53 protein-coding genes and 2 pseudogenes (1 of these 55 only partly in view) are annotated in these 55,536 nt (G+C 67.2%); 20 read left to right on the top strand and 35 right to left on the bottom strand.

Annotated features, from left to right (window positions below):
• The 4 genes and pseudogenes from ispG (KBY95_RS02035) to KBY95_RS02020 form a co-directional block, all read left to right on the top strand.
• Positions 1–536, top strand: partial view of a (E)-4-hydroxy-3-methylbut-2-enyl-diphosphate synthase gene (gene ispG, locus KBY95_RS02035; RefSeq protein WP_254963020.1) — the 3' portion only. The gene continues 718 nt to the left of window position 1, outside the view; 536 of the gene's 1,254 nt are visible here — the last part of the coding sequence; its start codon lies off the left edge, out of view; its stop codon occupies positions 534–536.
• Positions 537–594: 58 nt separating this feature from the next.
• A pseudogene (locus tag KBY95_RS02030) lies at positions 595–1,281 on the top strand (PDZ domain-containing protein); the annotation flags it as partial.
• 288 nt (positions 1,282–1,569) lie between these two features.
• Positions 1,570–2,718 (top strand): hypothetical protein, encoded by a 1,149-nt coding sequence (locus KBY95_RS02025; RefSeq protein WP_254963019.1) that lies wholly within the window; start codon positions 1,570–1,572, stop codon positions 2,716–2,718.
• Positions 2,719–2,762: 44 nt separating this feature from the next.
• Positions 2,763–4,067 (top strand): hypothetical protein, encoded by a 1,305-nt coding sequence (locus KBY95_RS02020; protein ID WP_254963018.1) that lies wholly within the window; start codon positions 2,763–2,765, stop codon positions 4,065–4,067.
• A gap of 87 nt (positions 4,068–4,154) precedes the next feature.
• Here the strand turns inward: KBY95_RS02020 and KBY95_RS02015 are convergent, their stop codons facing one another.
• The gene (locus KBY95_RS02015) at positions 4,155–5,345 is read right to left on the bottom strand and encodes a pyridoxal phosphate-dependent aminotransferase (protein ID WP_254963017.1); all 1,191 of its coding nucleotides are present in this window, start codon (positions 5,343–5,345) and stop codon (positions 4,155–4,157) included.
• A 122-nt stretch (positions 5,346–5,467) separates the two neighbouring features.
• Between KBY95_RS02015 and KBY95_RS02010 the strand changes: the two genes are divergently transcribed.
• The 4 genes from KBY95_RS02010 to KBY95_RS01995 all read left to right on the top strand — a co-directional run bounded on the left by KBY95_RS02010 (position 5,468) and on the right by KBY95_RS01995 (position 9,077).
• Positions 5,468–6,076: a uracil-DNA glycosylase family protein gene (locus KBY95_RS02010; protein ID WP_254963016.1), complete on the top strand. Its 609-nt coding sequence runs from the start codon at positions 5,468–5,470 to the stop codon at positions 6,074–6,076.
• A gap of 135 nt (positions 6,077–6,211) precedes the next feature.
• Entirely contained in the window at positions 6,212–7,441 is a 1,230-nt protein-coding gene (gene ispG / locus KBY95_RS02005; protein WP_254963015.1) for a (E)-4-hydroxy-3-methylbut-2-enyl-diphosphate synthase, read from the top strand.
• A 69-nt stretch (positions 7,442–7,510) separates the two neighbouring features.
• Positions 7,511–8,842: a S41 family peptidase gene (locus tag KBY95_RS02000; protein ID WP_254963264.1), complete on the top strand. Its 1,332-nt coding sequence runs from the start codon at positions 7,511–7,513 to the stop codon at positions 8,840–8,842.
• Positions 8,829–9,077: a DUF6737 family protein gene (locus KBY95_RS01995; RefSeq protein ID WP_254963014.1), complete on the top strand. Its 249-nt coding sequence runs from the start codon at positions 8,829–8,831 to the stop codon at positions 9,075–9,077. The genes KBY95_RS02000 and KBY95_RS01995 overlap by 14 nt, the downstream gene beginning before the upstream one ends.
• Positions 9,078–9,087: 10 nt before the next feature.
• Here KBY95_RS01995 and KBY95_RS01990 read toward each other — a convergent pair whose 3' ends face one another.
• The 3 genes from KBY95_RS01990 to mfd form a co-directional block, all read right to left on the bottom strand.
• Complete coding sequence (locus KBY95_RS01990) at positions 9,088–9,255, bottom strand: hypothetical protein (protein ID WP_254963013.1); 168 nt, start codon at positions 9,253–9,255, stop codon at positions 9,088–9,090.
• Positions 9,256–9,314: 59 nt separating this feature from the next.
• Positions 9,315–10,556 carry a hypothetical protein gene (locus KBY95_RS01985; protein ID WP_254963012.1) on the bottom strand — a complete coding sequence of 414 codons (1,242 nt, stop codon included), beginning with the start codon at positions 10,554–10,556 and terminating at the stop codon, positions 9,315–9,317.
• A gap of 70 nt (positions 10,557–10,626) precedes the next feature.
• A complete protein-coding gene (mfd, locus tag KBY95_RS01980; protein WP_254963011.1) occupies positions 10,627–14,214 on the bottom strand; it encodes a transcription-repair coupling factor in 3,588 nt (1,195 codons plus the stop codon).
• Between the two features lie 74 nt (positions 14,215–14,288).
• Here mfd and KBY95_RS01975 point away from each other — a divergent pair, with 74 nt between their 5' ends.
• Positions 14,289–15,170 (top strand): hypothetical protein, encoded by an 882-nt coding sequence (locus KBY95_RS01975; protein WP_254963010.1) that lies wholly within the window; start codon positions 14,289–14,291, stop codon positions 15,168–15,170.
• A 22-nt stretch (positions 15,171–15,192) separates the two neighbouring features.
• On the opposite strand, the gene gap is transcribed toward KBY95_RS01975, so the two are convergent.
• Together gap and KBY95_RS01965 are read right to left on the bottom strand one after the other, a co-directional pair.
• The gene (gene gap, locus KBY95_RS01970; RefSeq protein ID WP_254963009.1) at positions 15,193–16,188 is read right to left on the bottom strand and encodes a type I glyceraldehyde-3-phosphate dehydrogenase; all 996 of its coding nucleotides are present in this window, start codon (positions 16,186–16,188) and stop codon (positions 15,193–15,195) included.
• Positions 16,189–16,286: 98 nt separating this feature from the next.
• A complete protein-coding gene (locus tag KBY95_RS01965) occupies positions 16,287–17,303 on the bottom strand; it encodes a hypothetical protein (protein ID WP_254963008.1) in 1,017 nt (338 codons plus the stop codon).
• Between the two features lie 422 nt (positions 17,304–17,725).
• On the opposite strand from KBY95_RS01965, the gene KBY95_RS01960 reads away from it, so the two are divergent.
• Complete coding sequence (locus KBY95_RS01960; protein WP_254963007.1) at positions 17,726–18,709, top strand: hypothetical protein; 984 nt, start codon at positions 17,726–17,728, stop codon at positions 18,707–18,709.
• Positions 18,710–18,724: 15 nt separating this feature from the next.
• Here the strand turns inward: KBY95_RS01960 and KBY95_RS01955 are convergent, their stop codons facing one another.
• Positions 18,725–19,504, bottom strand: coding sequence for a hypothetical protein (locus KBY95_RS01955; RefSeq protein ID WP_254963006.1), 780 nt, complete (start codon positions 19,502–19,504; stop codon positions 18,725–18,727).
• A 75-nt stretch (positions 19,505–19,579) separates the two neighbouring features.
• Here KBY95_RS01955 and KBY95_RS01950 point away from each other — a divergent pair, with 75 nt between their 5' ends.
• The 4 genes from KBY95_RS01950 (at position 19,580) to KBY95_RS01935 (ending at position 22,458) form a co-directional block, all read left to right on the top strand.
• Positions 19,580–20,362, top strand: a complete 783-nt coding sequence (locus KBY95_RS01950; RefSeq protein WP_254963005.1) for a TerC family protein — start codon at positions 19,580–19,582, stop codon at positions 20,360–20,362.
• Between the two features lie 13 nt (positions 20,363–20,375).
• Positions 20,376–20,723, top strand: coding sequence for a DUF6464 family protein (locus KBY95_RS01945; protein ID WP_254963004.1), 348 nt, complete (start codon positions 20,376–20,378; stop codon positions 20,721–20,723).
• 179 nt (positions 20,724–20,902) lie between these two features.
• Positions 20,903–22,159: a DEAD/DEAH box helicase gene (locus KBY95_RS01940; protein WP_254963263.1), complete on the top strand. Its 1,257-nt coding sequence runs from the start codon at positions 20,903–20,905 to the stop codon at positions 22,157–22,159.
• An 89-nt stretch (positions 22,160–22,248) separates the two neighbouring features.
• Positions 22,249–22,458: a hypothetical protein gene (locus tag KBY95_RS01935; RefSeq protein WP_254963003.1), complete on the top strand. Its 210-nt coding sequence runs from the start codon at positions 22,249–22,251 to the stop codon at positions 22,456–22,458.
• A 37-nt stretch (positions 22,459–22,495) separates the two neighbouring features.
• Here KBY95_RS01935 and KBY95_RS01930 read toward each other — a convergent pair whose 3' ends face one another.
• The 12 genes from KBY95_RS01930 to KBY95_RS01875 all read right to left on the bottom strand — a co-directional run bounded on the left by KBY95_RS01930 (position 22,496) and on the right by KBY95_RS01875 (position 33,134).
• Entirely contained in the window at positions 22,496–22,693 is a 198-nt protein-coding gene (locus tag KBY95_RS01930) for a hypothetical protein (protein WP_254963002.1), read from the bottom strand.
• A gap of 108 nt (positions 22,694–22,801) precedes the next feature.
• Positions 22,802–23,833: a methionyl-tRNA formyltransferase gene (fmt, locus tag KBY95_RS01925; protein WP_254963001.1), complete on the bottom strand. Its 1,032-nt coding sequence runs from the start codon at positions 23,831–23,833 to the stop codon at positions 22,802–22,804.
• A complete protein-coding gene (locus KBY95_RS01920) occupies positions 23,830–25,227 on the bottom strand; it encodes a TldD/PmbA family protein (RefSeq protein WP_254963000.1) in 1,398 nt (465 codons plus the stop codon). Before KBY95_RS01920 ends, fmt begins: the two co-directional genes overlap by 4 nt.
• 2 nt (positions 25,228–25,229) lie before the next feature.
• Positions 25,230–26,690: a TldD/PmbA family protein gene (locus KBY95_RS01915; RefSeq protein ID WP_396094866.1), complete on the bottom strand. Its 1,461-nt coding sequence runs from the start codon at positions 26,688–26,690 to the stop codon at positions 25,230–25,232.
• A gap of 40 nt (positions 26,691–26,730) precedes the next feature.
• Positions 26,731–27,822: a magnesium-protoporphyrin IX monomethyl ester (oxidative) cyclase gene (gene acsF, locus KBY95_RS01910; RefSeq protein WP_254962998.1), complete on the bottom strand. Its 1,092-nt coding sequence runs from the start codon at positions 27,820–27,822 to the stop codon at positions 26,731–26,733.
• Between the two features lie 104 nt (positions 27,823–27,926).
• Positions 27,927–28,391 carry a DUF2996 domain-containing protein gene (locus tag KBY95_RS01905; protein ID WP_254962997.1) on the bottom strand — a complete coding sequence of 155 codons (465 nt, stop codon included), beginning with the start codon at positions 28,389–28,391 and terminating at the stop codon, positions 27,927–27,929.
• 77 nt (positions 28,392–28,468) lie between these two features.
• Positions 28,469–28,987, bottom strand: coding sequence for a hypothetical protein (locus KBY95_RS01900; protein ID WP_254962996.1), 519 nt, complete (start codon positions 28,985–28,987; stop codon positions 28,469–28,471).
• An 11-nt stretch (positions 28,988–28,998) separates the two neighbouring features.
• Positions 28,999–29,649 carry a flavin prenyltransferase UbiX gene (locus KBY95_RS01895; protein WP_254962995.1) on the bottom strand — a complete coding sequence of 217 codons (651 nt, stop codon included), beginning with the start codon at positions 29,647–29,649 and terminating at the stop codon, positions 28,999–29,001.
• Positions 29,650–29,656: 7 nt separating this feature from the next.
• Positions 29,657–31,963, bottom strand: a complete 2,307-nt coding sequence (locus KBY95_RS01890; protein WP_254962994.1) for an RNB domain-containing ribonuclease — start codon at positions 31,961–31,963, stop codon at positions 29,657–29,659.
• A 145-nt stretch (positions 31,964–32,108) separates the two neighbouring features.
• Complete coding sequence (locus tag KBY95_RS01885) at positions 32,109–32,417, bottom strand: TMEM165/GDT1 family protein (RefSeq protein ID WP_254962993.1); 309 nt, start codon at positions 32,415–32,417, stop codon at positions 32,109–32,111.
• A gap of 22 nt (positions 32,418–32,439) precedes the next feature.
• Positions 32,440–32,778 carry a TMEM165/GDT1 family protein gene (locus KBY95_RS01880; RefSeq protein ID WP_254962992.1) on the bottom strand — a complete coding sequence of 113 codons (339 nt, stop codon included), beginning with the start codon at positions 32,776–32,778 and terminating at the stop codon, positions 32,440–32,442.
• Positions 32,775–33,134, bottom strand: a complete 360-nt coding sequence (locus KBY95_RS01875; protein ID WP_254962991.1) for a YkgJ family cysteine cluster protein — start codon at positions 33,132–33,134, stop codon at positions 32,775–32,777. The genes KBY95_RS01880 and KBY95_RS01875 overlap by 4 nt, the downstream gene beginning before the upstream one ends.
• Here KBY95_RS01875 and KBY95_RS16465 point away from each other — a divergent pair.
• A pseudogene (locus KBY95_RS16465) lies at positions 33,106–33,342 on the top strand (hypothetical protein); the annotation flags it as partial. The gene KBY95_RS01875 and the pseudogene KBY95_RS16465 sit on opposite strands and share 29 nt — an antisense overlap.
• On the opposite strand, the gene KBY95_RS01870 reads toward KBY95_RS16465, so the two are convergent.
• Both KBY95_RS01870 and recJ read right to left on the bottom strand, forming a co-directional pair.
• Positions 33,241–34,686, bottom strand: a complete 1,446-nt coding sequence (locus tag KBY95_RS01870; protein WP_254962990.1) for a chloride channel protein — start codon at positions 34,684–34,686, stop codon at positions 33,241–33,243. The pseudogene KBY95_RS16465 and the gene KBY95_RS01870 overlap by 102 nt on opposite strands.
• Positions 34,683–36,599: a single-stranded-DNA-specific exonuclease RecJ gene (gene recJ, locus KBY95_RS01865; RefSeq protein WP_254962989.1), complete on the bottom strand. Its 1,917-nt coding sequence runs from the start codon at positions 36,597–36,599 to the stop codon at positions 34,683–34,685. Before recJ ends, KBY95_RS01870 begins: the two co-directional genes overlap by 4 nt.
• Positions 36,600–36,687: 88 nt before the next feature.
• Between recJ and KBY95_RS01860 the strand changes: the two genes are divergently transcribed.
• From KBY95_RS01860 to KBY95_RS01850, 3 genes are read left to right on the top strand one after another with little or no spacing between them, the layout of a single operon-like run.
• The gene (locus KBY95_RS01860; RefSeq protein WP_254962988.1) at positions 36,688–37,452 is read left to right on the top strand and encodes an HAD-IA family hydrolase; all 765 of its coding nucleotides are present in this window, start codon (positions 36,688–36,690) and stop codon (positions 37,450–37,452) included.
• Positions 37,449–37,796, top strand: coding sequence for a DUF565 domain-containing protein (locus tag KBY95_RS01855; protein WP_254962987.1), 348 nt, complete (start codon positions 37,449–37,451; stop codon positions 37,794–37,796). The genes KBY95_RS01860 and KBY95_RS01855 overlap by 4 nt, the downstream gene beginning before the upstream one ends.
• A complete protein-coding gene (locus KBY95_RS01850; protein WP_254962986.1) occupies positions 37,786–38,724 on the top strand; it encodes a hypothetical protein in 939 nt (312 codons plus the stop codon). The genes KBY95_RS01855 and KBY95_RS01850 overlap by 11 nt, the downstream gene beginning before the upstream one ends.
• On the opposite strand, the gene rpmF is transcribed toward KBY95_RS01850, so the two are convergent.
• Positions 38,682–38,864: a 50S ribosomal protein L32 gene (rpmF, locus tag KBY95_RS01845; RefSeq protein WP_254962985.1), complete on the bottom strand. Its 183-nt coding sequence runs from the start codon at positions 38,862–38,864 to the stop codon at positions 38,682–38,684. The two genes, KBY95_RS01850 and rpmF, sit on opposite strands and share 43 nt — an antisense overlap.
• A 92-nt stretch (positions 38,865–38,956) precedes the next feature.
• Between rpmF and ftsH the strand changes: the two genes are divergently transcribed.
• Positions 38,957–40,831: an ATP-dependent zinc metalloprotease FtsH gene (gene ftsH, locus KBY95_RS01840; protein WP_396094867.1), complete on the top strand. Its 1,875-nt coding sequence runs from the start codon at positions 38,957–38,959 to the stop codon at positions 40,829–40,831.
• Here ftsH and KBY95_RS01835 read toward each other — a convergent pair.
• From KBY95_RS01835 to thrC, 3 genes are all read right to left on the bottom strand, one after another.
• The gene (locus KBY95_RS01835) at positions 40,766–41,767 is read right to left on the bottom strand and encodes a cupin (protein ID WP_254962984.1); all 1,002 of its coding nucleotides are present in this window, start codon (positions 41,765–41,767) and stop codon (positions 40,766–40,768) included. The two genes, ftsH and KBY95_RS01835, sit on opposite strands and share 66 nt — an antisense overlap.
• 89 nt (positions 41,768–41,856) lie before the next feature.
• On the bottom strand, positions 41,857–42,132 hold the full coding sequence (locus KBY95_RS01830) for a MoaD/ThiS family protein (RefSeq protein ID WP_254943450.1): 276 nt from the start codon (positions 42,130–42,132) through the stop codon (positions 41,857–41,859).
• A 42-nt stretch (positions 42,133–42,174) separates the two neighbouring features.
• The gene (gene thrC / locus KBY95_RS01825; protein ID WP_254962983.1) at positions 42,175–43,455 is read right to left on the bottom strand and encodes a threonine synthase; all 1,281 of its coding nucleotides are present in this window, start codon (positions 43,453–43,455) and stop codon (positions 42,175–42,177) included.
• Between the two features lie 148 nt (positions 43,456–43,603).
• Here thrC and KBY95_RS01820 point away from each other — a divergent pair, with 148 nt between their 5' ends.
• Entirely contained in the window at positions 43,604–46,498 is a 2,895-nt protein-coding gene (locus KBY95_RS01820) for a UPF0182 family protein (protein ID WP_254962982.1), read from the top strand.
• A gap of 57 nt (positions 46,499–46,555) precedes the next feature.
• Here the strand turns inward: KBY95_RS01820 and fba are convergent, their stop codons facing one another.
• From fba to KBY95_RS01770, 10 genes are all read right to left on the bottom strand, one after another.
• Positions 46,556–47,629: a class II fructose-bisphosphate aldolase gene (gene fba, locus KBY95_RS01815; RefSeq protein ID WP_254962981.1), complete on the bottom strand. Its 1,074-nt coding sequence runs from the start codon at positions 47,627–47,629 to the stop codon at positions 46,556–46,558.
• A 105-nt stretch (positions 47,630–47,734) separates the two neighbouring features.
• Positions 47,735–48,817: a Gfo/Idh/MocA family protein gene (locus KBY95_RS01810; protein ID WP_254962980.1), complete on the bottom strand. Its 1,083-nt coding sequence runs from the start codon at positions 48,815–48,817 to the stop codon at positions 47,735–47,737.
• A complete protein-coding gene (locus KBY95_RS01805; protein ID WP_254962979.1) occupies positions 48,804–49,250 on the bottom strand; it encodes a hypothetical protein in 447 nt (148 codons plus the stop codon). The genes KBY95_RS01810 and KBY95_RS01805 overlap by 14 nt, the downstream gene beginning before the upstream one ends.
• Positions 49,247–50,137, bottom strand: a complete 891-nt coding sequence (accD, locus tag KBY95_RS01800) for an acetyl-CoA carboxylase, carboxyltransferase subunit beta (RefSeq protein ID WP_254962978.1) — start codon at positions 50,135–50,137, stop codon at positions 49,247–49,249. Before accD ends, KBY95_RS01805 begins: the two co-directional genes overlap by 4 nt.
• 36 nt (positions 50,138–50,173) lie before the next feature.
• Positions 50,174–51,025, bottom strand: coding sequence for an A24 family peptidase (locus KBY95_RS01795; RefSeq protein WP_254962977.1), 852 nt, complete (start codon positions 51,023–51,025; stop codon positions 50,174–50,176).
• Complete coding sequence (locus tag KBY95_RS01790; RefSeq protein WP_254962976.1) at positions 51,022–51,384, bottom strand: hypothetical protein; 363 nt, start codon at positions 51,382–51,384, stop codon at positions 51,022–51,024. The genes KBY95_RS01795 and KBY95_RS01790 overlap by 4 nt, the downstream gene beginning before the upstream one ends.
• 52 nt (positions 51,385–51,436) lie before the next feature.
• The gene (locus tag KBY95_RS01785; protein WP_254962975.1) at positions 51,437–52,339 is read right to left on the bottom strand and encodes a phosphoribulokinase; all 903 of its coding nucleotides are present in this window, start codon (positions 52,337–52,339) and stop codon (positions 51,437–51,439) included.
• Positions 52,340–52,419: 80 nt separating this feature from the next.
• A complete protein-coding gene (leuB, locus tag KBY95_RS01780; protein ID WP_254962974.1) occupies positions 52,420–53,502 on the bottom strand; it encodes a 3-isopropylmalate dehydrogenase in 1,083 nt (360 codons plus the stop codon).
• Positions 53,503–53,531: 29 nt separating this feature from the next.
• Positions 53,532–54,560: a UDP-3-O-(3-hydroxymyristoyl)glucosamine N-acyltransferase gene (gene lpxD / locus KBY95_RS01775; RefSeq protein ID WP_254962973.1), complete on the bottom strand. Its 1,029-nt coding sequence runs from the start codon at positions 54,558–54,560 to the stop codon at positions 53,532–53,534.
• A 57-nt stretch (positions 54,561–54,617) separates the two neighbouring features.
• The gene (locus KBY95_RS01770; protein ID WP_254962972.1) at positions 54,618–55,343 is read right to left on the bottom strand and encodes a polysaccharide deacetylase family protein; all 726 of its coding nucleotides are present in this window, start codon (positions 55,341–55,343) and stop codon (positions 54,618–54,620) included.
• Positions 55,344–55,536 lie beyond the last annotated feature (193 nt).

Here is a 55,536-nt window from a genome sequence, read left to right as displayed (position 1 = left end):
TGGCCGCCTACCGGATGATGGCGGACCGCATGGACGCCGAGGGCTTCCCCTACCCCCTGCACCTGGGCGTCACCGAGGCGGGCGATGGCGATTACGGCCGAATTAAAAGTACCGCCGGCATTGCCCCCTTGCTGGCCGAGGGGCTCGGGGACACCATCCGGGTTTCGCTCACCGAGGCCCCCGAGCGGGAGATTCCTGTCTGCTATTCGATTTTGCAGGCCCTGGGCCTGCGCAAGACGATGGTGGAATACGTGGCCTGCCCCAGCTGCGGTCGCACCCTGTTCAACCTCGAGGAGGTGCTGCATAAGGTGCGCAACGCCACTTCCCACCTCACCGGTCTGGACATCGCCGTGATGGGCTGCATTGTCAATGGGCCGGGCGAAATGGCCGATGCCGACTACGGCTATGTGGGCAAGATTCCTGGCACCATTTCCCTCTACCGGGGCCGCGAGGAGATTCGTCGGGTGCCGGAAGCGGAGGGGGTCGGGGCCCTGATTGCTTTGATTCGGGAGGATGGTCGCTGGGTGGAGCCCTGAGGTCGGTTACCGGCGCTAGTTTGAAAGCGTCTTTACCCGGCCTGTTCCGCTCTTACAGATGGCCAGCCCCCGCACCAGCCTGCTTGTGCTGGTAGGCATTGGTGCCTGTGCTGCCACCGCGGTCGTGGCCAGGGAAGTGGTGACGTCACCGGGTGCTTCGTCGCGGATCAGCGACAGCCCCAAGGAGGTGATCGACCAGACCTGGCAGATCGTCTTCCGCGACTACCTGGATATCAACGGCAAATACAAGCCGGAGCAATGGCGCCAGCTGCGCCGCGATGTGCTGGCCAAGAGCTACGGCAGCTCCAAGGAAGCCTATGAATCGATTCGGGGCATGCTCGCCAGCCTCGACGATCCCTACACCCGCTTTTTGGATCCGCGGGAATTCAAGGAGATGCAGATCGACACCTCCGGGGAACTATCCGGGGTGGGCATCCAGCTGAGCCTCGACAAGGAAACCAAGAACCTTGTGGTGGTTTCCCCCATTGATGGTTCACCTGCTTCTCGGGCCGGCGTGCAGCCCAAGGATGTGATCACGGCGATTGATGGCAAGAGCACCAAGGGCATGAGTACCGAAGATGCGGTCAAGTTGATCCGCGGCCAGGCTGGTACCTCCGTAACCCTCACCCTGCAGCGCAAGGGTCAGAGCCTGCAGGTGCCCCTCACCCGCGAACGCATTGAGCTCCACGCCGTAGATCATCAGATCAATACCAGCCCAGATGGCGTCAAGGTGGGCTACAATCGCCAAGCTGCGGCGAGCCTGGATGTTTTGAGCTATGTGCGGGGTGGTCCTGCTGATGCGTAGGTCAGCCATGAAATCCCCAAGGTCTTGTGCCTTGTGGGCAACCAGCATTTTCTGGTGGGAATGAGGGCTGACCACCCTCCGGGTAAAACCAGCAGAGGTGGGGGTTGAGCCGATTCAGGACTTGTGCTTTCTGCTGGCAGCGCATAAAGTCAGTTGGCTTTTGCCATTCACTCATAGGCGGCTGACTCTTTCAGCAGCTTACAGAAATTGGCACAACTCAGCCTTGCTATGGCAATCACCAGTCGACAGAGAACCAAGAAACTGTTATGGGCAGTAATCTGCCTGCTGCCGGTCTCGCTGCAGGGATGTACAAAGCCATCAAACAATAATATCAACCCATTTGTCACCAGATACGCTGCGGGTGATTCCGCTTCGAGCAAGCAGGAAATTCAGACAGCATATGATCAAAGCCTTGCCAATGTGTATCTCGCAATTCTCGGATCTGAATTGCCTCGTCCGTTGATTCTAAACAGCTATTGGAAATTTTTAACAACCGTTAATTCCAGGTCATCACCTGAAATTTTTCGAGGCAAACTCACCTCTCTTGGCTATTTCACGGCTCCCACGCTAACGACCATAGAAAAATACTGCATCGCCAATAATCCATACCTTGGAGCAGTTATAATCCGTCAACAAGAAATAGAAGAAGCGGCTGCTCCATGCGCCGGAAAATTTAATTCTTTTCGGATACCTATTGGTTACACTATAAGAGGTTTTGTTGTGCCCAAAAGCAATAACTTTGCTACAGCCATCCCGCTCGATGTCCTCGCTGAGCTCTCACTCAAGCGGAGGCAGATCACCTGGAGTGAGATCAACCCTGCCTGGCCAAGACGTCCAATTCGATGGGTGTTCAGTTCCCAGACAGATTTCAAGAATGATCTCCGGATCCTTGGGATCACGCCACCAAGCCAATATTTACTCGCAGCGGATTACGACCGAGGCTTCATGAATGTTTCAGATCACCCAGATAATCTACTATTTTCACCAACGTCGCCAAGCCTGTCTTCTTTGCTGCGAGGGGCTCAATTTAGACTGCTGCCCATACAGATCAGACGTAACGGAAATCTCATCAAACCAGAGCCCGAGGATCTTGAGAAATACCCAAAAAGATTGATTCGGACTGTTTACCTATATATCAATTCGGAAAATCCTAATTCCTGCTTTATGTTTAATTTCGCTGATTACATCATGAACAATAATCAACAATTAATGTACGAGAATAATTTCATACCACTCCGTCAAAACGAGATCAGCCAAGCACTTGAGCAACTGCGTGAGAACCGCAGCCGTTCATACAAAGGATCCCAGCCGCTATGCAGTGGCTACCAAGTGCTGCTCAATCCGACCAATCAACCCGCACAGTCAACCAAGCCATGACAATTATGAACAGGAGTAGCAGGCATCGGGTAGTTGAATCATTCTTGGTTGCCCTGGCAACCATCAGTCTGATTGTCTTTTCGACGTGGTCAACAGTGGCATCGGCGAGGACGAACGAGACAGCACCACCACCTCCAAGGATCGAACAGTTTCTGGCCAACGTTGATCCGAACTGTCAGCGTTTTAATCGTTGTGCAGCCGATGCGAAAATGATATTCGCGGCGCTACAAATCAACAGCCTGGATTCCAATCTTGATGCCCCAAACAAGTACCTTATCCGCGGCTGGCTCAACCTGAATTGGCTTCCAGCCGCCTACCCTGACTGGGATCCGAGTAAACTTTCGATCGGCTGTCGCGAGCGCAGCAGTAGCTGTAAATTCAGTGGCTGGCAGAGCACCTTCAACGCGGTCAGTGGCGATCGCAGAATCTGGGGTTCTAGCTTTGAATTAGAAGCTGAAGAGCGCGACACTTTCTTTAATTACCCATTCGACCAACATTGGGTCAAGATCATCTTGCAACCCAATGGAATCGATTATAGTCAATTCACCAGTAACATCGATATTGAGACCTTCAAGGTTCAGTTCTCGCCTTCATTTTTATTGGACAGTAGCAGCTCGGACTTCAGTATTAATTTTGCTACCGTGGGCAGAAAGGATAATTCTAATCTGATATATGCAATCCTTCCTGAACATCCCAGCCTTCAGCTCAGCGAGAAAAATCTCTCTCCCGATCAGGTTCAGGCAGGCTTAGAGCATGATTACTTTACGACATCTGTTTCTTTCCATCTTGTGAGGCGTACGCCAGTTGCGCTGTGGATGATTATCACCCCGCTGCTGCTGATCTTTGCCACGACTGTCATTGGCTTTCATTGGAGAGAAAGCAGTCCAGCCAGCCGCTTTGGAGCCTCAGGTCTACTTTCAGCGGTCAGCCTTTATTTCGCCTCCCGAGTTTTTCGGCCTTCTGTCGATTATCTCGTTTTCAGTGATATCTGGTTTTTGATCGATTATATTGCAATCACCATCAACAGCGCCCTGCTTGTGTGGCTGTTCCGCTTTTACAAACACCGCTCCGAACTCAAGCGTGAAGGCAAGGCTATCGCACCTGCATGGAAAGCCGAGAACATGCTGACGTTCTGGAATATTTCGGGCCTATCCGCCATACTTATTGTTCTTTTTCTGATCAGCCAGAGAATGCTGCAGCCACCTGCAATTCCCTTTGAATTCCTGGCCGGGAATTCCACCAATGAGAATTACGGAACGGGTGTTGTCAAGGTGATCGAAAAAAACGAACTCTTGCCATCCTTTTATTTGCTACCAATGTCAGCAAAGACTGATCTTGCAGATTCCTGAGGGCCAGGTTCGTTCCTGCTGGCCGCGCATTCGTCAAGTGCCGTGGGCCCAATGCTCCCTAAGGCGCCTCACATTTTAAGCAGCCTCCTAGAGGGAGACCAAAAAGCGCTGGAGGCGCTCGAGACCATCCTCGATCGTGGCAGGTGACGCGGCACAGGAGAGACGAATGCAGCGGTCATCGCCAAAGGCCACCCCCGGCACGACAGCCAGCCCCACCTCGTCGAGGAGGCGGTTGCAGAGGGTCATCGAATCCAGCCCGAAGTGGCTCACATCCGGGAACGCATAGAACGCCCCTTCTGGAGCCATGAGTTTCAGGCCCTCCATGGCCATGAGGCCCTCCGTAAGCAGGCTGCGGCGCCCGTTGAATTCGGCCGCCATGGCGTGCACGCAGTCGCGGGGCGCTTCGATCGCAGCCAGGGCGCCGAACTGGGCAAAGCTGCAAACGTTGCTGGTGCTCTGGCTCTGCAGGGCGCTGGCGGCGGCCACCACTGGCTGGGGGCCGGCCAGCCAGCCGATGCGCCAGCCGGTCATGGCCCAGCCCTTGGCGAAGCCATTCACCGTGAAGACGCGATCGGCCAGGTCTGGCGCCACGGCTCCAAAGCTGTGGTGGGCGTGGCCTTTGGCTAGCAGGAATTCGTAAATCTCATCGCACACCACGGCCACCTGGGGATGGCGGCGCAGCACGGCGGCAATCGCCTCCAGCTCCGGCCGGCTCAGCACCATGCCGGTGGGATTGCCGGGGCTGTTGAGCACAAGCAACTTGCTGGCTGGAGTGATGGCTGCCTCCAGTTGGGCCGGATCAAGGCGGAAGCCTTGGGCCGCTGAGCTCGGCAGCATGGTCACCGTGGCGCCGGCCAGCTTGGCGATCTCTGGATAGCTGAGCCAGTAGGGCGCCGGCAGCAGCAGCTCGTCGCCCGGCTCGAGCAGCACCTGGAACAGGTTGTAGAGCGCCTGCTTGCCGCCGTTGGTGACCAGCACCTGCCGGTCGCTGGTCGGTATGCCGTTTTCAGTGCTGAGCTTGGCGGCTATCGCATCGCGCAGGGCAGGCTCTCCGGCGGCCGGGCCGTAGCGGGTGTGGCCTGCCTCCAGAGCAGCCGTGGCTGCCTGGCGGATGAAGGCCGGGGTGTCGAAATCAGGCTCGCCGGCGCTGAGGCTGCAGATGTCCTGTCCATCGGCCTTGAGGGCCTTGGCTCGGGCGGCAATGGCCAGGGTGAGGGAGGGCTGGAGGGCCCGGGCCCGGGCAGAGAGGGCCGGAGTGGTGGTGGGCGCGGCGTTCATCCCTGTGTCCGGCATCAGGACGCGCGGCTTCAGCACTTGCTGGCATCCTGCCTTACGGATTTGCCGCGTACGGTTCAAAGGGGCACGAAATGGCCAGCTAGTTACACGTTGATGGTTTTGCCGTGACGACATCTACCCCTGCAGCGCCCGATCCCCTGGGGCAGTTGCTGCTCGATTGCGCAGCCTGTCGCCGCTGTGATCTGGCCGCGGAGAGGCAGCAGGTGGTGGTGAGTCGGGGCAATCCCGCCGCCCGGCTGATGTTGATCGGCGAGGGACCCGGCGCTCAGGAAGACAGTGCTGGCTTGCCCTTTGTGGGTCGCTCCGGCCAGCTGCTCGATCAGCAGCTGGCTGCAGCTGGCATCGACAGCAACCGAGATGCCTACGTGGCCAATGTGGTGAAGTGCCGTCCCCCCGGCAACCGCAAGCCCACGGCGGCGGAGATGGCCGCCTGCCGTCCCTGGCTAAATCATCAGATCACATTAGTGAATCCGGCCGTGATCCTGCTGCTGGGGGCCACGGCGCTGGAGGGGGTGCTGGGTATTAAGGGCGGCATCACGAGCTTGCGGGGCCAGTGGCGCGCCAGCGAGATAGAAATATTGCGGGGCCGCCGCCTGATGCCGGTTCTGCATCCCTCCTATCTGCTGCGCTTTAACTCGCAGGCCCAGGGCTCGCCCCGCGCGTTGACGGCAGCCGACTTCCAGGAGGTACGCCGGTCCCTGCTGGCCCTCTGAGGGGATCGGGGCCGATCATTTTCTGGTCAGCCACCCCGCCCGCCTTGCTGAACTGCTCAATCCGTTTGACAACCTCGTCGCTTGAGCGGCTTTTGTGACAGGCTTTGCCCTTCCCGGCCCCCGCTTCACCCAGCCATGACCGGCACCCCGGCTTCCTACGACAGCGTGGCTCCCTACGACACTCCGGCTCGCTACGACACCGTGATTCACCGGCGCCAGACCCGCAGCGTGCGGGTGGGAGATATCTGGATCGGCAGCGACCATCCGGTGGTGGTGCAGTCGATGATCAACGAGGACACCCTCGATATCGAAGGGGCCACCGCCGGCATCCGGCGGCTGCATGAAGTCGGCTGTGAAATCGTGCGGCTCACGGTGCCCTCCCTGGCCCACGCCAAGGCGGTAAAGGAAATCCGCCAGCGCCTAGAAGACACCTACCAGCCGGTGCCGCTTGTGGCGGATGTGCACCACAACGGCATGAAGATTGCCCTGGAGGTGGCCCAGCACGTCGACAAGGTGCGGATCAACCCGGGGCTGTTTGTGTTCGACAAGCCCGACCCCAACCGCACCGAATTCAGCCCCGAGGAGGTCGCCGCCATAGGTGAGCGCATCTCTGAAACGTTTAGACCGCTGGTTCAGCTGCTCAAGCAGCAGGACAAGGCCCTGCGCATTGGCGTCAACCATGGCTCCCTGGCTGAGCGGATGCTGTTTTGTTACGGCGACACGCCCTTGGGCATGGTAGAGAGCGCCCTGGAATTCATCCGCATCTGCGACCGACTCGACTTCCACAACATCGTGGTTTCGATGAAGGCTTCGCGGGCCCCAGTGATGATGGCCGCCTACCGGATGATGGCGGACCGCATGGACGCCGAGGGCTTCCCCTACCCCCTGCACCTGGGCGTCACCGAGGCGGGCGATGGCGATTACGGCCGAATTAAAAGTACCGCCGGCATTGCCCCCTTGCTGGCCGAGGGGCTCGGGGACACCATCCGGGTTTCGCTCACCGAGGCCCCCGAGCGGGAGATTCCTGTCTGCTATTCGATTTTGCAGGCCCTGGGCCTGCGCAAGACGATGGTGGAATACGTGGCCTGCCCCAGCTGCGGTCGCACCCTGTTCAACCTCGAGGAGGTGCTGCATAAGGTGCGCAACGCCACTTCCCACCTCACCGGTCTGGACATCGCCGTGATGGGGTGCATCGTCAACGGCCCCGGCGAGATGGCCGATGCCGACTACGGCTATGTGGGCAAGACCCCCGGCACCATTTCCCTGTACCGCGGGCGGGATGAAATCCGCCGGGTGCCGGAGGCGGAAGGGGTGGAGGCGCTGATCGCCCTGATCAAGGAGGACGGTCGCTGGGTCGACCCCTGAACGGGGGGCCTTGCCCCGTCAGCGGCGCTACGTTGGAGCAACCTTTCAGACTCCTTGAGGATCCCCACCATGGGAAGAGCTCGCGCCACGGTCGTGGTGCTGGTTGGTCTCGGTGCCTGTGCCGCCACCGCGGTGATGGCCAGGGAAATGGTGCTGACCCCCACCGGAACCGTATCGATCAGCGACAGCCCCAAGGAGGTGATGGACCAGGCCTGGCAGATCGTCTTCCGCGACTACCTGGACACCACTGGCAAATACACGCCGGAACAGTGGCGCAAGCTGCGCCGCAGCGTTCTGTCCAAGAGCTACACCACCCCCAAGGATGCCTATGAGGGCATCCGCGGCATGCTCGGCACCCTCGACGATCCCTACACCCGCTTCCTGGATCCGCGGGAATTCAAGGAGATGCAGATCGACACCTCCGGAGAGCTCTCCGGGGTGGGCATCCAGCTCAGTGTCGACAAGGAGACCAAGGAACTGGTGGTGATCTCGCCGATCGAGGGCTCGCCGGCCTCAAGGGCGGGTGTGCAGCCCAAGGATGTGATCGTGTCGATCGACGGCAAGAGCACCAAGGGGATGAGCACCGAGGACGCTGTGAAGCTGATCCGCGGCAAGGCCGGCACCACGGTGAATCTGGTGCTGCGCCGCAAGGGCCAGAACCTCGATACCCCCCTCACCCGGCAGCTGATCGAGATCCACGCGGTCAACCACCAGGTGAATACCGCCGCCGACGGCACCAAGATCGGCTACATCCGCCTGAAGCAGTTCAGCGCCACCGCCACCAAGGACATGCGGGCGGCGGTGCGTGACCTGGAGGCCCAGGGTGTCAAGGGTTACGTGCTGGATCTGCGCAGCAACCCCGGCGGGCTGCTGGTGGCGAGCGTCGAAATCGCCCGCCAGTGGATCAACGAGGGGATCATCGTCTCCACCAAGACCCGCGACGGCATCCAGGACGTCAAGCGGGCCACCGGCCAGGCCCTGACCACCAAACCGATGGTGGTGCTGGTCAACGAGGGTTCAGCCAGCGCCAGCGAGATCCTCTCCGGCGCCCTGCAGGACAACAACCGTGCCGTGCTGGTGGGTCAGAAGACCTTCGGCAAGGGGCTGGTGCAGTCGGTGCGGGGGCTCTCCGATGGCTCCGGCATGACCGTGACCATCGCCAAGTACCTGACGCCCCGCAACCGGGACATTCACAAGCACGGCATCAACCCGGACGTGCCGGTGAAGATGACCGAGCAGGAGGTGCAGCGCCTCAAGCTGGAGGACATCGGCACCAACCGGGACAGCCAGTACCGGGCGGCCGAATCCACCCTGCGCAAACAGCTGCAGGCCAGCACGGTGCTGCAAAAAGCCTTTGAGCCCGGCAGTGCCAACCTGCCGGCGGCCCTTGCCAAACCCTGATCTGCACGAGCCGAGCGCCACGCCCGGCTCGGTCTGGGAGCTCAAGCCATGGTGGTGTCAGCCCTGGAGCATCCTGCTCACGGGGCTGGCCATCGTTGGGGCGAGCTGGCTGGTGCTGCAGCTCTGGTGGATCACCGCAGGCGTCTCGCTGGTGATTGGCGCCTGGTGGCTGCTGTTTCTGGTGCTGATGCCCGCGGCCTGGAAGCGGTCGCAGGCCGGTGGGAGCAGCGGTTGAGCCCCAGGGCTCAGGCGACCGGCTGCATCAGCCCACCACCGGGTGAAGAGTCGTCGTCGTCGTTGTTGCCGGCATCGGACTGGAACAGGGCGAAGAAACCAACGCCGAGGACCCCCAGGAAGGCCGGCAGGAGCAGGGGGTTCTGGGTGGCGCCCGCGACCTCGATCAGCTCACCCATGGCACGACGTAACGAAAGATGTCGCCATCTTAACGTTCCTTCTCATTCCCGTGGCCCGTTCAGTCGAAGACGTGGCCGTGCTCGTAGCGCTCCGCATGGCCCGCGGCCTCGGTGAGGGCCGCCACGTTCTCGCGGGTGAAGAAGCCGTCGTAGCCCAGGCAGCGCTCCACGTACTCGGTGATCAGCAGGGAGTAGGCCGAGCTGCGCGAGAAGATCTGGCGCAGGTTGGGCTGCTCGCCGCATTCCCCCACCATGTCGGCGAGGAAGGGGATGCCCAGCTCGCGCAAGGTGCGCACCACCACGTCCACATTCTTTTCACCGTTGCTGTCACCATCGGCCACCTCGTAGGCGATGTGATGCATGCGCCGGCCGAAATTGCGCACGAAATCTTCGGTGGGCATGGGCAGGTTGGCCAGGGAGTTGAGGTAGGAGGGGGTGTTGTTGGCCGTGAACACCCGGGCGGGAGACAACTTGTCATCCCCCACAGAGGGATGGCGCGTGACGTTGGTGGAGGAGTTCATCTCGGCAATGTCATAGGAGCCCCAGTAGTAATAAGGAACCATCGTCAGATATTCGAGGATGGCATCCTCCCGCTCACCCGCCAGCACCCTGGTGGCCAGGTGGTCAATGCCCAGGATCTTGCCCTCCAGGCCGTGCTCCCGGTGGCGGCGGGCGGCATCGGTCAGGGGCGCGAGGGCGTCCGCATCAAGCAACACCTGATCGCCCAGATCCAGGGCCGCCAGGCCATCAAGGGGCCTGTCCACATAACCGACCCGGTTGTAGGTGTAATCGGAAAGAAACGTGAAGCAGAGATGCTTGGAGGCATAGAAGGGGTTGGCGGTCTCACCTGGGTAGGCAAAACGGATGTTCTGGGGTTCAAGGATGGCGCGCAGATCGTGGCAGCAGGACACCTGGAAGATCTCGCCGATGTAGCGGGCGTTGGGCTTGTCGATCGAGAGGGGATACATCGCGTTCCAGCGCGTCACCTCATCCTCGAAATCATCAAACAGCGGCTCCAGCACGATCAGGCGCGGGAAGGCCTCGCCCCCCTTGAGCAGGTAGAGGCGGTGAGTGGCGTTGATCCAGCACTCCTGGTAGCGGTAGGGGCCGGTGAGCGCCAGCTCGGCCAGGTAGGGCAGGCCGTTGCCGTGGTCCACCTGGATCACGATCGCCGCCATCGGCCCCACCACCTGCTCCAGTCCCGAGCTGGCCCGCCGGGCGTAGACGCGGGGCAGGAACTCCTCGAAGAACGACGTGTTCCGCTTATCGCCCTTGGGCCGGTAGCTGGCGAGATCGATCATCGGCTGGGCAGAACAGACCATCTGATAGCAAGAAGCACCCCAGGGCTCAAGCGTCACCGCAAACACCCCCTCACACCACCAGCACCGCCGCGTTCGTCGCCGCCAGCTCCTCAGCCCGCTGCTCCGGGGTGCGCCCGTCGGCCTCGGGGATCTGGCCGGCCATGGCTGACAGCCACTCCATCAGCTGCTCCACCTGCTGGGCGGGGGACAGGGCCCCCAGGCCCCGGGCCAGCACCTTGGCGGTGCTGCCGGCGCCGCCCTGATACACCAGCCGGCCGTGCAGGTGCTGGGGCAGGGCCTGGCGCAGGCGGCGGAAGGCGGGTTCCTCCATCGGTGTTTCCAGGGCGATGTTGGGTTTCTCCGGCTTGATGCGGGAGAAGCCGCAGCGGCGCGCCAGCAGCTTCAGTTCCATCAGCTGCAGCAGGCTCTGCACCGGCGCCGGAATCGGGCCGTAGCGGTCGGTCCAGCCGGCGGCCAGCTCCACCAGGGCCGCCTTGCCGCCACACTCTGCGGCGGCGCGGTAGGCGGCCATCTTCTCGTCGGCCTCGGTGATCCAGTCGGCCGGGATGAAGGCCGTCACCGGCAGGTCGATCTGAGTCTCGTCCACCGCCGGGATGTCCTGGCCCTGGATCTCGGCCAGGCAGTCCTGCAGCATCTCCATATAGAGATCGAAGCCGATCGCTTCCATCTGGCCGCTCTGTTCCACCCCCAGCAGATTGCCCACGCCGCGGATCTCCATGTCGCGCATGGCCAGCTGGTAGCCGGAGCCCAGCTGGGCGAACTCCTGGATCGCCCGCAGCCGCTGGCGAGCCGCCTCACTCAGGGAGGCATCGCCCGGATAGAACAACCAGGCGTGGGCCTGGATGCCGCTGCGGCCCACCCGGCCCCGCAGCTGGTAGAGCTGGGCCAGACCGAACTTGTGGGCGTCCTCCACCAGGATCGTGTTCACCCGGGGGATATCAAGGCCGCTCTCGATGATCGTGGTGCAGAGCATCACGTCAGCCTCGCCGGCGTTGAAGGCCACCATGGCGCTCTCCAGCTCGCCCTCCGGCATCTGGCCGTGGGCCACCTGCAGCCGCAACCCCGGCAGCATCGTCCGCAGCTGACCCGCCACCTCCTCGATGCCCTCCACCCGCGGTACCACGTAGAACACCTGGCCGCCGCGGTCGAGTTCCTGGCGGATGGCGCTGCGCACCGCCTCCTCATCCAGGCTGGCCAGGTGGGTCTTGATCGGGCGCCGCAGGGGCGGCGGTGTGGTGATCAGGCTCATCTCCCGCACCCCTGAGAGGCTCATGTACAGGGTGCGCGGAATTGGGGTGGCCGACAGGGTCAGCACGTCGACGTCCTTGCGCAGCGCCTTGATCTTTTCCTTCTGATTGACACCGAAGCGCTGCTCCTCGTCCACCACCAGCAGCCCCAGCTGGCGGAAGCCCGTGCCCTTGCCCAGCAGCTGGTGGGTGCCCACCACCACGTCGGTGGCGCCGCTGGCCAGGCTCTCAAGGATCGTCTTGCGCTCGGCGGCGGTGCGGAAGCGGTTGAGCAGGGCCACCTTGAGCGGGTAGGGGGCGAAGCGCTCGCTGAGGGTGCGCCAGTGCTGCTGGGCCAGCACGGTGGTGGGGGCCAGCAGGGCGCACTGCTTGCCGGCGGTGACAGCCTTGAAAATCGCCCGGATCGCCACCTCCGTCTTGCCGAAGCCCACGTCGCCGCACACCAAGCGGTCCATCGGCTGGTCCCGCTCCATGTCGCGCTTGACGTCCACGATCGCCTTGAGCTGGTCGGGGGTGGGGTCGTAGGGGAAGGAATCCTCCAGTTCGCTCTGCCAGGGGCCATCGGCGGGGAAGGCGAAGCCCGGCGCCTGGTGCCGCTCGGCGTAGAGCTTGACCAGATCCATCGCCACCTTGGCCACCGCCTTGCGGGCCCGCTCCTTGGCCTTGGTCCAGGCCGTGCCGCCCATGCGGTTGAGCTCCGGCGGGCTGTCGCTGCTGGCCCGGTAGCGGCCCAGGCTGCCCAGCTGGTCGGCGGCCACCCGCAGCAGCCCGTCGGCGTACTGCACCACCAGGTAGTCGCGGGCCTCACCGCCGATGGCCAGCTTCTCCAGCTTCAGGAAGCGGCCGATGCCGTGGTTGCGGTGCACCACGAAATCGCCGGGGAGCATCTTGTTGGGGTCCACCGTGCGGCTGGCCGCCTTGCGGCGCCGGCGGACATAGCCGCCGCTCGCCAGGCTGTGCTGGCCGAAGATCTCCCTGTCGGTGAACAGCACCAGCTTCCAGGCCGGCAGCTGGAACCCCTCCAGTTCGGCGGTGCCGCGCAGCTTGAGGGCCACCGGGGTGGCCTGCTCCACCAGCCGCTCAATGGCCGGAAAATCGCGGGCATTGGGCACGAAACGGGTGACGCAGTCGTGCTCCTCCAGCAGGGCCACCGCCCGCGACGGTTGGGCGGAGACGATCCAGAGCCGGGCCTTGTCGCGCAGGTGCCCCTTGATCTGCTCGGCCAGGCGGCCGAACTGGTTGGGGTGGGCCGGCACCGGCCGGCTGGCCAGATCGAGATCGTTGGGATGGCGGTCGCTTTCGTGCAGCTCCACCAGATCGAAGCCCGGGAAGGCTTCCACGTCCGCCATGGCCGACGCGATCGGCCGGTGCAGCAGGCCGGGCAGGGGCAGGGGCGGCTCGCCTTCGGCGGCCTTCACCACCTCGCCGTGGTGGTCGGCGGCATGGTCGAACCACTGCTGGCCATGGGCCAGGCACTGGCGCCGTTCATCGATCGCCACCAGGGTGCCGGCAGGCAGGTAGTCGAGCAGCGAGGCCGGCTGCGGCCAGGCCAGGCCCATCAGCCGCCGCATCCCCTCCGGGGTGCCGCCGTCGAGCAGCTGGTCGAGGGCGGCGGGCTCCAGCAGTCGTTCCAGACCCTCGGGCATCTGCTCCCGCAGGGCCTCGGCGATCAGGGGGGCGTAGCTGGTGGGGGTAAGGCGCACCCGCTCGATCACATCAAGGGAACGCTGGGTGGCCGGATCAAACTCCCGCAGCTTCTCAAGGTCTTCACCAAAGAGCTCCAGCCGCACCGGCAGCTCGGCGCTGACCGGAAACACGTCAACGATGTCGCCCCGGCGGCTCCAGGTGCCCTCCTGCTCTATCGTCGGCACCCTCTCGTAGCCCAGGCCGGCCAGGCGGAGGGCCAGCTGCTCGAGATCCAGCCGGTCGCCGCGGCGCAGGGTGAGGCAACGGGCCGCCAGCAGCGGCGGCGGCGGCAGGTGGGGCTGGAGGGCCCGCTCGGTGGCCACCACCGCGAAGCGACCACCGCTGGCGGCGGGGACGCCGTCCCCGTCGCCGACCAGTTCGGCGAGCACCTGCAACTGTCCCCAGGTGATCTCGCTGCTGGGATCGAAGGGTTCGTAGGGGGAGCCCTCGCTGGTGGGATAGAGCTGACACAGGGGCCAGCCCATCAGCTCCAGCAAGGAGGCCCAGCGCCCCGCCTCCTCGAGGCTGGGCACGATCACCAGCAGGGGGGCGTCATCGCAGCCCGCCAGGGCACTGGCCACCAGCGCCCGCGCTGCCCGTCCCGCCCCGCTCAGCCGCAGCCGCTCGGGCCGCTCGCAGCGCGCCCTCACCTCAGCGGTGAGGGTGGCGGCCTGCAGCTGGCGCACAAGGGCGTGGAGGGGCATCGCGAGGCGAGATCAAACCGAAGCTGATCTTCGCAACCCGTTTGCGTCCATGCTGGGGGACGGTTCGCCCCGCGATGGCCCGCTTCCGCTGTCCCACCTGCCGCCATCGGCCCCTGAGGCTGGAGCAACCCTTCTCGGGGGTGCCCCGCTGCGGGCGCCGCGGCGACCTGCTGGAGCCGAAGCGCCGCCATGGGCGCGCCTGGGGCCTGGCCCTCGGGGTCGCAGCCCTGGTACTGGGGGGAGCCGCCTTCCCCGCCTTGCTGGAGCAGGTCGGCAGCCTGCCCGAGCAGGCCCCTGAGGTCACCACCCGCCTGCTGGAGCGATTCGAGCCGGCTCCTGACCCACGGCTGCGGCCACGGGCCCTGCTCGAGGGCGGGCTGCTGGCCAGCCTCCAGGAGGCCGACCGGCAGTGGATTCCCACCGCCGAGCCCCTGGCGGGAGGTGGCACCCGCTTTCTCTACTGGCGGCGGGCCGGCGAACCCGAGCTGTCGGTGGACGAGCTGCAGGCCCTGATCGACTCCCCCCCCGACCACGGCGAGAAACTCCAGGCGATCGCCGACCTGCTCAGTGTGCTGGAGGAGGTGGGGGTGCAGGTCCAGCTGGTGGAGCCCAGAAAGACCGGGGCCGCTGGGGAATGGGATCACGCCGCCCGCACCCTGCGGATCAAGCCCGCCGTGGTGGAGAAGGGAACGGTGGACTTCGCCCAGGTGCTGAACCACGAGGCGATCCACGTGGCCCAGAGCTGCGCGGCCGGCGGCCTGCGCGCTGTCCCCAGAACCCTTGGCCTGGGCCAGGAGGTCCCGCCGGAGCTGCGGCTGCATCTCGATGATCCCCTCTACGCCGGAGCCTCCGACTGGGAGAAGGCCCTGGAGCGGGAGGCCTACGCCAACCAGCGGCAGCTCGAGATCGGCACCACCCTGATCCGCACCCATTGCCGGACCCGATCGGCGGGCTGAAGGCCGAGCCCGGCCCGGGGCCTCAGCGGGAGATGTGGGCGATGAGATCGAGACACTTGCTGGAGTAGCCCCACTCGTTGTCGTACCAGGCCACCACCTTCACGAAGGTGTCGGTGAGGGCGATGCCGGCCGAGGCATCAAAGATGGAGGTGCAGGTTTCGCCAAGGAAATCAGTGGAGACCACCGCGTCCTCCGTGTAGCCGAGGATGCCAGCCATCGGCCCTTCCGAGGCGGCGCGCATGGCGGCCTTGATGGCGTCGTAGCTGGCCCCCCGCTCCAGGTTCACGGTCAGATCCACCACCGAGACGTTGGGGGTGGGAACCCGGAAGGCCATGCCGGTGAGCTTGCCGCTCAGGGCCGGGATCACTTTGCCCACCGCTTTGGCGGCACCGGTGGAGGAGGGAATGATGTTCTGGCCGGCACCGCGGCCACCGCGCCAGTCCTTGACCGACGGGCCATCGACGGTCTTCTGGGTGGCGGTGGTGGCATGCACGGTGGTCATCAGGCCATCGCGGATGCCGAAGTTGTCGTGCAGCACCTTGGCCATCGGCGCCAGGCAGTTGGTGGTGCAGGAGGCGTTGGAGACGATGTCCTGCCCCGCATAGGTGGTGTGGTTCACCCCCATCACGAACATCGGCGTGTCGTCCTTGGAGGGGGCCGACAGCACCACCTTGCCGGCACCGGCGCTGATGTGGGCCCGGGCCCGCTCGTCGGTCAGGAACAGGCCGGTGGATTCCAGCACCACGTCGGCGCCGACATCGCCCCAGCGCAGGGCAGCCGGATCGCGCTCGGCGGAGATGCGGATGCGGCGACCGTTCACCACCAGGGCGCCATCGTCGACGGCCACCTCACCGGCAAAGCGACCGTGGGTGGAGTCGTACCGAAGCATGTAGGCGATGTAATCAACGTCGATCAGGTCGTTGATGCCCACCACTTCGATGTCTTCACGTCCGCAGGCGATGCGGAAGACCAGACGTCCGATGCGTCCAAAACCGTTGATGCCGATCCTGATGGTCACCGGTGCGTCTCCCGAGTCAGAACAGGAACTTCAGCGTGGCACAGGGCTGGCAGCCGAAGCCGGACGGCGGCTGACCATTGTCGCCAGATGAAACGGGCTCAGCGCCCAGGGACCTGCTGGGCCTGTTTCAAGCGCCGACGGATCCTTCGGCTCCAGCCGATCGCCATGGCACCACCCAGCAGGGGAAGGGGACCCGGGACGGGAACGCTGCGCAGCGCTGTGGGGTTGAAAGGCCTGCCATTGATGACGGCATTGACGCGATTGGAGCCGTTCGTGGATCCAAATCTCAGCGCGGATCCGTTGTTGATGACGATCAGGGATCCGGTGATGGTGGATGGGTTCCCATTGCCGGAGCGATTGAGGGTTGCCGTGCCCCCTCCCGTCAGCAGGAAGGTACCGAAGACATCGGATCCCGTCAGACTGAGATTCGACCCGGGCCGAGCGAAGTTGAAGATGATCTTGGCCGGATACACGTCGCCTTGCAGCGTCCAGTCCTGGTTGGTCGTCAGGCTGGTGGGCATGTTAAAGACAAAATAGTCACGCCCTGATCCCACAAAGTTGAGGTCAACATTTCGGCCAACGTTGCTGACGTCGTAGTAATTGATTCCTCCGGCAACGGACCGCGCTCCGGTGAGCGTCAGGCTGCCGGAGAGATTGACCGCCTCATTGAACTTGCAGGAGCTGAGCGCCACGGTGCAATTGGAGGCGTTGATGCCACTGATGTAGTTGGCCACCGCCAGGGCGTCCGCTTCGGCCTGGACGGTCCAGGCGTTGCTGACCACTGTCGTGCCGGGACCGTTGGTGACTGTGGCGGATTGGGATCGGAAGATCTGATTGGCCGTGACCGAACCAGCATTGAGCCTGACATTGCCGCCCACCAGTGCCGAGCCGTTGCCTGGTTGGGCAGGCGCCGCTGGGGCAACGCTGCAGCTCGCCGGCACCGACACCGTGCTCCCCCCTTGGAGTTGGTTCGGTGAGCCGGTACTGGTGCCCAGGGTGGACTGAACGTTGCGGGAGCTGATGTTCACCAGGCCGAAGCCCGCGGCGCAGCCCAGGTTGAGCCCATCGGCCTGGGCAACGTTGGCCCGGGCCGGCTGGGAAGCCTCCAGCAGCATCAGGATGGAGATGCCGAAGCCACAGGCGAAACCGTGAAGAGTGGCCCAATTCGGGGAGCGACATGACAGAAGGAACGAGTCTCCAGCGGCAGCGCTGAGGGGACTTCGGATCATTTCGCGTTGCATGGGACGTGATTGAACGCTCACCGGAATCATTCGATTGACTCAGAGGACTTGACCGGAGAGGAATTAGGAACTTCCTCTTCTTTCAGGCAGCATTCTGGATTTTTGCAGAATCAATGGCACCCCGTGAGTCTAACACTTCGTCCTATGGCTTTCAGGGATACCTGGGCCGCCTTCCATTCACGGCACAGGCCTATCCTTCGCGAGTTCCCAGCAGCAACCCCACAAATTTCTGCACAGATGCCCACAGCATGGGCACAATATTGAGCATTGGATCCAGCTGGGTTTCGCACCCCCCGATGAACCTGCATGACCCGGGACATGGCCTGCGCCGTGTCAACACCTCCGATTTCCTTTCCCTGATCGCCCTGGCCCTTTTTGCCACCTATGGGGTGACGGTGCTGAACACGATTCTGCCGCTGGCGTTCCTGCAACCGGCCTGGCTGGTCACCCTGATCAGCGCCCTCCTCGACAGCGCCCCGCTCGCTCTGCTGGGCCTGGGCCTGGTGCATCTGGTGGCCTATCTGGAGCCAGACGACATCCGGGTCCAGGGCCGCCGCGATGCGATCGCCCGTTGGGCCGTCGGAGCGGTCATCGGTTTCCTGCTGCTGCTCCCCCTGCAGGCCGCGTCCGCCTTTCAGGGCCTGGGGCTGGTGGCCCGCAGCCAGAGCAGCGCCATGCAGGTGGCGATCGAGCGCGCCAAGGACTTCCAGCGCGCCATTGATGGTGCCAGCTCAGTGGCCGACCTTCAGCAGAGAATCACGACCCTCCAGGGACCGGGGCTCCAGTTGACGGAGCAGAGCCAGTCCCTGCCGGAGCTGAAATCGATGCTCTCCGAGCGACTGAAAGAGTCCATCAAGAGCTCCAGGGATGTCGTTCATTCGCCCTGGAATCCGGGCCTCTGGGCGATCCTCCAGCGCACGCTCCGTGTGTTGCTGCTCGCCACGGTGTACGCCCTGGCCTTCGCAGCCGGCAGCCAGCGCCAAGCCTGCGATCTGTCCCTGCTGCGGGAAGCCCAGATGCACTGGGATCTCTCCAGAGCCAGGGTCCTCCGGCGGCGCCGGCAGCACCTCAGCGTCAGACAACGGCGGCAGCAGTTGCAGGAGAGGGAGGCACTGGAGGCCCTGGCCCAGCGAAGGCTGCATCCCGACGCCCTGACCGCCCGACCAGCGCCGATCAAGGTGGCGCAGGGGCCTTCGCGAGCACTCCCCGCCGACATGGCCTATTTCCACCAGCTCAGTGTGGAAGGGGGGGAGCAGAAGCAGTCGCTGGAACTCTCCTGATCCTGCGCTAGGGATTCAGTCGGGGGAGCCGGAGTCCGCTGGCCCATCGGCGCCGCCCAGCAGGGTTTCCTCCTCCAGAAGCATGTTGAAGCGCAGCAGATCAGCGTCCTTGAGCTGCTGCCGGCTGCTCACGCCCAGATGCTTCTCCAGAAAGCTGCGACCCCTGCTGCCATCCCAGCCCAATTGCTGCAGGAGCAGGTTGCACTGGTCAAGCAGGTCGGTCCGGCGCAGCGGAACAGCCACCGCGGCGGGATCACATCCAGGCTCAAGGACCTCAATCGCCTGCAGGTAAGCGATCAGATCGGCGTAAACGGTGATGCGGTCCCGGCTGGGGTGGCCAAAGGATCGCTGCAGATAGAGGGCTTCCCGCTCCCTGTCCCATCCCAGCCGGCGCATCTGCAAATCCAGGTGGGTGAGTTCAGCACTCCAGTCCTGGGGATCCTCCGGTGCGGGCTGGGGCTCTGCAGAGGGCTGGGGCTCTGGCGGGGGTTGTGACTCCGGCCTTGTCTCCTGTTGTGGCGGGTTCTGGGGCTCAGGCGGAGCTGCCGGCGTTACGGGCTCAGGGGCCGGCGGTGGCGATGGCCTGGAGGGCTGGTCCGGAGCCTGCCGCGGTGCGCGAAGGGTGCTGGGGCTCTGCAGGCTGGCCAGAAGGCGGGCCCTGGCCCGGTCCTCCGCTTCCTCGGCATCGCCCGCCTCCCCAAGGGCGCTGCCCAGGAAGCGTTCCCCTTCGCGGGCCGAGACCAGCACGACGCGGCGGCCGACCTCGCAGCGCAGCAACTGGACCTGAAGTTGCATGGGAAGTGTGAGGAGGGGCCAGCGATCTTTCTAGAGTGCTTTTTTGAAGGCGCCAGGGCCGAGCGAACGCCAGGAATGGAAGTGGAAACGGTGGAGAGCCTCACGCCCCTGCTGCAGCAGGCGGACCAATGGGGTGAGGTGCTGCTGCTGTTGCCGCTGCTGGTGGGGCTTGAGGCGGTGCTCTCCGCCGACAACGCCATTGCCCTGGCCGCCATCTCCCGGAGGCTGCACGATCCGGCACGGCAACGCCAGGCCCTGAACCTCGGCCTGGTGCTGGCTCTGGTATTTCGGCTGGCTCTGATCGCCCTGGCCAGCTACGTGCTCAATTTCTGGCCCCTGCAGCTGCTGGCATCGGCCTATCTGCTCTGGCTCTGCGGGCGCCATCTGCTGGGTCAGGACGAGGCCAAGGACGTCGAGGTGGAAATGAGCCTCTCCGCCCAGGCCCCGGGCTCCCAACCCCACGATCCCGGCCATCCCCACCACGGCGCCTCCCTGGGTTCGATCGTGGCCACCCTGGCCCTCACCGATCTGGCCTTCTCGCTCGACAGCGTCTCTGCGGCGGTGGCGGTCACCGACCGACTCCCCCTGGTGATGGCGGGAGGCGTGATCGGCATCATCGCCCTGCGACTGACCGCCGAATTGTTCCTGCGCTGGCTGGAAATCTTCCCCCATCTGGAAACCGCCGGCTATCTGGCAGTGGGTCTGGTGGGCCTGCGGCTGCTGCTGCGCCTGCTGCTGCCGGCGGTGGAGGTGCCGGAATGGGCCCTGCTGCTGGTGGTGGCGGCCCTGTTCGCCTGGGGCTTCTCCCTGCGCATGGCTCCCGCCCCCCTGCCCGAGCAGGGCGGCGGCGACGCCTGAGGGCCACCGAACCATGCGGATCGAACTGCGCCAGATCGACTCGGACCAGCTGATCACCAGCCTGGAGATCGACAACCTCGGCGATGTCCCCCATCCCGGCCGCTGGCTGACCACTGGCGATCGCAGCTTCCTGGTGCTGCAGCGACGCCACCGTTACCGACTGCGGCAGGGCCGCTACGAACTGGCGGCCGTGGCGCTGCAGGTCAAGTCCCAGCAGCAACCGGCCGACGCCCTCTGGTGGGACGGGCGCTGGGTGATCGGCGACCCCCACTGCCGCTTCAACGCCCGCAGCCCACTGCTGCGTTGCGCCGTGCTGCCCGAGGGACCCTGCGAGCGGTGCAGCCACCGCACCCCCTGCTGAGGCGGCCGCTCCACCCACCGGTCCTAGGCTGGGGCTCAACTCCGTTTTCGCGCCCGATCACCGCCCCTTCCTCCAGGCCCGAGGCCAAGGTCATCCGGAGCCGATCCAGCGGCAACGGCTCCGCCCCCGCCCCTGATCCGCTCACCCCCAGCCACACCGCCACGGGACTGAATCCGCCGGTGGCTGGCCTGGCGACGGATTTTGCTGTGCTGGGCCTTTCGGAGCCGATCCTCAAGGCTGTGGCCGCCAAGGGCTACAGCAGCCCCTCGCCGATCCAGCTGCAGTGCATCCCGGCGGTGCTGGAGGGCCACGACGTGATGGCCGCTGCCCAGACGGGCACAGGCAAAACGGCCGGATTCACCCTGCCGATGCTGGAGCGACTGCGCCACGGCCCCCACGCCCGGGCGGGTGTGGTGCGGGCGCTGGTGCTGACCCCCACCCGGGAGCTGGCCGCCCAGGTGGCCGAAAGCGTCACCGCCTACGGCCGGTACCTGGATCTGCGCTCCGATGTCGTCTTCGGGGGGGTGAGTGCCAACCCCCAGATGCAGCGGCTGCGCAAAGGCGCCGACGTGCTGGTGGCCACCCCCGGCCGGCTGATGGACCTGCATCAGCAGAACGCCCTGCGGCTCGACCGGGTCGAGATTCTGGTGCTGGATGAGGCCGACCGGATGCTCGACATGGGCTTCATCCGTGACATCCGCCGGATCCTGTCCCTGCTGCCGCCGAAGCGCCAGAACCTGCTCTTCTCCGCCACCTTCTCCAGCGAGATCCGGCGCCTGGCGACCGGCCTGCTGCACCAGCCGGTGCAGCTGCAGGCCAGCCCGGAGAACCAGGCCACCCCCCTGGTCGACCAGGTGATCCATCCCTGTGACATGGACCGCAAAGGGGATCTGCTCAGCCATCTGATTCGCAGCAATGACTGGCGCCAGGTGCTGGTGTTCTCCCGCACCAAACACGGCGCCAACCGACTGGCGGAGCGGCTCGAGAAGGAGGGCCTGGGGGCGGCAGCGATCCACGGCAACAAGAGCCAGGGGGCACGCACCCGGGCGCTGGCGGAGTTCAAGAGCGGCGAGGTGCGGGTGTTGGTCGCCACCGACATCGCTGCCCGTGGCATCGACATCCACCAACTGCCGCACGTGGTCAACCTCGACCTGCCCAACGTGGCCGAGGACTATGTGCACCGCATCGGCCGCACCGGCCGAGCAGGCCAGAACGGCCATGCCATTTCCCTGGTGGCAGCCGAGGAGCACGAGCTGCTGCGGGCCATCGAGCGCCTGGTCGGCTCCCCGCTGCCCCGCCAGGAGGTGTCGGGCTTCGAGCCCACCGTGCTCTCCGCCCCACCGCTGGATCTCAGCGGCGGCCGGGGCCGCAGGAGCCAGGGACCGCGCCAGGGCCAGGGCCATGACCGGGGCCGGCGCCGCACGGGATCCCGCTGAACAGCCGCACCCTTGCCGGGGGAACGGCAGTGGTTGTGACAACCTCCGCTGCCGCCCTACGGTGAACTGAGGATCTGCCTCTTTCCGTCATGCCCTACGAACCCGGATCCACCCAGTGCCGCGTGCTGATCGACTGCAAGGCTCAGATTGAGGGCATGCTCCTCTCCCTGGAGCGCATCGAGAACAGCCGCCACATCCGCGATCAGCTGGTCGCCGTCCACAACCAGCTTGAAGGCCTGCACGAACTGCATCGCAGCCAGCCCGAAGAGCTCACCTCCAGCAGCGGGGGTGCAGGCTGAGCTGGCCCTTCGGGCGGATGTCCCGCCCACCCCTGTCTCAACCAACTCCGCTTGCCGCCTCCGACTGGGAGCGTGGCTCCCATCCCTGGCAAGCGGCATAGGCCCCGGCCAGGGTCGGACGTATCGCCCGCTGGCCGGGGCGGAGTTCATGGCTCACCACGTAGCAGCCCAGCCGGTCCCGGAAGATCTGGCACCCCGAGCCGGTGCTGTTGACAAAGGAAAGTTCAGTGGCCATGACATCCGCACCCGTTGATTGTTTTTGGTCTAATGCCTCCAGCACACGTCCAACCCTGAGACGCCCCTAAGGGAACAAAACGTCAACAACCCTTGCGGAAAGGGTGGTTCAGGGGGTATTTACACCGATCAGTTCGCCTGGAACCAGTCCGAGCTGCTGGATCAGGGCCTGCCCCTCACTGGCTCGACGGCCAGGCAGCTGGGCCTGGCGCAGCAGCACGGGGCAGCCGCCGCTGGCCAGCACCAGTCCCTCCCCCTCCACCAGCTCGAGCACGGTGCCTGGGGCCACCGGTGGCGTGGCCTCCCCGCTCCAGCGGGCCGCCAGGGCCGCGCCCACCGGCGTGAGCTGGTCGGCCAGGCGGCCCACCAGGGGTTCGGTGGCGAGCAGCTTCAGCCGCTCGGCCCCCCAGGGGCAGGACGCCTGGGGGAAGAGCCCCATCACCCGGCGATGAATGGCCAGGCCGGTGGCGTCCCAGCGCACCAGGGTGTCCTCCTTGGTCAGTTGGCGCGCATGGGTGGCGCCAGCGTCCTGGGGGCGCACACCCAGACGGTCAAGGCGCTCCGCCTCCGGTCCGGGACCGGCCGCCTGGATCCGCGGCAGGGCCTCCACCAGCAAGTCGGCGGTGAGCTGGGCCAGCCGCTCGCCCAGCTGGCCGGCGTTCTGCAGCAGGGGAATGGGCAGACGCCGCTCCAGCAGCACAGGGCCGGTGTCGAGGCCCTCCTCCATGGCCATGATGCCGACGCCGGTATCGGCGTCTCCCTCCAGCAGGGCCCACTGGATCGGTGCGGCACCCCGCCAGCGGGGCAACAGGGAGCCATGGCCGTTCCAGCAGCCAAAGGGTGGCTTGGCCAGCACGGCCGGCGGCAGGATCTGACCGAAGGCCACCACCACCGAGACGTCGGCCCCCAGGGCCGCCAGCGCCTGCTGGCAGGCCAGATCACGGCGGATGCGCTCGGGGGTGAACACCGGCAGGCCCAGCTCCAGGGCCCGCTGCTTGACGGCCGAGGCCACCAGGGACTTGCCCCGGCCGCGGCGGCGGTCGGGCTGGCTGACCACGCCTACCAGTTCATGGCCGGCCTGCTGAAGCGCATCCAGGCTGGCCACGGCGTAGGCCGGGGTGCCCCAGAAGAGAATCCTCAAGCGTCGCCGGTGATCGAGAGACCCTCCACCCAGACGTGGGGGCAGAGGCCGTCGGGAGTCACCTTGGCCGGACCCTCGAAGCCGAGGATGGCGTTGAGCAGGGTGCGGATGTCGCCGGCCACGGTGGCCGCTTCGATGGAGCGCGAGGCACCGTTCTGCACCAGCCAGCCGTCGAAGGGAAGGGAGAAGGAGCCCTGGCTGGCCTTGACCCCGGCATGGAGGGCCGAGAGGGAATCGATCACCACCAGACCGCGATCATCGCCGCTGGCGCCGGGCGCGAAGCGATCCAGGCCGGGGGCACCGCCGCCGCTGCCGGGGGTGGGGCCGATCTCGAACCAGTCGGGGCCCACCGAGACCTTGGCCCCGAGGCCCGCATGGCCGGTGGGGGACACTCCGAAGGCCCGTGCCGTGGCCTCGGAATGGAGGAAGTGGCGCAGCACTCCTCCCTCCAGCAGCGCGAGCCGACGGGTGGGGGTGCCCTCCCCGTCGAAGGCAGCCGCGCCCACATTGGCCGGGTTCAGGCCGTTGTCGTGCAGAGAGAGGAAGGGCACGGCCAACTGCTCGCCGAGGGACTCGCGTCGGCTGAGGCTGACGCCATCCAGCACGGCGCGAGCGTTGAACAGGCTGCTGAAGGCGCCGATCAGATCGAGGAAGGCCTCGGGGCTGAAGACGCAGGTGTAACGGCCTGTGGCGATGGGGGCGTAATCGAGGTGGGCGATGGTGCGCTCCGCCGCCTCCTGCACGCAGCCGGCCACATCAAGGTCGGCGGCGCCATAGGCCAGCCGCACCGCGCCGCTGCTGCGGGGCTTGCGGCCCGCCTCCTCGGCCCGGGCATAGAGATAGAGGGAGGCTGTACTGAGGCGCTGCTGGCGGCAGGCCCCGTCACTGTTGATGTAGAGACGGTCGCTGCTGCGCTGGGCCAGGCCGTTGTAGGGAACCGTGCCGATGGCGGGATGGCGGCCAAGCAGGTCGCGCTCCGCGTCCCGCAGGGTGTCGAGCAGGGTGAGGATGCTCAGCGGGGTGCTGAGGGGCTGCTGCAGCACCGGCAGCGGGGCCGTGGCCAGGGGGGAGAAATCAGGGATCTCATCGACGTTGCCGTAGGCACTGGCGTCGCGGGCGCCGGCCAGGGCCCTGGCCAGGCCGGCATCGGAGAGGTCGGAGGTGCTGGTGATGCCCACCAGACCGTCATCGTTCCAGACCCGCAGGGTGATGGCGCTGCGCTGGGCGCCCTTCATCTGCTTGGCCTCGCCGCGGTCGACCTGCACGGAGGTGTCGGTGCTGCAGGAGGCGCCCAGGTCCCAGCGACGGACACCCTCGGTGAGGGCCAGGCTGGCGAGCCGTTGGCGCAGCACCTCGGCATCGAGGCTGGTGGTGAGAGATTCGTTGCTGGCCATGCTCAGCGTCCTCCCACGGTGATGGTGTCGACCTTGATGTGGGGCTGGCCCACGGTGACGAAGATGCTGCCGCTGACCGAGCCGCAGAAGCCAGCGGCCAGTTCGAGGTCGTTGGCACACATCGAGATTCTGGGCATCACCTCCTTGGCGTCACCAATCAGGGTGGCGCCCTTCACCGGCCGGGTGAGGCTGCCGTTTTCGATCAGGTAGCCCTCCTCAACGGCGAAGTTGAACTGGCCCGTGGGCCCGACACTGCCACCGCCCATCGACTTGCAGTAGAGCCCCCGGTCGACGGAGGCGATCAGCTGCTCCGGGGTGTGGGGACCAGCGGCGATGAAGGTGTTGCGCATGCGGCTGGCGGCGGCGAAGGCATGGCTCTGGCGCCGGCCACTGCCGGTGCGGGGGTGACCGGTGCGGCGTTCGCCGGCCCGGTCGCTGAGGAAGCGCTGCAGGATGCCGTTCTCGATCAGCACCGTGCGCTGGGGTTCCATGCCCTCGTCGTCCATCGCCAGGGAGCCGAAGGCGCCGGCGGTGTGGCCCTCGTCGATGGCGGTGAGGGAGGGGTGGGCGATGGGCTGGCCCACCATGTCGGCGAAGGGGGTGGTGGCCCGCTCCACCTGGGTGGTTTCCAGCAGGTGGCCGCAGGCTTCGTGGAAGATCACGCCGCCGAAACGGTTGGCCAGCACAACGGGGAACTGGCCGGCCTCGACGTAGTCGGCCCGCAGCATGGTGCCGGCGCTGGAGCAGACATCGACGGCGGCGGCCTCCGCATCCCACTGGCGCAGGTCGTCGGGGCTGTCGGAGGTGCCGTAGCGCCTCCCCAGGCTGGCCCGGTGGTCACCGTCGGCGGCCAGGACGTTCAGACCCACCGACTGGTGCAGGCGCACGTCGCGGGCGAAGGTGCCGTCACTGGCGGCCACCAGCACCTCCTGCCAGTCGCGGGCATAGCTGCCCCGGCGCACCTGCAGGTGCTGGCCGTGGGCCTGGAGCCGGTCGGTGCCCTCCAGCAGACGGCTCGTGGCTTCAGCCAGGGAAGGGCAGGACGGCAGCCAGCCTTCCTTGGCGGCGGCGAAGTCCCGCAGTTCCGGCAGGCCGTCGAAACGTCCACCAGCCTGAAGCGGCAACACCAGACCCAGCATGCCGAGGGCCTGCTCGAGGGCGGCCCGCAGGCCGGCGGTGCTCAGATCATTGGTGGAGACGAAGCCATCGCGATCGCCAAGAAACACCCGCAGACCTGCTCCGGCGCCAAAAGCGGGGCTGACGCTGGTGATGACGTCCTGCTCGGCGAGCATGCCGAGGTGGTCGGAGCGCTCCAGGAACACCTCCACAAGGTCGGCCCCTGCCGATCGGCCACCGGCCAGGAGGGGTTCCAGCACGGAACGCCAGGCTGGATCTCCGAGGGCCGCAGGGGAAACGGATCGATCGGTGGGGGCAACGGTGCCGGTGGGAGGGGAGACGACCAAGCGGCAAAAAGTAGAACTGGACCGATTCTGGCGGTTCAGCTCAACGCACGGCGGGCTGGAAGCGCTCGCTGCGGATCGGCGCCATCAGGAACAGGCGGGCCATCTGGACACCGTTGCCGATCCAGTGGGGCAGTTTGCGCAGGGCCCGCACTGGAGCAGGGCCGCCGGAACGGTCGGCCCGATCCAGGGCCGCGTTGTTCTGCACCAGCTTCTCCAGCCGCTCGTAGAACTCGGGATGCTCCACGTTGAGCACCACGGGGAACACCCGGGCGGAGGTTTCGTTGGTCTTGGCGATCACGTACTTGTCGTAGGTGCGCGCATCAAGGCCGAGGGCCTCATAGAACTCTTTGCGGGCCACGTCGCGCACGTACATGGTGGCGAACACGGCCAGCAGGAAGAAGCGGCACCAGAGGCGGGCCGTGAAACCACGCACCGTGTCCGGCTGGGCCTTCATCAGAGCGTCGAAGAAATCGCCGTGGCGGTTCTCGTCCTGACACCAGTTCTCGAAGAAGTTGAAGATCGGGAAGATCTTGCTTTCGGGGTGCTGCTCCAGATGGCGGTAGATGGCGATGTAGCGCCAATACCCGATCTTCTCGGAGAGGTAGGTGGCGTAGAAGATGAACTTGGGCTGGAAGTGGGTGTAAGCCTTGGTGGCCGTCAGGAAACCCAGATCAAGCTGGAGGCCGAAGTCGGCCATGGACTTGTTGAGGAAGCCGGCGTGGCGGGCCTCATCGCGAGCCATGTGGGCGAAGCATTCCGCCAGCAGGGGGTTGCGCTCCTTGATGCGACGGCTGAGTTCTTTGTAGAGCAGGAAACCGGAGAATTCCGAGGTGCAGCTCTGCTCCAGGAACTCGACGAACACCCGGCGCGTCTCCGGGTCAAGCTTGTCGGCGGCACCTTCGAACTGGGCGTCACGGACGAAGTGGTGGCGGTTGTAGTCCTTGCGGAACTCCTCGCAGATGGCCTCCAGCTCCACTTCGTTGGGCCTCAGATCCATCGCCGCCATGGCGTCGAAATCCGTGGTGTAGAAGCGAGGGGTGAGGATTGTGTCCTTCACCGGGTCCTTGATGGCCGGGGCATCAGGGGTGCCCACCCGGGGGGCGGTGGGGGCTTGGGTGGTGGGAGGCACCATCGCGCTGGACGTTCAGAGAGCTCGGCCGCCATCGTAGGCATCGATCCCGGCCATCGGCCCGGATGTGAAGCCGTGGATGTGAAGCCAGCGGGGGGTTCGGAACCTCAGTTGGGGCCGAGCCACTTCTGGCCGTTGAGCCGTTGCACGAGCCGGGACACCAGCAGCTGGAGGGTCATCTTCTTCTCGTCGATCAGGAACGACTCCAGCAGGCTGGGGCTCCCCCCCCCCTCCGTCAGGGCAATGGTCTTGGCGGAGCTGATGTCCGACTGGGTGAAACAGAGCCAGAAGCGCCGCTCGCCTGGAAGCCGGCCCTGGACCATCCAGCAGTCCGCCCCCACCACGGGCATGGCTCCCTGCTCAAACACCAGTTCGGGGGAGGGTCCGCCATAGGCCTCGATCTCCTTGGTCAGGGCTGGCAACAGCAGTTCCGGCACGAAGGCGTCGAAGGGCTTGTCTTCAGGGGCGGGAGGCTTCGGCTTCGGCGGGGCGGTCTTCGCCTCCGGCGGTGCACTCTTCGCCTCCGGCGCTGCAGCGACAGGGTCGGGTGTGTTGCTGGGGGTCTCGGTCACCGGAGCGATCCCTGGACGCGTTGGTGCGGGAACTTTAGGCAGCGTCCTCCGGACGCAGGTGTGCGCGCACACGGGAGTCACCACTCCTCGCCATCGCTCTCGCCCCAATCCCCCTCCGAGGTGACCACGGCCGCCGCGGGTTCGGGACGGAAGGGCCTGGGCGCCTCGCCCTCGGGGCGGTGCAGAACCCGATAGGGCACCGAAACCGTGGGTGCCGGCTCTCCGGGAGCGCGGCTGGGGCCGGCGGGCGCTGGGGAGACAGGGGGGACGGTCGTTGCAGCGGCGGGCCAGGATGGCGTCTCATCGCTGTCGTCGCCCCAGGGAGGCGTCCAGGCCTGGCGCTGACGCTCCTCGCGGCGGCGGACGATGCGGTGCAGGGGCGTCCGCTCCCCCTGGTGCAGGGCCAGGGCCGTGGCGCTGGCGCTCAGGGCCGCGCCCCCCCCGGCGGCGATGGCCATCCACAGGCCGATCGGAAGGGAAGCGGTCTGCCAGGTGAGCAACCGCAGGGCCACCGAAGGGCTCGGGTTGAGGGCCGCCACCAGGACGGTCACCAGCAGGGGGGACAGCAGGGGCAGCAGCAACAGGCGGTGCAACACGGTCCGGAGCGTCAGGGAGTGGAGGCTTCGTCCGCTGGAGAACGGGCCACAGGCCCCTGCCAGCGCTGCAGGGAACCCAGCTGGAGGCCCAGGGTGTCGAAGACGCGGATGACCAGGAAATCCACCATCTCACCGATCGTCGTTGGCTGGTGGTACCAGGCAGGTACCGGGGGTGCAATGCGGGCTCCGGCTTCGGCCAGGCGGGTGAGGTTGCGCAGGTGGACGAGGTTCCAGGGCAGTTCCCGCGGCGCGATCACCAGGGGCCGGGCTTCCTTGAGGTGGACATCGGCCGCACGCTCGATCAGATCCAGGGCCACCCCGGAGGCGATCCGCCCCACCGTTCCCATGCTGGCCGGCAGGATCACCATGCCGCGGGTGAGGTAGCTGCCGCTCGCGATGGCGGCGGCCTGGTCGTTCCAGCGATGGCAGTGCAGCCGGCCGCTGTTGCAGCCGGTGCGATCGCGCCAGAAGCGCTCCTGGGCGTCGGGCTCCGATGGCACCCGCAGGCCCATCTCCGCCTGCCAGACGCCGATGGCGCCTCGGCTGGTCACCATTTCCACCGACTGGTTGTCCTCAAGGAGCAGTTGCAGGGCCCTTTCGGCCAGCGGCTGGGCGGAGGCGCCGGACACCGCCAGCACCACGGGAAGCGAGGACGGCACCATCCGTGGCTCAGCCCTCGCTCTCGGGACGTGCCGGGCCGCCATCGACATCGGCGTCGGTGGCATTGGTGGCCTCGGAACCATCCTGCTCGAATCCCTCCGGCTGGAGCACGGCCAGATCGATCTGATGGCGCAGGGCATCGACCTTCTGAATTTCCACATCCACCGCATCCCCCACCATGTAGGTGCGACGGAATTTGCGACCCACCAGACGGTTCTGGCGGGAGCGGTATTCGTACCAGTCGTCCTTGAGGGAGCTGACGTGCACCAGGCCCTCCACCTGGGAGAGGGGGACCTCCACGAAGAAGCCGTAGCTCTGCACGCCGCTGATCACCCCAGGCAGGGTCTGACCCACCAGGGGCTCCGTGTGGCGGGCCTGGGCCAGGGCCAGGGCATCGGACTGCAGTTCCTGCAGAAAGCGGCTGCGGCCGTTGAGACGCTGGGCCAGACCATGGGCCAGGCCCTGCTGGTAAGGGGCCAGCTGGGTTTGGGTCAGCAGGGGCCAGTCGGTGCTGCCATGGCAGGTGTCGCTGGCCAGGTCGGTGCTGATCTTGTGGCGCACGCTGGGCCGGTCCTTGCCGTCGACCAGCAGGGTCACCAGCACCTGTTGATTCCATAGGTCGGCGTAATGCAGGCCTGGGCAGCACCAGGGCGCCAGGGCGATCGCCTCACCGGCCACCGCGTGGGCGCCGGCTTCGGCCGCCAGCTGCACGGGCCTCAGGGCATCACGCAGCTGCTGCTGCAGGGGTCGGCCCCGGTCGGTGGCGGCGAAGACCGCAGCCAGCTCGGCGGCGCTGGCATTGCCATCGGCGCTGAGCTCCATCGGGATGTCCAGGGCCAGGGCCGCCTTGGCGACGTCATTGATCTCCGTGGCTTCAGGGGCCGGGTTGAGGGCGAAGAGGCCGGGCAGTTCGAGGGCCAGCAGGTGGCGGCCCAGGGCCCGGTGCGCCACCAGGACGGCTTCCCGCAGGATCCCTACCGGATCCTCAGCGGGCAGCTCCACCAGCCAGCCCTGATGGGCCGCATCCGGCGCGGGCACCTGAAGATCGCCCAGGCTGTCGATCGCGGGCATCGGCAGATCGAGATCGATCGAACCCGCCGCCAGTCGCCGCTGGCGCAGCAGGCCACTCAACTGGACCAGATGCTCCAGCAGGGGCAGGTGATCCTTGAGGGCCTTGAGGGGCGCCGGGGTGGTGCGGGCCTTGGGCTTGCGTTCGGCGAGGGCCTGCAGGGCCGCCCGGTCAACCCGGGCGGCCGGCGTGATCTGGCTCAGGCTGAAGCGGAAATGCTCGAGGTTCCCTTCCCCATCCAGCTCCAGGGCCACCGAGACGGCCGCCTGGCTTTCACCGGGGCTGAAGCTGCTGGCCTTGGCCAGGGCCGGGGGCAGCAGGGGAAGCCAGCGGCGTCCCACACAGATCGCCTCACCCTGGTCCCGCAGCCAGGAGTCGAGGCTGTTGCCCAGGCCGATCCGCTCGGCGATGGCGGGGCTGTGCACCCACAGCCGCCAGCCCCCCTCCCGTTCTTCAAGGGACACGGCTGGGAGGCTGGGGGCCTCAGCGCCGTCCCAGGCCTCCAGCAGCAGGGTCGGCAACGCCGTCAGATCGGCACGGCCCTTGGCGACCGGCTGCTTCAGGGTCGTGCGGGGGCAGGCCGGCCGTTCCTGCAGGCGGTGCTTGGCCAGCAGCAGATCGGTGTCGGCCGCCTCACCGCCATGCACCGGCAGGCTGCGGGCGACATGGCCGGCCGGACCGAACTGGGCCACGGGGAACCGATCGATCTTCACTTCCACCACCGCCTCCTCGGCCGGGTCAAGGTGGACCACATCGTCCTCCGGCAAGGCCACGGAGGTCAGCAGTCTGTCGTCGAGGGGTACGGCGACCAGCTGCCCGTCCTGACGTTCGACCTGGGCCAGCAGGCTGGGGGTATGGCGCTCGAGGATGCACTGGACTCCCCCTTCCGGAGATCGGCGCCGGCCCCCCTCACGGGTGATCTTGACCAGAACCCGGTCACCGTTCCAGGCATGGTTGAGCTGGTGGTCGCGGATGTAGATGTCCTCGCCGCCGTCTTCCCGCAGGGCGAAACAGAAGCCCTTGCTGGAGCAACGCAGGCGGGCCGGGATCAGCTCGGGGGTCTCGCAAGAGCGCAGGCCTTCGCTGTCCTCCTCCACCAACCCCAGACGCTGCAGGGCCTCCAACCCGATGCGCAACTGCTGCTTGCAGGACTTGGTGGTCAGACCCAGCGACTTCTCCAGCTTGGCAAGGGCCACCGCATCGGTCGTCGAGAGATGGTCGAGCAGATCGGCGACCGTGAACTTCATCGGATGGGGGGTACGCAGGGAATGGCGCTGCCTGGGCAGCGCGGTGGCCAGGGTGGTCCGGAACGCGACGGGGTTCGGCGGCCCCGCTGATGGCTGGATGGCCCGAGGCGGCGCACACCATCGCGGCGGACGTCATGCGGCGACTCTAAGGAGCGGAGGTGTCGGAGTCCTCGCCGGTCTCGGCCCCGGAGCGGAGGATGAGGCGGGTGCCGATGATCAGGAAGCCGGCGGCGGCGGCCAGCTGCAGTCCATCGGTGGGGATGACGCTGGAGAGGGAACCGCCCGCCGCCGCCCCCACCAGACTGGCCAGCACCAAAGCCGCGGCACTGCCGGCGAAGACGGCCCCGGGCCGGTTGGAGGTGCCGCTGATGCTGACGATGGCCAGCTGGGTTTTGTCGCCGAGCTCAGCCAGAAAGACGGTGGCGAAGGTGGAAGCGAGCAGGGCGAACGGCATGGCGTGCTTCGGGGTGACGATCTCAGGAGCTGAGCAGGTGCAAGGGCGCCAGGTGCAGCACCGCCTGGCGGCCGAGCCAAAGGCCCAGGGCCACCATCAGCACCCCCGCCGCCTGCTCGAGCTGGTGGGCGGGCATGACGGTGGAGAGCCAGCGACCCAGCAGCACCCCCACCAGGCTGGAGCAGATCAGGGCCAGCGAGGCTCCCACAAACACCGTGAACGGGCGGCCGGACTCGGCCGACAGCAGCAAGGCGGCCAACTGCGTCTTGTCGCCCAGTTCCGCCAGGAACACGGTGGTGGCGGTGCTCAGGAACACGCTGATCCAGGTGGAGGCCGCCGGGACGTCGGGATTGTTGCTCATGACGGCTGAGCGATGGTCCGAAGGAAACGGTGCATCACGGTGTGACGACCCCCCAGCTCGGCGCGGATCTGCTGCTTGCAGGAGGCGATGGCCAGAGCCTCCGGATCATCACCGGGCTGGCCGAACAGGGCAACCAACTGATCCACCCGGCAGAAGTCGGGTCGCTCCGCGTAGATACGGCAACGGCGGGAGCCGGTGTCGAAGTGGCGGCACCAGCCGTCCTCACCCACCATCGAAAGGTAAAGCTGTTGCTGCTCGGGCTTGAGAGCCTCGATCGCGTCGCCCCTGAGGGCCGGGTCGAGACGGCAGCAGGAGCCACAGCCACTGATGCATTGCCAGTGCTCGGATCGGGGCAATGGAGCGGTACGGGGACTTCCATTCACTCACACACCAGGCACGGCGCCAGCCATCACAACCGATCACGGCAGCCGGCAGCAGGCTCTGAAGACGCCAGCAGGCGACCTACACTCCTTGGCGATCGTCCCCTTCGCCAGCTATCGCCCCATGGGTATCGACTTTCATCTCATCTCCAACTTCGGTGCTCTGGCCCTGATCACCCTGGCCGGTCCGGCCGTGATCTTCATCCTCTACTACCGCCGCGGCGCCCTCTGAGCCCTCCGGCATCAGCAAATCGGCCAAGGCGTGATAAACCGGCCTGCCTTGGATGACATGGCCGGTGTAGGCCGCTATCGCAGCGGCCGCCACCAGCCCTGGCATCAGTTGCTGATCGCCCGCCAGGCGGATGGCGAAGGCGATCGTCATCACAGGCAGCTGGGTGGCACCCGCCAGCCCAGCCGCCATGCCCAGGGCCAGGCCCAGGTGCGGGTCGCCGGCCAGAGCCCGCACGACCCCGGCTCCGAACACCCCCCCCAGGGCAAAGGCCGGGTCGATCAGGCCTCCAGGAATCCCTGTTGAAAGCGCCAGAACGGGTCCGAGCAGCCGTGCGGCCAGCAGGGCCACCCAAGGCCAGTCGAGCGTCGTGTCGGCGTCCTGGTCAAGGACCAGGCGCATCAAGGCTTCCCCGTCTCCGCCACTGGCGCCGCCGGTCAGCAGGGCCAGCAGGCTCAGCGCCAGTCCAACGGCCAGGCCGAGACGCAGGGGCCGCAGGCGGGCGATCGGGGTGATCAGGGCCGTGGCCCGCACCAGCAACCAGGCGAAGCCGCCACCGAGCAGGCCGCCGCCGAGGCCGATCGGGATCGCCCACAGCAGCTGGTCAAGCTCCGATACCGGGCTGGCGTTAATGCCAAGGGCGTACATCGGCTGACCGCCCAGGTTGCTCACCAGCGCCGCCGCGCTGGCCAGCACCAGCGCCGGCCACACCAGCCGCTGCTGGAAGCTGCCGGTGAGTTCCTCAACCACGAAGATCACCCCCATCAGCGGCGTGTTGAAGCCGCCGGCCAGGCCGGCACCGGCCGCACCCGCCAGCAGATGGCCCCGACTGGCCCGGTGCAGCAGCCCCGGCCAACGCCGCAGCAGGGCCTGGCCCAGCGAAGCGCCCACCTCCACCACGGGGCCCTCCCGGCCCAGGGGCAGCAGGGCCAGGCTGGCCACGGTCCAGAGCCCGAGCCGTTCCCCCGTGGGGGCGGCGCTGAGCAGCTGGGCGCCCCGGTGCGGATCTTCCAGACAAAGCATCACCTGGGGGATGCCCGAGCCGGCACCGCGGCGCCAGGGGCCCTGCTGAAACCAGAGCAACAGCGGCACCAAAGGGATCGGCGCCAGGGCCAGCAGCCACCCGGCGGTGGTCCAGGTGCCACCACTGAACGCCGGCAGGGCGAAGAGCAGCCGGTCCTGCAGCACGTCGATGCGATTGAGGGGCCAGCAGGCCAGTCCCACCAGGCCTCCCAGCAGAGCCAGCTGGGCCAGGGAGCGCATCAGGCGGAAGCTGTGGCGGCTGTGGTGACGGCTCATCCTTCCGCCATCCCCAGGGCCATGGCCGCCTCCCGCAACAGGCCCTGCACGTAGGGGTGGAGGGGATCCCCCGAAGCGACGGGGGCGCCGGAGTCCGGCTGGATGGGCGAGCGCAGCTCCTCACCCGCGGCGTTACGAATCACCAGGCTGTCCCCCTGGCGCCGGCACCAGTAGGTGCGATCCCGCCGCTGCAGGACCACCCCATCGTCGCCGCTGCAGCGGATCGCCTCCAGCTCCAGCTGGAAGCGTTCCACCCCCTGCCAGTCATCGCGGCGCAGCCGAAAGGCCACATCCACCGGACCGGCCCACTGGCTGGCTCCCTGCCAGCGCCAGGCGATCGCCCGCAGCCGCGCCTCCCCCTGGGCCAGCTGCAGCTGCAGATGGCCACCGCGCAGCATTTTCTGCTCCACAACCTGGCAGCGGCTGGTCCAGAACAGGGGTGTGGAATGGCCGATGCCAAAGGGGGCCAGCCGTTGCAGGTGATGCCAGAACTCCCGGTCGATGCGCTCCAACCGCAACAGGGCCTCGGGTTCCACGGTGCGACCATCCCCCACCGCCTCCAGCCAGGTGCCGGCCAGGGCATCGAGCCGTTCCTGGAGGGCGGTCACTTTCTCGGCCCGCACCGTGAAGCCACCGGCGGCGGGATGGCCGCCGTGGCGCTCCAGCAGCTCGGCGCAGGCCGTCAGGGCCGCATCCACGGCGAAGCCCTTCGGAGCCCGCACCGAAGCCCGCAGCCGACCGCCCCCCTCCGCCGCCAGCAGGGCCACCGGACGGCCGAAGCGCTCCACCAGCCGGGAGGCGACGATGCCGATGACGCCGTGGTGCCAGTGGCCCTGGGCGAGCAGCAGGAAGGCGGGGCGCTGGGGTCCGTCGGCCTCCAGCAGGGCCAGGGCCTCCGCCTCGATCGCACCGCAGAGTTCCCGCCGCTGGCGGTTGAGGGCTTCACAGGAGCGGGCCAGCTCCAGGGCCCGCTCCGGATCCTCCGTGGTGAGCAGGTCGACCACCAGCTGGGGATCCCCCAGCCGGCCCACGGCATTGATGCGGGGGGCCAGCTGGAAGCCCACCGCCTCCGCATCGACCCGGTGCTTCTCCAGGCCCGCCAGTTGCCGCAGGGCCTGCAGGCCCGGCAGAGGGCTGCATCCCAGCAAGGGCAGACCATCAAGCAACCAGCGGCGGTTCACCCCCTGCAGCGGCGCCATGTCGGCGATGGTGCCGATGCAGAACAGGTTGAGGGCGATCTCCAGCCCCTGGCGGTTGTTCAGCCGCCGGCAGAGGGCGGTGGCCAGCACATGGGCCAGCCCCACGCCCGCCAGGCCCCGGTAGGGGGAGCCCTCGGGGGTGACGGCCGGATGCAGCAGGGCCAGGTGCGGAGGCAACCGGGGCGGCAGGGTGTGGTGATCGGTGAGGATCACCTCCACCTCCAGCGCTGCGGCGCGCTCCAGGGCCTCGATGGCGGCCACCCCGTTATCCACGGTGATCAGCAGCCGCACCCCCTCGGCCGCCAGCCGCTCCACCATGGCGGCGTTGAGGCCGTAGCCGTCCGCCATGCGGCTCGGGATGGCGGCCCGGGGCCGGGCGCCGAGGCGTTGCAACACCCCCACCAGCAGGGCGGTGCTGGTCATGCCGTCGGCGTCGTAGTCGCCGCAGATGGCCACCGCCTCGCCCGCTTGGCAGCAGCGCACCAGACGCTCGACCGCCAGCTCCAGGCTGGGGAAATGGGCGTCGGGATCAGGGGCGGCCTCGGGTTCGAGCAGCTCACGCACCGCCGCCTCCGTCAGCAGCCCGCGACGCCGCAGGATCGCCAGCAGTTCCTCGGGCAACGCGCCGGTGGCCTCCCGGTTGGCCGACGCCGGGTCATGGCTGCCCAGGGGAGTGGGCAGCAGCCAACGTCGCTCGTCGACGGCAGGGAGCAACGATGGGAGGGCGGGGCCTCCGCATTGTGGAAGGCGGGGCTTCGCCATGCACCCCTTAGCCTTTTGATGGCAACACGTGTGGCATCGGATGGCTCCGGCCCTGACGGCCCTGCTCTGGGACGTGGATGGCACCCTGGCCGAAACGGAGTTCGAGGGCCACAGGGTGGCGTTCAACCGCAGCTTCGCGGCCGCCGGTCTGCCTTGGCGATGGGACCGCCCCACCTACGCCCGGCTGCTGGAAGTGAGTGGCGGCCACGAACGGATCACCCGTTTTCTGGAGCAGGCGGAAGGCCGCAGCCCCGAGCCGGAGCGGGTGGAGAACCTGCAACGCCATAAGCAGTCCCTCTACACCGATCTGGTGAGCCAGGGCGGGCTGGCCCTCCGGCCGGGGGTGGGCCGGCTGGTGCAGGCCGCCGCCGCCGCGGGCCTGAGGCAGGCCATCGTCACCACCAGCGGCCGCAGCGCCGTGACCTCCCTGCTCGAAGGCGCTCCGCCCGGGGTGGCCGGGGCCTTCGACTTCTGGATCTGCGGCGAGGACGTGGCAGCCAAAAAGCCCGATCCGGAGGCCTACCGGCTGGCCCTGCAACGCCTGGAGGCGGGTGATCAGGGCGTTTTGGTGCTGGAGGACTCTCCGGCCGGCCTGGCGGCCGCCACTGGCGCAGGCCTGCCCTGTCTGGTCTGCCTGAGTGTGGCCACCCGGGAGCAACCGGCCAGCGCCTTCAGCGCCGCCCTGGCCGTGGTCGAGAACCTGGAGGAGGAAGCCGGGGGCGGGATTGTGGTCCACAAGGGACCGGCTTGCCCCGGCCCCCAGGTGACGCTGTCGTGGCTGCAGCGCCTGATCGATCCACCATGACCCGCCTGCCCATGCAGCGCACCCGCTTTCAGGGACTGATCAGCCGACTGGGGGGACGGGCGGCCGGGCTGGTGCGACGCAGCTGGCGGACCGGCAGCTTGTCCGCTTTGGCCCTGCTGCTGGGATTCTTCTCCGGTCAGAACCTCACCAGCTTCCTGCTGCTCACCGCTCCAGGGGGGCGGCCGGTCGTGGTGTTCGGCCTGCTGCTGGTGCTGGAAACGGCGGTGCGATTGCGTACCCGCCTGGTGGGCGCCGAGGCCAGCCTGGGCTGGGTGATCGTCGACAACCTGCGCATCGGCGCCACCTACGCGATCGTGCTGGAGGCCTTCAAGCTTGGAACCTGAGCCAGCGGACGCCTGGGAGCGGCGGCTGGAGCAGGTCGGCGACCTCGGCCCGGTGCATCCAACCCTGCTGCGACACCTGGCTTTGCCGCTGCTGCGGCAGCTCGAGGACAGTCTGGGCTGCGGAACCACCCAGCGGCGACCGGTCCTGGCTCTGAATGGGCCGGTGGGTGCCGGCAAGACCAGCCTCGGCCGCGTCCTGGAACGCCTGGCCGCCCTGGGCGGCCTGCGGGTCGTGGTGGCTTCGATCGACGACGTTTACCTGCCCGCCGAGCAACGGCGCCAGGTGCTGGCGGGCAATCCCTTCGGTGTCAACCGTGTACCGCCCGGAAGCCACGACCTGCCGCTGCTGCTGAGGGCGCTGAAGGCCTGGCGGGCTGGGGACCCGCTGCGGCTGCCCCGCTTCGACAAGACCCAGGCCGGCGGCGAAGGGGAGCGGGCCGGCTGGCGGGAGCAGCCCGCGGACGCCCTGGTGATCGAAGGCTGGCTGATGGGCTGCCGTTCCCTGGGGCCGCTCGTGTTGGGCACGGGCCTGAAGAACGGTGCCGGACTTGAAGCCCTGACGACCGAGGAGCGCGACTGGTTGCCCCTCTGGGACCACCATCTGGCGGCCTATGGGGAACTCTGGGACGCCTGTGACGGCCTCTGGCTGCTGCGTCCCGAACAGTGGAGCCTGCCCCGACGCTGGCGCTTCCAGGCGGAGGCTCGACAGCGGCGCTCGGGTGGGGGCTGGCTCAGGGCTGACCAACTCGATGGTCTGGTACGAGCCACACTCCATTCGCTGCCCCCCGCCCTCTATCAGGACCCCCTGCTCAAGCAGGACCCATGTCTGGCGCTGAAGGGCGGCGTGTTCCTTGATCGCAGAAGGCGTTGCCGCCCCCTGCGGGCTCAGCTCTCTTCGCTGGCTTCGGCTTCTTCAGCGATCGGGTAGACGAAGCCCTGGGCGCGACCGCTCAGAACGGCTTTGCCCAGCGACATGGCCTTCTGGGCCGCTACACCGGCTTTGGCCTTCCAATGGGCATGGCGTTGATTGCGCTTGCCCTTGGAGGTTTTCTTCTTGGGTACAGCCATCCTGCTATCTCGTTGCCAAACGATGATCCTGCGTCGCCGACTCGCCTTTCGTCAAATCGCTACAGTCCATTCCTGATAAGGACGCCAGGCCTGTGAGCAGCAGTTCTCCTCCGGAGCCGGCCAAACCAGCGCCGCCGGTCCAACCGGGTTTCAGCCTGGGGGGCCAGTCATCAGCGGCACCCTCCCATAGCCAGCTGTTGCGGGACATTGAAGCCGGCAAGGTCAAGAGCCTGGAGCTGTCGCCCGCCCAGCGGGTGGTGACCGCCACCTTCCAGGACGGCCGCAGCCGCCAGGTGGCGGTGTTCAGCGACAACCAACAGCTGCTGCGCACCGCTGAACAGGCCAGGGTGCCCCTGTCGGTCCGGGATGAACGGCGTGATGACGCCATGGCGGGGCTGGTGACCAACGGCCTGCTTGTGGCTCTGCTGATCGCAGGGTTGGTTCTGTTGGTGCGACGTTCCGCCCAGGTGGCCAACAAGGCGATGGGATTCGGCCGCAGCCAGCCCCGTCTGCAGGAGGAAGGCGCGATCACGACGCGCTTTGAGGACGTCGCCGGCATCGCCGAGGCCAAGGAGGAGCTGCAGGAGGTGGTGACCTTCCTCAAGACCCCCGAGAGGTTCACCTCCATTGGCGCCCGGATCCCCAAGGGCGTGCTGCTGGTCGGTCCCCCCGGCACCGGCAAGACGTTGCTGGCCCGCGCCATCGCAGGCGAAGCGGGCGTGCCCTTTTTCTCGATGGCCGCCACCGAGTTCGTCGAGATGTTCGTGGGAGTGGGCGCCAGCCGGGTCCGGGATCTGTTCCGCCAGGCGAAGGCCAAAGCTCCCTGCATCATTTTCATCGACGAGATCGATGCGGTAGGACGCCAACGGGGGGCTGGGATCGGCGGAGGGAACGACGAACGGGAGCAGACGCTCAACCAGCTGCTGACGGAAATGGACGGCTTCGAGGACAACTCGGGGGTGATCCTGCTGGCCGCCACCAACCGCCTCGACGTGCTGGACACGGCCCTGCTGCGTCCCGGCCGTTTCGATCGCCGCATCAGTGTCGATCTGCCGGATCGCTCGGGTCGCGAAGAGATCCTCTCGGTTCACGCCCGCACCAGGCCCTTGGCAGAAGAGGTGTCCCTGGCCGACTGGGCCCGCCGCACCCCCGGCTTCTCCGGCGCCGACCTGGCCAACCTGCTCAACGAAGCGGCCATTCTCACGGCGAGACGCCAGAAGAGCCAGGTCGATGACCAGGCGATCGGCGATGCCCTCGAGCGCATCACCATGGGCCTGGCCGCCGCACCGCTGCAAGACAGTGCCAAGAAGCGGCTGATCGCCTATCACGAGATCGGCCACGCCCTGCTGACCACGCTGGTCCCCCCTGCCGACAAGCTCGACAAGGTGACGCTGTTGCCTCGGGCCGGTGGCGTGGGCGGTTTCGCCCGCACCATGCCGGATGAAGACATTCTCGATTCCGGCCTGATCAGCAAGGCCTACCTGCGGGCCCGGCTGGTGGTGGCCCTCGGCGGCCGTGCCGCCGAGCTGGTGGTGTTCGGCCCCAGCGAGGTGACCCAGGGGGCCAGCAGCGACCTGCAACTGGTGCGGCGCATCTGCCGTGACATGGTGATGCGCTACGGGTTCTCCAGCCTTGGCCACTTCGCCCTCGAAGAAGAGGGGGAGGAGGTGTTTTTAGGCCGCGACTGGATCCGCTCCAGTCCCCACACTTCCGTACGCACCGGCAATCGCATCGACGAGCAGGTGCGCCAGCTGGCCAACGAGGCCCTGGAGAGGGCTGTGGCGGTGCTGACCCCCCGCCGCGAGCTTCTCGATGAGCTGGTCAACCGGCTGATCGAGATGGAAACCATCGACGGCGACAGCTTCCGCGCCTTGGTGGACGCCCACGAGGCCTCTGGCGGCTCAGCCCTCGCCGCCGCCCAGTCCGGAGGCAAAGCGGATGTCCAGGCTGCGCAGGTGGGTGTGTAGGCCGGCGTCCTGAATCGGCAGCAGCCGTGCCATCCGGCCGCTTTCGTTGCCGTGGGCATGCCAGTGGCCTGGAGGGGTGATGAAAGCTCCCCCCGGCTCCCAATCGATACGGGTGGGGTTGAGGATGGCGCCATCGGCGCCAAGCTCGGTGCCCACCAGGCTGTAGCAACCAGGGTCGCAGTCGATGATCAGGTCGAGGGCCACCGACTGATGCCGGTGCGGCGGCTGAATGGCGCCATCGGGTACCACCCCAAGCATCGCCCAGAGGGTGTGGCTCACGGTGCGGGTGGCGGGTAGATCGGCATGGGCCAGCAGGATGCTCAGCCGGTTCGAGCGAGCGGCGCTGGGGTCCGCCAGCAGCTGCTGCAGGGCCTCCTCCTGGCGGGCGGCCGGGTAATGGATGGCACTGAAGCGGGGGCTGGCGGGCCGCACACCCAGGTAGCGCAGCAGGGGGGCGTCGTGAACCCAGTACAGAACGCTCTCCTCGGTGGCGTGAAGGAGGGGATCAGCACCGGCGGGCAGCACAAACAGATCACCCCGGCCCCAGCTGAGGCTGAGCGGTGCGCCGATGGCGTCACCCGTGCGCTCCAGCCGGCCGGCGCCGCGCAACACATAAAACAGGGAGCTGGTGGCGGCGGCGGCCGCCTTGAGGCCCTCGCCGGGCAGCAGGCGCAGGAAGTGGGCTGCCAGGCCAGGACTGGTGGCGGGGCCCTCGCAACCCAGGGCTTCGCTGAGATCAAGGGGCAACACCGCCGTGGGTCCCTGGCCATGCAGCTCAGCGCCCCACTGGTGGTAGCGAATCGGCTCGGTCAGCCCCGGCCGCACCGGATTGGCGGCCTGGCGGTAGTCGAAATAGAGGCCTGCAGACAGCCAGTCGTGGGCAGCGCCGGTGCTTTCGACAAGAACCGTGGGGCTGGGGGCCTGGATCGGTTCCATGGGAAAGGGGCGGATGAGCACAAAAGCCTATGGAATTCGCGGCGCCAGCGGCGACCGCCTACCGGCGAGCCCGAATCTCCGATCCGAGATCAGCCACCAGCGACGGCCGGCACGATGCTCACCTCATCGCCATCGCTGAGCACCGTGGCCTGGTTGTCCAGGAAGCGGATGTCCTCGCTGTTCACGTAGAGGTTGAGGAAGCGGCGCAGCTTGCCGTTCTCGTCACAAAGGCGGGCCTGGATGCCGGGGTAGCGACCTTCAAGGGCCTGCAGAAGACCGTCGATGCTGGCGGCCTCGAGGCTGACGCTGGCCTCGTCGTTGGTGAATTTCTGCAGTGGGGTGGGGATCAGAACCTGGATGGCCATGGAGAACGTCGGTGGGACTGGAAACGATGGAAAGGGGGCGACTCAGGCCGGCGTGGCCTTGCTCCCATGGGAGGCCTGGGATTGCGCCCAGGCGGCATTGAAACTGGCGAGCTGGGGCTCGATGGTGTACGGAGCGCCGATGCAGGAAGCGATCGCTTCGGTGGTCTTGAGGCCGTTGCCGGTGATGTAGGCGACGGTGGTTTCCGAGGGGTCGATCTTGCCCTGTTCCACGAGCTTCTTGAGCACCGCGATGGTGGTGCCACCGGCGGTTTCGGTGAACACCCCCTCCATTTCGGCCAGCAGCTTGATGCCGTCGATGATCTCCTCATCGCTGACCGCCGCGATCGTGCCGCCGGTGCGGTTGGCGATGTCGATGGCATAGGGGCCGTCGGCGGGATTGCCGATGGCGATCGACTTGGCGATGGTGTTCGGCTTCACCGGCGTGATGAAATCGCGTCCAGCGGCGAACGCCTGGGCGATCGGGGAGCAACCTTCGGCCTGGGCGCCACTGAAGCGCACGGGCTTCTCCTCGACGAGGCCCACCTTGATGAACTCGTCGAAGCCCTTGCGGATCTTGGTGAACAGGGAACCGGAGGCCAGCGGAGCGACGATGTGGTCGGGAAGCCGCCAGCCGAGTTGCTCAATCACCTCGTAGCCAAGGGTCTTGGAGCCTTCGGAGTAGTAGGGGCGCAGGTTGATGTTCACGAAGCCCCACCCGTAGGTGTTGGCCACCTCGGAACAGAGCCGGTTGACCTGGTCGTAGTTGCCCTTCACCGCCATCAGGGTGGGGTTGTAGACGAGGGTGCCCAGCACTTTGCCCAGTTCGAGATCACTGGGGATGAAGACACAGCACTCGAGGCCGGCGTGGGCGGCGATGGCGGCGGTGGAGTTGGCCAGATTGCCGGTGGAGGCACAGCTGACGGTGGTGAAGCCCAGCTCCCGGGCCCGGGTGAGGGCCACCGAGACGACGCGGTCCTTGAAGGACAGCGTCGGCATGTTGACGCCGTCGTTCTTGATGTAGAGCGAGGAGAGGCCGAGGCGCCTGGCCAGGCGATCAGCCTTGAGCAGGGGGGTGAAACCGGTGCCCACGTCGATGGGGTCGCCTTCGACGGGCAGGAATTCCCGGTAGCGCCAGATGGAGGTGGGGCCGGCCTCAATCGTGGCGCGGCTGACCCGACTGCGGATGGCGTCGTAGTCGTAGACCACCTCAAGGGGGCCGAAGCAGACGTCTTCACAGACGTGGCGAGCTCCGGCCTCGTAGGGATGACCGCATTCCTTGCAGCGCAGGCCCGTGAAGGTGGAACGGGAAAGGGTGGCGGTCAAAGCGGTCCCGGACACTTTTCAAAAAGCTAACAGCGGTGGCCGGCGCCTGTGTTTAAAGCCGATCTCCGGCATCGGGTAATCAGTCCTCCGCCGTGATCCAGCGATCGTGGCACCTTGTCGCCAGCAGGGTTCTGCCTACGCTCGGCTTGTGCCCGATCCCTCCTTTCTGCCAGCCCGCCTGAGGCCACGTCTCGCCGTCGGCCTTGCCATCGCCTTCGGGCTGCTGGTCGCCCTGTGGGCGGCGGCCCGGCTGTCGATCGAATGGCTCTGGTTTGCCCAGTTCGACTTCCAGGGAATCCTGGTGCGGCGCTGGATGCTGCAGATTTCGGCCTTCATCTTGGTCTTCGGGCTCGGCCTGGTCTTGCAGCTGGCCCAGCTGCAGCGCTGCTGGCGTCTGCGGGAGCAGGGCGCCGAGGCTCCTCGGCCCAGCGAACCCCTGCTGCGGCTGGGGAACGGCGCCCTGGTGGTGGTGCTGATCGGCCTGGTGCTGCTGCTGGCTGGTGGCCTCAGCTACCTGATGGTGCAAGCCAGGGGGCTGATCGAGAACCCCTTCAACGGCGATGTGATCACCGGCTTCTCCGTGCTCAGGGATCTGCCGCCCCTGCTGGTGGCGGGCCTGGCGGGGGGCCTGCTGCTGCCGTTGCTGCTCTGGCCCCACACCACCTTGCGGATCACCCTGGCGGCCTCCCTGGCGGGCTCGGCCACGGCGGTGGCGCGGGGCTGGAGCCTTTGGCTGCCGGCCCTGCTGGCGACACCCTTCGGCGAAGGCGATCCTCTCACCGGTTTCGATCTGTCTTTCACCGTCCTGCGGCTGCCGGCCCTGCGGCTGGTGCTCAGCGTGATCCTTGCCCAGGGGCTGGTGGGGCTGGCGGCCTGCCTGCTGCTCACCATCGGCAAGGGCCGCAGCCTGACGGATCTGCACTTTGATGGCCTCAGTAAGGCCCAGCAGCGGGTGCTGCAGCCCCAGGTGGCGGCCCTGGCCGTTGTGATGGCCCTCAGCAATGCCCTGGCACCCTTTGATCTGATGGTGCAGGGCAGCGGCGTGGCCTCGGGGGCGGGCTACGTGGATCTGCACGTGCGCCTGCCGCTGCGGCTGCTGTTCGCCGTGCTGCTCCTGCTCACGGCCTTCGCCCTGCTGGTGCCGCTGCCCAGGGGCTGGTTCCGGCGCGGAGCCCTGCTGCCCCTGGCCGGCACCGCCCTGCTGGTGCCCATCAGCGAGTGGGTCCTCGCTCCTTTAGCCCAGCGCTTGTGGGTGCAGCCGCGGGAGCTGGCGGTGGAAGCCCCCTACCTGGAACGCAGCATCCAGGCCACCCGCCGTGCCTTCGGCCTGGAGCATGTGCGCACCATCCGGCTGGAACCCCGCCAGGGCCTGACGAAGGCGGATCTGGCCAGCGCCCCCGGCACCCTCGACAACATCCGCCTCTGGGACAGCCAGCCCCTGCTGGCCGCCAACCGCCAACTGCAGCAGCTGCGGCTCTACTACACCTTTCCTTCGGCGGATGTCGATCGTTATCCGCTCCAGGGCAAATCCGCCCGCGACGGCTCCCAGCAGGTGCTGATCTCAGCCCGGGAACTCGACAGCAGCGCCCTGCCCCCCGGCTCGCGCACCTGGTTGAACCGCCATCTGGTGTTCACCAACGGCCACGGCTTCACCGTCTCGCCGGTGAACGCCTTCGGCGCCGACGGCCTGCCCCTGTTTTTCGTCAAGGACCTGGGCAGCAGCGGCCGGGTGCAGGGCCTTCCCGAACTGGGCGTCACCGACCAGGAAGCCCAGGCGGCCCTGCCGGTGGGCAGCCCGAGCCTCTACTTCGCCTCAGGCCCCTCCCCCTACGCGATCGCCCCCACCAAGGTGAAGGAGTTCTCCTATCCGGAAGGAGAACTCAATGTCTACACCCATTACAACGGCACGATTGGCATCTCCCTCGCCCATCCCCTGCAGCGGCTGGCCGCTGCGGTGTATCTGCGGGAGCCGCGGCTGCTGTTCACTGGTTCCTTCACCGAGCGATCACTGCTGCTGCTGCGGCGCCAGGTGAACCAGCGGCTGACCGCCCTGGCGCCGTTCCTGCGCTTCGAAAGCCAGCCCTACCTGGTCACCGCCCGGGTAGCCGGCAGCAAGGGATACCGGCCGGAGCAATACCAATACTGGCTTCTGGACGGCTTCACCACCAGCCGCTCCTATCCCTACAGCGATCCCAATCCCCAGGGCCTGCGCTACTTCCGCAACCCGGTGAAGGCGGTGGTGGATGCCCACGACGGCCGACTCTGGTTCTATGTCAACGACGCCAGAGACCCGGTGCTGCGCACCTGGATCCGTGCCTTCCCCGAACTGTTCCGGCCGCTTTCGGCCATGCCGCCAGCCCTGCTGGCCCACATCCGGGTGCCGAAGAGCCAGTTCGACATCCAGTCAGAACGGCTGCTGCGCTACCACGTCACCGATGTCCGCACCTTCTACAACGGTGACGACGTCTGGTCGGTGCCCAGCGAGATCTACGGCGAAAACAACGTACCGGTGTCTCCCTACCACCTCACCCTGCAGCTTCCCGGCGAGGACCGCTCCGAGTTCGTGCTGCTGCTGCCCTTCACCCCGCTGAAACGCTCCAACCTGGTGGGCTGGCTGGCGGCCCGTAACGATCCACCCCATTACGGGGAGCTGCTGCTGGTGCGCTTCCCCCAGCAGCGGCTGCTGCTCGGCCCCCAGCAGATCACCGCCCTGATCGATCAAGACCCAACGATCAGCTTCCAGTTCGGCCTCTGGAACCGGCTCGGCTCGCGGCTGTTCCGCGGAAATTTGCTGGTGTTGCCGGTGGGCGAGGGCCTGCTCTACGTGGAGCCGATCTACCTGCAATCAAAAAGCAACGACCTGCCCACCCTGGTGCGGGTGGTCGTGACCGACGGACGTCGTTTCGTGATGGAACGCAGCCTGCGCCGAGCCCTCGAGAGGCTGGTGGAAGAGGAGCCAGGCGGCAAGGAGGCGGGCAGCCCCAGACCTCCCCTGCCCCTTCCGGCAGGGACGCCGTTGCCCCTCCCCCTGCCACTGCCATGAGAGCGCCATGAAAAAGGGGGCCCCTGGGCCCCCGAAGGATCGCTGACAGGACGCCTTTCAGACGGCCACGGCGGTCTTGGGATCGAGGGCGCCCTTGGCGTAGAGGGCGGCGTAGTAGTTGATGTCGCGCTGCTTGATCTTGCTGGCGTTGCCGGCACACCAGAACTGCTGGTAACGGTCGAGGCAGACCTTCTTCATGTAGGCCCGGGCGGGCTTGTTGAAGTGGCGGGGGTCGAAGTTGGCAGGATCCTTGGCGGCGGCTTCACGCACGGCGGCGGTGAAGGCGAGGCGGTTGTCGGTGTCGATGTTCACCTTGCGCACGCCGTTGCGGATGCCTTCCTGGATCTCCTCAACGGGAACGCCGTAGGTCTCGGGGATGGCGCCGCCGTACTTGTTGATCATGTCCAGCCATTCCTGGGGAACGGAGCTGGAGCCGTGCATCACCAGGTGGGTGTTGGGGATGGCCTTGTGGATCTCGGCGATCCGGGAGATGGCCAGCACTTCGCCGGTGGGCTTGCGGGTGAACTTGTAGGCGCCGTGGCTGGTGCCGATGGCGATGGCCAGGGCATCCACCTTGGTCTTGGCGACGAAGTCGGCCGCCTCGGCGGGGTCGGTGAGGAGCTGGGAATGGTCGAGGGAGCCCTCGAAACCATGGCCGTCCTCGGCTTCACCCTTGCCGGTTTCCAAAGAACCCAGGCAACCCAGTTCGCCTTCCACACTCACGCCGATGGCGTGGGCCACATCCACCACTTCCTTGGTGACGGCCACGTTGTAGTCGTAGCTGGCGGGGGTCTTGGCGTCGGCCTCGAGGGAGCCGTCCATCATCACCGAGGTGAAGCCGTTGGCGGCGGCGCCGTAGCAGGTGGCGGGGCTGTTGCCGTGGTCCTGGTGCATCACCACCGGGATGTCGGGATAGGTTTCCACCGCGGCCAGGATCAGGTGGCGCAGGAAGCTTTCGCCGGCGTACTGACGGGCGCCGCGGGAGGCCTGCAGGATCACCGGGCTGTCGGTTTCATAGGCAGCCTCCATGATCGACTGCACCTGCTCCAGGTTGTTGACGTTGAAGGCAGGAATGCCGTAGCCGTTTTCTGCGGCGTGATCGAGCAGCAGACGAAGCGGTACGAGCGCCATGGGAAATCTCGCGGTTTTTGGGTGGGTACGGTTGGGGAGAACCGTGGTCGAAGGACGGCTGGCGGGATCCTCCCGCCGGGTCTGACGGGGAGTCTAAGGGATGCCCTACGGGCTTCCTGTGCCCAGGCGGGCCCAGTCGCAGCAACGCTGGCTGGTCACGGCCTCGGCAAGCCCCGGCACCATCGGCCGGCGCTCCCTTACCGCCTGTGCCCACCAGCCCAGCAACCGTCGCACCGGGGCGATGCGCCCGTCCTCCCAGGTGCGGCCATAGGCCAGGGTCGGATCGGCCGGGATGGGCCGCAGGGCCTCCCCCGGCCGGGCCATCCACAGCTGCATGCCATGCACGTAGTCGGCCTGGTTGCTGGAGCCCAGCACCAGCGTGGCCTCGCTGCCGTACAGCTCGATCCAGTAACCCCGCCCCGCCCGGGCCACCGAGGAGAGGCTGAGCTGGGCGGGAACGGCCCGGCCCCGGCGGTCTTCGAGGTCGAGCTGGATCAGGGCGCTGTCCTCCGCATCCACCACGCCCATGGCGGTGGTGCCGGGGATGGGGCGCTCGGCGATGGCGGTGCTGAGCCGGGCGGTGAGGCCCCGGCTGGGGCCGATCAGCCAGTGGAGGGTGTCGAAGGCGTGGGTGCCGAGGGCCCCGAGCACGCCGCCGCCGGCCACCGCCTGGGAGTACCAGGTGTGGGGCCGGCGGGGATCGGCGCGGCTGCTCATCAGCCAGTCGAACTTCACCAGCCAGGGATCCCCCAGCACCCCCTGGGCGACCAGGGCGGCCAGCTGCTGGACATGGGGCACGGCCCGGTACTCAAAGTCCACCGCCACCCCCAGGCCCCGTTCGATGGCGAGGCGCTGCAGCGCCTCCACCTGCTCGGCGTTCAGCGCCACCGGCTTCTCCAGCAGCAGGTGCTTGCCGGCCTCCAGGGCCGCCCTGGCCAGGGCGAAGCGGGGTTCGGGGGGGGTGGCGATCACCACCGCCTCCACGGCGGGATCGGCCAGCAGGGCGGCGAAGTCGTCGAAGGCGGGCAGCTCCGCCGCCTGGCCCGCGGCGGCGGCCCGCTCCTTGCGGGGATGCCAGAGGGCCACCGGGTCGGTGCCCGGGCAATCGCGCAGGGCCGGCAGGATCACTTTCTCGCCGAAGCCAAGGCCGGCGATGGCAACCCGCAGGGGAGCGTCAGGCCGTCGCATCGCTTTCCTGGGACAGGCGGGCAGCCGCGCAGGCGGCGTGCAAGACCCGGATTGTGAGGTTGTCGCCGGCGGCGGCTTCCCAGGTGGCGCCCCAGCGGGGCAGGCCGTTGACCGACGTGTCGCGGTAGAGCTCCTCGTCGCAATCGAGCTGCATCACATACAACTGCCCGACGGGGGGGCGATCGTCCTCGGCGGCATCGGGGGCGGCGGCGGGCTGGAAGCGGCTGAGCACCGAGAGGCGACCCTCAGGGTCGAAGCGCAGGCTGCCGGAGTCCCACCACTGGCGGCCCTCTGGGCTGGCTTCCACCTCCTGCCAGTCGACCGGACCGGCCATGGCGGCGGCGGGAGACATCAGCCAGCACCCCAGCAGCAGCAGCACCGCCAGCAGACCGGCGGCGAATGGGGCGCGGCCACCGCTCATGACACCGCTCATGGCACCACGGACACGGCCGGCCGCAGGCTGCCGTGCAGCCGCAGCAGGGTGGCCAGGGTGCCGCGCAGCTCGGGCCGGGGCACAATCGTGTCCACGAAGCCGTGGTCCTGCAGATACTCGGCGGTCTGGAAACCCTCGGGCAGCTTTTCGCCCAGGGTCTGCTCGATGACGCGCCTGCCGGCGAAGGCGATCATCGCCTTGGGCTCGGCCAGGATCAGATCGCCCAGCATGGCGAAGCTGGCGGTGACCCCACCGGTGGTGGGATGGGTGAGCAGCGGCAGGTAGAGCAGTTCGGCGCTGCGGTGGCGCTGCAAGGCGCCGGACACCTTGGCCATCTGCATCAGGCTGAGCATCCCCTCCTGCATGCGGGCACCGCCGGAGGCGCAGACGATCAGCAACGGGTAGCGGCGGGCGGTGGCCAGTTCCACCAGCCGGGTGAGCTTCTCGCCCACCACCGAGCCCATCGAACCGCCCATGAAACGGAAATCCATCACCCCCAGGGCCAGGGGCATGCCCTCCAGGCGACAGAGGCCGGTGACCACCGCATCGCGCAGGCCCGTGGCCCGCTGGGTGTCCCGCAGCCGGTCGGCATAGCTGCGCCGGTCCTTGAAGGCGAGGGGATCGGTGGGGGCCAGATCGGCATCGATCGGCTCGAAGCTGCCCTCATCGGCGATCAGGCGGATGCGCTCGCTGCTGTCGATGCGGTGATGGTGGCCGCAGCCCTTGCAGACGCTGGCGTTGGCGATCAGGTCCTTGCGGTACACCACCAGGCCACATTCGGCGCACTTGCTCCAGAGGCCATCGCCCTCGTCGGCTTCAGGCCCCTTGCTGGCCCGCACGGCCGGGGCGTTCTTGCGGCGATCGGCGAACCAGTCGAACAGGGACATGGGGCGACGGAAGCAAGGGTGACGGCTGACCAGTCATTAAAGACCCAGGCCCCACAGATGCAGCCAGGGGGCATGGCCACCGATCCAGACGGCCAGGGCACCGGCGGCGAGAAAGGGCCCGAAGGGGAAGGGTTGTTGGGGGCCGAGCCGGCCGGTGAGGCGGGCCAGCCCGCCGATCAGGGCGCCACCGAGAACGGACAGGCTGACGGCCAGGCCGAGACCCAGAGGTCCGAGCCAGGCCCCCATCAGGGCCGCAAGCTTGGCGTCCCCGAGCCCCAGGGCCGGCCGGCCCATCGCCTTCTCAGCCAGGGCGCTGAGGGCCTCGAAGCCCAGCAGGCCGGCGGCCACGGCCAGCAGATGGGAGAACAGCAGGCTGCGTCCGACCACGGCCCCCTGCTGAAAGCCGACGGCGGCCGTGAGCGCCAGGCCCAGCCACACCCCCCAGCGGCAAAGGGGTTCCGGCAGCCAGAGGCTGTCGAGGTCGATCAGGGCCAGGGGGAGCAGCCAGCTGGCCAGCAACCATCCGGCCGCCAGCAGCAGCCAGGGGCTGGGATCGGGGCCCATGGCGGCGGGGCGGGCGAAGAGCATCGCCACCCAGAGGCCGGCGGTGAGCAGCTCCACTAAGGGGTAGCGAACGGCGATGGGCGCCTGGCAGTGGCGGCAGCGGCCGCGCAGCAGCAGCCAGCTGAGCAGCGGCAGGTTCTCGAACCAGGCCAGGGAGGCGCCGCAACGGGGGCAATGGCTGCCGGGGAACACCAGCGACTCCTGCCGCGGAAGCCGCCAAACCACCACGTTCAGGAAACTGCCGATGCAGGCGCCCGCCAGGGCCACGAAGGGGGCCAGCAGGGACAGGGGAAGGACCGTCGACAGGAGAGGGGCTGGGGTCATGGGAGCAGGCGGCTGGTCCCCCCCCGGGCGCTGCGGCCCCGGGCCGCGCGGGGACGCAGCAGGTCCATCGACACGTACTGCTCATCCGGCAGGAGGATCGGGAGCTCAAACACCACCCGTCCCTGGGGGCCGGAGCCGAGAAGGACGACCCCCAGCGGCTCTGGCGCGGTGGGGCAGGACTCCAGGAAACGGAAATAGACGCGGCGCGCGTGACACAGCAACTCGCCGCTGTTGATGCGATCGAGGCGGAGGAAGCCCTGGGACGAGGACGTCGAAGACTCCACGCCACGGATCTGGAAGGACGGACTGCCGGATCCGGAAGGTTTGATGGTGGGGGGCTGGGCGGTGATGGGATTCACCGGTTCCTTTCGGGGGATCTTAGGGCCGAAAGGAAGATCAAGAGGCTGATCTTCAGCTGAGTTTCTTCTGCTCCTCGATCATCTTGTGGATGATCGGAGTGAGGATGATCTCCATCGCGAAGCCCATCTTGCCGCCGTTTACCACGATGCTGGTGGGGCTCGACATGAAGGAGCCGTTGATCATGCGCAGCAGGTAGGAGAAGTCGATGCCCCACTTCTCCCGGGCACCCTTGCGGAAGTGAATGATGACGAAGCTCTCGTCAGGGGTGGGGATGTTGCGGCAGATGAACGGGTTGGAGGTGTCCACCGTGGGCACCCGCTGGAAGTTGATGTCGGTGAGGCTGAACTGGGGGCAGATGTGGTTGATGTAGTCCGGCATGCGACGCAGGATCGTGTCGACGATCGCTTCGGCCGAGTAGCCGCGCTCGGCGTTGTCGCGGGAGATCTTCTGGATCCACTCCAGGTTGGCGATCGGCACCACACCGATGAGCAGATCCACCATCGAGGCCACGTCGTAACCGTCGCCCACCACGCCGCCGTGGAGGCCTTCATAGAAAAGAAGATGGGTGTCGGAGGGGATGGATTCCCAGGGAGTGAATTGGCCGGGCTCCAGGCTGGTTCCCAGACGAGCGTTGTGCTCGGCCGCCTCCTCCACCGAGTGGAGGTAGTAACGGCGGTCGCCGCTGCCGGTCTCGCTGTAGGTGCGGAACAGCTCTTCGAGCTTGTCGAAGATGTTGGCCTCGGGGCCGAAGTGGGAGAAGTTCTCCCCGCGGGACTGGGCTTCGGCCATCGCCTGCTTCATCGGGCCGCGCTCGAAGCGGTGGAAGCTGTCGCCTTCCACCACCGCCGGGATGATGCCCTCGCGGGAAAAGATGTGCTCGAAGGCCCGTTTGACGGTGCTGGTTCCCGCTCCCGAGGAACCGGTGACTGCCACGACCGGGTGACGCTTCGACATCGACGCAGGGGGGTTCAGAGGGTGTGAGTTTGGCAGGTCGCCGGTCCGCACCCCCAACGGGCGTTACCTGACGGGGGCGTTCAGGCGGGCAGGGCCGCCAGCAGCTGTGCGCCCATGGCCTGGCAGCCCACCCGGGTGCAGCCTTCGCCCATCAGCAGGTCGCCGGTGCGGTAGCCGGCGGCCAGCACCCGGTCGACGGCGGTCTCGAGGTCGGCGGCGGCCGCCTCCTGCTGCAGGCCCACCCGTAGCAGCATGGCGGCCGACAGCACCATGGCGATCGGGTTGGCCAGGTCCTGGCCGGCGATGTCGGGGGCCGAGCCGTGCACGGGCTCGAACAGGCCCGGACCGCCTGAGCCGAGGGAGGCCGAAGGGAGCATGCCGATCGAGCCAGTGAGCATGGCGGCCTCGTCGGAAAGGATGTCACCGAAGAGGTTGCCGGTGAGCAGCACGTCGAACTGACGGGGGTCGCGGACCAGCTGCATGGCGGCGTTGTCGACGTACATGTGACTGAGCTCGACGGCGGGGAACTCGGCGTGGATCGCCTCCACCCGGTCGCGCCACAGCTGGCTGACATCGAGCACGTTGGCCTTGTCGACCGAGCAGAGCCGGCCGCGGCGGGCCGCCGCCAGACGGAAGCCCACCCGGGCGATGCGGTCGACCTCATGATCGGCATACACCATGGTGTTGAAGGCCCGAACGCCGCCATCCACCGCGATGCGCCCCTTGGGGGTGCCGAAGTAGATGCCGCCGATGAGTTCGCGCACCACCAGCAGATCCACCCCCTCAATCACTTCGGGCCGCAGGCTGCTGGCACCGGCCAGGGCCGGGATGATCTTGACGGGCCGCAGGTTGGCGAACAGCCCCAGGCCGGAGCGCAGGGCCAGCAGGCCGCTCTCGGGACGCTGCTCCCGGGGCAGGGCGTCGAAGCGGGGGGCACCGATGGCGGCCAGCAGCACCGCATCGGCGGCCCGGCAGGCGGCCAGAGTGCTCGCCGGCAGGGGCTCGCCGGTGACGTCAATGGCGGCGCCGCCGACGGGCTGGGGATCGAAGGAAAGGCTGAAGCCGTGGCGGCCGCTCACCACCTCCAGCAGCGTACGGGCCACTGCGGTGATCTCCGGGCCAATGCCGTCCCCCGCGAGCAGGGTGATCCTGTAGCTGGTCATCGCGAAGGGGGGCCGCTCAGCAGGCGAGGCTACTTCTGCAGCTGGCGCAGGGTGCGGGCCATCTCAGGCAGCTTGTTGAAGACGGCGGAGCAGCGCAGCCAGAGTCGGTTGGGAATGGCGGGGTACCCGCTGACCACCTCTCCGGCGGCAATCTCGCCATGGATGCCGGACTTGGAGGAGGCGATGGCCCGATCACCGATCACGGCCCGGTTGGCCACCCCCACCTGGCCGGCCAGGATCACACCGTTGCCGAGCACGGCGCCGCCGGCGATGCCCACCTGGGCGGCCAGGGCACAGCCCTTGCCCGTCACCACGCCATGGCCGACGTGGACGAGGTTGTCGATCTTGGTGCCGGCACCGATGCGGGTCTCACCGACGGCGGGACGATCGATGGTGGAACCGCAGCCCACCTCGACGCCGTCCTCGAGCACCACCTGGCCGGTCTGGGGCATCTTCACCCAACCGGTGGCGGTGGGCACGAAACCGAAGCCCTCGGCGCCGATCACTGCCTGCGACTGCACCACGCACCCCGCCCCGAGGCGGCTGCCGGGGTGGAGCACCGCCTGAGCATGGATTTCGCAGCCTTCGCCGAGCTGCACATTCTCATAAAGGACGACCCCGGGATGGAGCACGCAGCCGCCGGCCACAACGCAGTCGGCGCCGATCACCGCGTGGGCCCCCACATGCACCGCGGCGGCCACAGCCGCGCTGGGGTCGACCACGGCACTGGTGTGGATCCCCGGGGGCTTCGGGGTGGGCGGATGCAGGGCGGCGAGGGCTTCGGCGAAGCCGAGCCGGGGGTTGGCGAGGGCCACCCAGGCCAGGCCGCGGTCGCTGGCCAGCTGCTGGATCTCTTCGTCGAGGGGCAGCAGCAGGGCGGCGGCACGGCTGGCGGAGAGAGCGGCTGCCAGGGCGTTGCCGGGTTCAAGGAAGGCCAGCTGGCCGGGGCCGGCGCGATCCAGCGCTTCGGCACCCGTGATCTCCGGATCCCCCGCCAGGTTCCGCGGGCTGCCGTCCTGCACGGCGCCGATCCGGGTGAGCAGGCTGCTGAAGCGCATTCCCCAGGGGGCGGACGGCCCGGATCGTAGGCCCCACGCCCACCCTTGGAGGCGGGATCAGGGGGCCGGATCAAGCAGCTCCTGCAGGGGCACGAAGCTGTAACCGCGCCGACGCAACGCAGGAACGATGTGGCGCAGGGATTCCAGGGTGCGGCCGCTGAAGGCCGGGGTGTCGTGCAGCACCAGGATGCCGCCGGGATGGGCATTGAGGCGCACAAACAGGCGCACGAACCAGAGGGGCGGCCGCAGGGTGTCCCAGGGAAAGATCGAGCCCAGCACCAGGCGATAGGAACGGTCCGACAGCCAGCCCAGCATGGCCCGGTGGAACCAGCCGCCACCGGGGCGGAACCAGCGCCATTGAAGTTGGGCTGGGGCGGCGGCCCTGGCGATCGCCCGTTCGGTGTCGCTGAGCTGCTGCTGGAAGGCGGACGGCGGCAGGGAGGCGGAGCGTTCGTCGCACCAGAGATGGTTGCCGAGGTCGTGGCCCTGCTGCAGGGCCCGGCGCGGGAAGCGGTGATCGCGCTGCAGGTGGGAACCAATCAGAAAGAAGGTGGCCGGCACCTCCAGTTCCCGCAGCAAGGCCAACAGGGCCTGCGATCCTGGGCCGCTGGGGCCGTCGTCGATGGTGAGAGCGAGCCGCTTCTGCCCCCCCCGGCCGCAGAAGACCACACCGGGAAACAAGGGCGCCAGCAGGCCGCGAATCAGCAGAGAAGGCAGCAGCACCACGACCACCACCAGATCCAGCAACAGGATCAGGGCCAGGACGGCGAGCAACAGGGTCATGGGCGGGGCCTAGCTGAAGAACGATGACACCGGTGGCGCGCCATGGGCCAGCGGCGGCTGGGCTGGCTAGGAGCCTGCTGAAATAGCCGCCAATCCGACTCCAGCCACAACGTTTTTGTCTGTGACGGCCATGGACAGCCCTGATCGGCAGTGGGGTTCAACTCTTCGGGTGGATTTTCTTGGCCCTTGTGCC

This window comes from Cyanobium sp. Aljojuca 7A6, from assembly GCF_024346455.1.
Taxonomy (GTDB): domain Bacteria; phylum Cyanobacteriota; class Cyanobacteriia; order PCC-6307; family Cyanobiaceae; genus Cyanobium.
This window is presented reverse-complemented; position numbering and strand designations above follow the sequence as displayed.

Bases quoted from the DNA above. Each gene is read 5' to 3' on its own strand.
- KBY95_RS01960 (WP_254963007.1), top strand. From the start codon at position 17,726: ATGAACCTGCATGACCCGGGACATGGCCTGCGCCGTGTCAACACCTCC.
- KBY95_RS01835 (WP_254962984.1), bottom strand. From the start codon at position 41,767: ATGGAACCGATCCAGGCCCCCAGCCCCACGGTTCTTGTCGAAAGCACC.
- KBY95_RS01895 (WP_254962995.1), bottom strand. From the start codon at position 29,649: ATGGTGCCGTCCTCGCTTCCCGTGGTGCTGGCGGTGTCCGGCGCCTCC.
- leuB (WP_254962974.1), bottom strand. From the start codon at position 53,502: ATGACCAGCTACAGGATCACCCTGCTCGCGGGGGACGGCATTGGCCCG.
- KBY95_RS01935 (WP_254963003.1), top strand. From the start codon at position 22,249: ATGCCCTACGAACCCGGATCCACCCAGTGCCGCGTGCTGATCGACTGC.
- KBY95_RS01805 (WP_254962979.1), bottom strand. From the start codon at position 49,250: ATGAGCGGTGTCATGAGCGGTGGCCGCGCCCCATTCGCCGCCGGTCTG.
- KBY95_RS01950 (WP_254963005.1), top strand. From the start codon at position 19,580: ATGGAAGTGGAAACGGTGGAGAGCCTCACGCCCCTGCTGCAGCAGGCG.
- KBY95_RS02015 (WP_254963017.1), bottom strand. From the start codon at position 5,345: ATGAACGCCGCGCCCACCACCACTCCGGCCCTCTCTGCCCGGGCCCGG.
- KBY95_RS01975 (WP_254963010.1), top strand. From the start codon at position 14,289: ATGGCCCGCTTCCGCTGTCCCACCTGCCGCCATCGGCCCCTGAGGCTG.
- KBY95_RS01880 (WP_254962992.1), bottom strand. From the start codon at position 32,778: ATGAGCAACAATCCCGACGTCCCGGCGGCCTCCACCTGGATCAGCGTG.
- KBY95_RS01855 (WP_254962987.1), top strand. From the start codon at position 37,449: ATGACCCGCCTGCCCATGCAGCGCACCCGCTTTCAGGGACTGATCAGC.
- KBY95_RS01785 (WP_254962975.1), bottom strand. From the start codon at position 52,339: ATGTCGAAGCGTCACCCGGTCGTGGCAGTCACCGGTTCCTCGGGAGCG.
- fba (WP_254962981.1), bottom strand. From the start codon at position 47,629: ATGGCGCTCGTACCGCTTCGTCTGCTGCTCGATCACGCCGCAGAAAAC.
- KBY95_RS01830 (WP_254943450.1), bottom strand. From the start codon at position 42,132: ATGGCCATCCAGGTTCTGATCCCCACCCCACTGCAGAAATTCACCAAC.
- ispG (WP_254963015.1), top strand. From the start codon at position 6,212: ATGACCGGCACCCCGGCTTCCTACGACAGCGTGGCTCCCTACGACACT.
- mfd (WP_254963011.1), bottom strand. From the start codon at position 14,214: ATGCCCCTCCACGCCCTTGTGCGCCAGCTGCAGGCCGCCACCCTCACC.
- KBY95_RS01990 (WP_254963013.1), bottom strand. From the start codon at position 9,255: ATGGGTGAGCTGATCGAGGTCGCGGGCGCCACCCAGAACCCCCTGCTC.
- KBY95_RS01945 (WP_254963004.1), top strand. From the start codon at position 20,376: ATGCGGATCGAACTGCGCCAGATCGACTCGGACCAGCTGATCACCAGC.
- rpmF (WP_254962985.1), bottom strand. From the start codon at position 38,864: ATGGCTGTACCCAAGAAGAAAACCTCCAAGGGCAAGCGCAATCAACGC.
- acsF (WP_254962998.1), bottom strand. From the start codon at position 27,822: ATGGTGCCTCCCACCACCCAAGCCCCCACCGCCCCCCGGGTGGGCACC.
- KBY95_RS01810 (WP_254962980.1), bottom strand. From the start codon at position 48,817: ATGCGACGGCCTGACGCTCCCCTGCGGGTTGCCATCGCCGGCCTTGGC.
- KBY95_RS01920 (WP_254963000.1), bottom strand. From the start codon at position 25,227: ATGGCCAGCAACGAATCTCTCACCACCAGCCTCGATGCCGAGGTGCTG.
- KBY95_RS01890 (WP_254962994.1), bottom strand. From the start codon at position 31,963: ATGAAGTTCACGGTCGCCGATCTGCTCGACCATCTCTCGACGACCGAT.
- KBY95_RS01930 (WP_254963002.1), bottom strand. From the start codon at position 22,693: ATGGCCACTGAACTTTCCTTTGTCAACAGCACCGGCTCGGGGTGCCAG.
- KBY95_RS01770 (WP_254962972.1), bottom strand. From the start codon at position 55,343: ATGACCCTGTTGCTCGCCGTCCTGGCCCTGATCCTGTTGCTGGATCTG.
- KBY95_RS01860 (WP_254962988.1), top strand. From the start codon at position 36,688: ATGGCTCCGGCCCTGACGGCCCTGCTCTGGGACGTGGATGGCACCCTG.
- KBY95_RS01885 (WP_254962993.1), bottom strand. From the start codon at position 32,417: ATGCCGTTCGCCCTGCTCGCTTCCACCTTCGCCACCGTCTTTCTGGCT.
- KBY95_RS02025 (WP_254963019.1), top strand. From the start codon at position 1,570: ATGGCAATCACCAGTCGACAGAGAACCAAGAAACTGTTATGGGCAGTA.
- KBY95_RS01985 (WP_254963012.1), bottom strand. From the start codon at position 10,556: ATGATCGATCTCGCCAGCTACCGGCCCAAGGGCGATAAGCGGAACACG.
- KBY95_RS02000 (WP_254963264.1), top strand. From the start codon at position 7,511: ATGGGAAGAGCTCGCGCCACGGTCGTGGTGCTGGTTGGTCTCGGTGCC.
- accD (WP_254962978.1), bottom strand. From the start codon at position 50,137: ATGTCCCTGTTCGACTGGTTCGCCGATCGCCGCAAGAACGCCCCGGCC.
- KBY95_RS01795 (WP_254962977.1), bottom strand. From the start codon at position 51,025: ATGACCCCAGCCCCTCTCCTGTCGACGGTCCTTCCCCTGTCCCTGCTG.
- KBY95_RS01965 (WP_254963008.1), bottom strand. From the start codon at position 17,303: ATGCTGCTGGAGGCTTCCCAGCCGGCCCGGGCCAACGTTGCCCAGGCC.
- KBY95_RS01870 (WP_254962990.1), bottom strand. From the start codon at position 34,686: ATGAGCCGTCACCACAGCCGCCACAGCTTCCGCCTGATGCGCTCCCTG.
- lpxD (WP_254962973.1), bottom strand. From the start codon at position 54,560: ATGCGCTTCAGCAGCCTGCTCACCCGGATCGGCGCCGTGCAGGACGGC.
- KBY95_RS01955 (WP_254963006.1), bottom strand. From the start codon at position 19,504: ATGCAACTTCAGGTCCAGTTGCTGCGCTGCGAGGTCGGCCGCCGCGTC.